Consider the following 50239-nt stretch of genomic DNA (forward strand, 5'->3'; position numbering starts at 1 on the left):
TTGTGCAATAAATACAAATAGACCATCATAAAGAAAGATGATGAAGAAGGCTACAGAAGAGAGAATGATAGAGACTTTTAATAACCGTGTTTGTGCAATATGTCTTATTCCTTCAGTCAAATCCGTCCAGTAGCTTCCCTTCTTTGTGTCTGCATCTAGTAATTGATCGGTTGTTTCATTCAGTTTCGGCATAGTTAATAAGAAGAGAATGGCAATGAAAAAGCCGATAGCTTCAAATATGAAAGGGCTTTTCACTCCGAATAATGCAATAATCCCTCCGCCAAGTGCTGGGCCGATAATTTTCATTGTATTAACAGATAATTGACTTAGAGTAACCGCTTCAGGAAGCTCGTCATCTGGCACAGTCATTCGAATGCTGCTTTGCCTAGCAGGATCGTAAAGTGCAGCAACGGTTCCTTTTAAGAATACAAATGCCAAGAGAATATAAAGATTAGGTGAGAAAAAGAGACCGCCTACAAATAGAATTCTCAATAGCAAGCAGATAATCATAATCGGCTTTTTTGGCAACCGATCAACAAAGACACTGGCAAAAGGACCAACGATCACCCATGGGAGACCAATAACTATAATTACTGAAGCAATCGCTGATGCATCAAGTCCCCAGTTGTAGGCAACGATTACCTGGATGGCAACGAAATCAAGCCAGTTTCCTAGATCTGAAAATACTTGTGCACCGAATAGTGAACGAAATGCACGAATTTTAAGTGGTTTAAACATTCCGGCTTTCATACATCACTTCTCCTCATTTTCTTTTAGCGCCATTCGCCTTCTTTTTAAAATCTTGTCAGCATTTCCATTAAGATCCTGTCCCTCAGGCAAATCATTCGTCTTCAGTATGTGAGTAGCTTCCTCTATCCATTTGATTTCTGCCTCTAAGCGCATTTCTGCAAAACGAATAGCTAAAGCACTGAATTTACTTACAAAGGAATACCCATTACTTGGCCACTCTTTAACAAATCTTAGGATATCCTCCGTTTCTTCTCTTCTTTTTTGTAAATGTCCAATTAAGATGGAGGAATCCATATCATCATGCCAAGTGGATAATTTCACGAACAGCTCATCTTTTACTACTGGATATGCAGGAGACATCCGCTGCCAATTTTCTAATTCCTCCCAGCCTTTGGGAGTCAGTTCGTATAATTTCTTTCTTCTTCCTTCCGCCTCTTGTTCAAGGGTATAGATAAATCCTTCTTCTTCTAGCTTTTTTAATTTTGGATAAATACTGCCGTAGCTCATGCCCCAATAAAGGCTAGCTGCTTTGTGTTCGAATTCTGCTTTAATATCATACCCTGTACTCGGCCAATAACTTAAAACTGCTAGCAGTGTGTGTTCAACAGACAAGATAATTGTTCCTCCTTATATATCGGATTGATATAACAATTTGATATATCGTAATGATACATTAAACAAAAGGGGAAATCAACCAAAAATGGAGTGTTGTATAAGAAAACCATTGTATTTAAAAGTAGCAATTTTAGAAACAGTCGATGTGTTTTTTGTCGTTTTATATTATAATAAGGAAAATGTACAAGAATTTTGTAATAATAGTGAATTATTTGTCTGTGACAAATAATGTTATCAGCTAAGATTTACATAGATACATTCCAATAATTTTGGGAATGAAGTCAATAAGGATGATTTTGATGGAGAATATGAAAGAATTATTATCGAGAGAGTTTAATAATGAAAAGATTAGTAATAAAATTGAAAGAATTATTTATGAAATTATTTTAAATCATATTAAAGATTTGATTTTTATTATGAAGGTAGATAAAGGGCCTTCATTTCGTTATTTGTTTGTTAATGAACCAGGGATTAGACATGCTGACTTATCAGGAGGTTTTATTGGCAAGAGACTTAATGAGGTGCTATCCGAAGAAGTTGCCTCTTCACTGCAATTAGAATATGAAAAAATACTTGATAGAAAAGAAACAATGATATTTTCTGATGAAGTTAAATTGCCTGATGGAAGTACAATGATTGGTGAATCTTTCCTGACTCCCATTCTTGATGAAAATGATGAAGTTCTTTATGTAGTTTCGGTTACACGCGATATAACAACTGCTTTATTGGAGAAAAAGCGTCTAATAAAGAGTGAACAGAAATATCGTTCTATCGTTGACCACAATTTAGATGGAATTATTTCAGTTGATTTAAAAGGGGCAATACTTGAAGTAAATCCTGCAGGCAATCAGCTAACAGGCTATACGGCAAAGCAGTTAACTAAACGGTCTATTTTCAATTTAATAAGAGATCAGGATATTCCTGACTTTCGAAACTTATTTGATATAACGAAGAATGGGTATCCATCAGAGTCTTTAGACATTCATTTTGTTCATAGAAAAGGCCATTACTTATCCATTCATTTAAAGACAGTTCCGATTGTTATTAATACGGAAATAGAGGGAATTTACGTTATTATCAAGGATATTTCAGAGCAAGCAGAAAATGCAGAAACAATTAGGTATATGGCATTTCATGATCAGCTAACTGGTCTTTTAAATAGAAGGGCCTTGCTAGGAGATTTAGATAAATATATTTCAGATGCCAAAAAAAGCGGAAAGGAATTTGCGCTTCTATCCATTGATCTGGACCGCTTTAAATATTTAAATGATAGTTTAGGCCATCTTGTTGGGGATGAAATCCTAAAAAAGGTAGCAGAAAGATTGTGTGAGTTTAGGCATAAGAATTATTCTGTTTATAGGCAAGGCGGGGATGAATTTATCATCCTACTCCCACTTGCAGATAGAGGAAAAGCGAGAAGATTTGCACAAAATATTTTAGCAAGATTTGCGAGCTCCTTTTACCTGCACTCGAAGGAATATTACATTACTCCAAGTATTGGGGTGAGTATGTATCCTAACGATGGGAAAAATGCTGAAGCGTTAATAAAAAATGCAGATGAAGCCTTATTTCGTGTAAAAGAAAAAGGAAAAGCTCATTTTCAATTTTATCGTTCAGAAATGAATTCGATCATTAATAATGTTGTTGAGTTGGAGACATTTTTACGTAAAGCAATAGACAGAAATGAGCTAACATTATACTATCAGCCGCAAATTGACTTGAAAACATTGAAAATAACAAGCTACGAAGCTCTTTTACGGTGGAATAATCGTGAACTCGGATTTATTTCTCCGGCAGAATTTATTCCTTTAGCTGAAGATACTGGGTTAATTATTCCTATTGGCACTTGGGTAATTGAAACGGTTTGTAAACAAATTAAGGATTGGTCAGATCAAGGTAATAAAGAATTTAAAATAGCAATCAATATATCTCCAAAACAATTTCAACAGCATAGTTTAGTAGCAATTATTCAGAAAGCAATAGAAAAGCATCGGATCCATCCGAAATGTTTAGAAATTGAAATTACGGAAGGGGCTATGCAAGATACAAAGGATACTGCGCCAATACTAACTGGCTTAAAGGACTTAGGGGTATCGATCTCTGTTGATGACTTTGGAACAGGCTATTCTTCTTTAAGTTATTTGAAGCAATTTCCAATTGATGTGCTGAAAATTGATAAATCCTTTGTTAAAGATGTACATGTAAATGAAAAGGATGCAGCCATTACTACAACAATCATCCATTTGGGAAGAAGTTTAGGGATGGAGGTTATTGCCGAAGGTGTCGAGAATGAAGAGCAGGCGCAGTTTCTATTCCATGCGAACTGCCATAAAGCACAAGGGTTCTTATATTCAAAGCCGCTTCCTGCAGAAGAAATTGAAAAAAACTTTATGAATATAAATAAATAATAACGAAAAAAGGAAAAGGAGCTTGGAGCTTCTTTTCCTTTTTTTCGCAAACTTTATAACTTATCACACGATTGAGTAGAAATTGATTTTTGCTCCAGGCTGATCATTTTCTGTGGATGGTCCATGAGCCGCCATGTGGCATACGACTGCGGGTCTAACATGTCCCTTACAAATCTGAAAGGAGGCCCGGACTTTCCGTTTCAATCATTCAGCAGTGTTAGTAAACAGAAAACTAATTCAAAACCAAAACCTTCAAAATTTCTGAAAATAGCCTTGCCTTTGTTATTTCTGAAAGAGTGAAAAAACGGTTAGTTCAGGTTTGCATAAAAAGCGAAATGGCAATCGTGTTGTCCCAAGTCCTCTATTTACATAGAGTGTCAAAGGTGTGCTGCCAATCTGATAAAATCCTTCGGTATACTTCTCAGCATAAGGAGGAATGACAAGTGCTCCTACAAAAGGGATTTTTACTTGCCCCCCATGGCTATGCCCGCTAAGTTGAAGCTGAATGTTAAAGGTTTCAGCCTCATCAGCAAAATCTGGTGCATGTGATAATAGAATTTTATACGATTGATCAGGAACTCCATCTATCGCTGTTTGAATGTCAGGTTTACCAAGCATTGCATCATCAATTCCAATGACATAAATGCTGCTCCCATCAATTAATTTAACCTTCTGGTGACTGTTTAGAAGTAATTTAAAGCCTGATTCTTCAATAATAGACTTATAGATATCTGTCCCATAGCCACCATGATCATGGTTGCCGTATATTGCAAATTTTCCAAAAGGAGCTTCTAACTCCTTTAATAGTGGAATAATGATGTTTGATTCGTGATATTGATTAGGAATATCCATTAAATCACCTGTGAAAAAGATAATATCAGGTTTTAATGCATTTATTTTTTTTACTAGTTTTTTTAATTGATGTGCATCATAATGAAAGCCTAAATGCGTATCGCTAAATTGAACAATTTTGAAATCATTGAAGCTAGACGGAATGTCAGGATTGATGATTTTATGCTGATTGACATCTAGTAATTTAGGTTCAATTTCCCTCGAATAATAATAGCCCCCAGCACTAAATCCAAATAAGGAAAACAGTGAGCCAATTGTTCTTTTCAAAAAGGACCTTCTTGAGATTTTCTTCGGCATCTTATTACCAACCTATCTAAAAATTCATCTCTTTTATACTATCAAACTACGTTATGAAAAAGAAGGGAGAAATTTAACAATCATAAGCAGATGAAAGAAGAATAAAGAAAAAATAGTTCGAAAATTCATTATATAATGGTAAAATAAGAATGAATACTCATTCATTTTAAGGGGGCGTGCATTTTGAAAGGGAAGGTCGTTATTGTTACAGGTGGTTCAAGCGGGATGGGGAAGTATATGGCTAAGAAATTTGCTGAGGCTGGGGCATATGTTGTTATTACAGGCAGGAATCTTGAGCGCCTGGAAGAAACAAAAAAGGAAATTGAAAAAGAATCTGGACAAGTTTTGGTAGTCCAAATGGACGTAAGAGAAATTGAACATGTTAAGCATATGGTAGCAGAAACGTTAAATGCTTTTGGCAGAATCGACCATTTAATCAACAATGCTGCCGGAAATTTTATCTGTCCTGCGGAGAAGCTAAGTGCTAATGGCTGGAATTCGGTTATCAATATTGTTCTTAATGGGACATTTTACTGCTCAAGTGAAGTCGGGAAATACTGGATTGATAATGGAATGAAGGGCAGCATAATTAATATGGTTGCTACCTATGCTTGGGATGCTGGACCAGGGGTCATTCATTCTGCAGCAGCGAAAGCAGGTGTTCTGTCAATGACGAGAACATTAGCTGTTGAGTGGGGCAGAAAGTATGGAATAAGGGTGAATGCGATCGCTCCAGGCCCGATTGAACGAACAGGCGGAGCAGATAAATTATGGGAATCAGAAGAGGCAGCGAAGAGAACTCTTTCAAGTGTTCCGCTGGGGAGGCTTGGAAAACCAGAGGAAATTGCGGAATTAGCTTTCTTCTTATTATCGGACCATGCAGCATATATAAATGGGGAATGCATAACAATGGATGGAGGCCAATGGCTAAATCAATACCCATTTTAAAGGGGATAAAAAAGCCGATTTCTGATTTTTGACTTTTCTATCTATTCCGAAATAATAAAAGTATGAAAAATAAACAGAAAAATTCATAAAATAGTAGTATACTTAAGCCGTGATAGAAATCGTTCTATCATGGCTTTTTCATTAACTATTTGGAGGATGTTGAAGTGAGTACATATAGAATTGAAAAGGACTTCCTTGGTGAAAAATATGTACCAATCGAAGCTTACTATGGGATACAGACATTAAGAGCAGTTGAAAACTTCCCAATTACTGGCTATAAATTAGACAAAGATTTAATTATTGCAATGGCAATTGTGAAAAAGGCTGCTGCTCTAGCAAATGCTGATGTTGGCAGATTATATAAAGGTAAAGCAGAAGTGATTTGCCAAGCGGCAGATGAGATTATTACTGGCAAATGGCATGATCATTTTCTCGTTGATCCGATTCAAGGCGGAGCAGGAACATCTATCAATATGAATACGAATGAAGTTATTGCAAATAGAGGATTAGAGCTGCTAGGCAAAGAGAAAGGCGAGTATTTCCATTTAAATCCGAATATTGATGTGAATATGGCTCAATCAACAAATGATGCTTTCCCAACGGCTATCCATATTGCTGTCTATCGCGCGCTTGAAGCATTGCTTGCAACAATGAAGGAAATGAAAGCAACATTTAGTGTGAAGGCAGATGAATTTGATTCAGTTATTAAAATGGGCAGAACCCATTTGCAGGATGCGGTACCCATTCGACTAGGTCAAGAATTCAGAGCATATACGAACGTCATTGATCGAGATATCAAAAGAATCGAAAGATCAAAAGACAATTTATTAGAAGTAAATATGGGGGCTACAGCTGTAGGGACTGGATTAAATGCAGACCCAAATTATATTGAAAAAGTTGTTAAATATTTAGCAGAAATATCTGGAATTCCTGTTGTTCCAGCAGATAACCTAGTAGACGCGACTCAAAATACAGATGCTTATGTAGAGGTTTCTGCTTCATTGAAAATATGTATGGTAAATATGTCGAAAATTGCCAATGACCTTCGTTTAATGGCTTCTGGGCCAAGGGCAGGTTTGTATGAAATCAATTTACCAGCCCGCCAGCCGGGTTCCTCCATCATGCCGGGAAAAGTAAATCCTGTTATGCCAGAAGTAATTAACCAAATTGCATTCCAAGTAATTGGAAATGACCATACGATCTCGTTAGCATCTGAAGCAGGTCAATTTGAATTAAACGTAATGGAACCTGTCTTATTATTTAATTTATTGCAATCGATTTCAATTATGAACAACGGCTTCCGTGTGTTTTCTAATTTCTGTATTTCAGGTATTACTGCAAATACAGACCGTTTAAAGGAATACGTTGAGAAAAGTGTAGGCTTACTTACAGCAGTAAACCCTCATATTGGCTATAATGTTGCTTCAGAAATTGCCAGAGAGTCTATTGTTAATGGAAAATCCATCCGTGAACTATGTTTATTGTATGATGTACTAACTGAAGAGGAATTGGATTTAATATTAGATCCTTATGAAATGACAAAACCAGGAATTGCAGGTTCTTCTTTACTTGAAAAATAAAAATGCTTAATAAAAATACCGATACCAATTATCGGTATTTTTATTTTACATGAATGGAAAATTTCTATGGACAGTTACATCCTAAGAAATATGTTATAATTATACATTATTCTCATTATTTATCTTTAATTTATGGAGGTTTATGAGCATGGATGCACTGGAAATCCTTACAGACTTAGATAATGTTTTCCCATATTTTCAACCGATATTCAGTGCGGATGAACATCGTGTCATAGGCTATGAGGTATTCGGGAGATATCAAGGAGAAAACGGAGTGGTTAGCCTGGGACCATTCTTCTTGGATGAAGGCATACCGGAAGAGTACCGCCTTGAGGTTGATCATGTGGTTTTGAAAAAAGCATTGGAAAAATTTATTTCCATTTCTTCAGAGGAAGATGTTTTATTATTTGTAAACAAAGATGCGGATTTACTTATGTATGATAATGCTGAATCATTTTTATCGCTAATTTTAGAGTATCAAGAAAAAGGAATTACACTTGATCGAATTGTTTTAGAGTCTACTGAACGTGCCTATAAGGGGAATATGGAGCATTTAGATCATTTAATGAATTATTTACGTACATATGGAATTAAAATTGCAATTGATAATATGGGGAACGAAAGAAGCCATTTAGACCGAATTGGTCAGCTTGCTCCTAATATCATTAAAGTTGATTTGAATGAGCTTCGTTCAACTGCCTCTGCTCATGTTCTTCATGATATTTTATATACATTGTCATTAATGGCTAGAAAAATTGGGGCTACTCTGCTTTTTAAAAATATTGAAATGGATTATCAGCTGCAATTTGCATGGAGGAATGGAGGAAGGTACTACCAAGGCTATTATCTGCACAATCCTAGTGAGGGATTTGTAGATCGAGATATCATGAAAGAAAAGCTTAGGGGTAAATGCCAACAATATATTACTTATGAAAAGAAGAAGTTAGAGGCATTACATGAGGTTTCCGAGAAATTCAATGAAAAACTCACACAATTTCTTCAAGTGAAAAATCGTAAATTATTAGAGTATGAGGAATTAATCAAGGTTCTTTCACAATATCTCAATGATGTATCTTTTAGACTTTACATTTGTGATGAGAATGGATTTCAAAAATCTGCAAATATTTTCAAAAAGGACAATAATTGGATTGTCCAGCAACAATATTTACATAAAAATTGGAGTTGGCGACCTTACTTCTTGGAAAATATTATGAAGATGAGAAATGATAAAAAAGGCATTCTTTCTGACTTATACAGTGATATTGAAACAGGAGAAACAATTCGAACATTTTCATATCCGCTTCAATCCAGTGATTATTTATTTGTTGATTTATCTTATGAATTTCTTTATGAGCGGGAAGGGTTATTGTAATAAATTTTAGATTAGGCAAGGTCCCTCTTGAAGGGGCCTTATTTTTTTTATAAAAGGGGAGTTTTTGTCGCATCGAAGGGGTATAGAACAGATAGAAGGATAATCTGTCATAATCTGAAGGATAAAAGCGAACGATTCTACTCTATTATTCGAGAGTTTGTTGGTAGAATGAAGGAATAAGCATCGGAAAAGAAAGGGAGAGTGAAATGAAAAAAATATACCTAACATCTATAACGTGTTGTATCCTTTTATTTAGTTTTATTTTTCCTTCTTTGTCACATGCAGACGCTCGTTTTTCGGAAGACAAATCAGTTTTGCAATTTTTACATGATGCGTTCCAGGCACAAGTCTCATTAAGTGAGCAGTTTCAAAGCATGGAAGAAATACATAATACTCTTTTTCCTTATTTTACAGAAGATTTCACAAGGGAGTTTTTAGACGAAAATCTCGTTGCCGAAAACGGAAAATATATCACGTACGGTACAGATTTCCCACTATATTATATTCCGTTTTTCAGCTATACAGCTGAGACAAAGGTTATTAGGGCACAAGAGCATATATATATATATGAGTTTTTTCCTGAAACGGATGAAGGCCCAGTGGGTTATGAAAGTCATTATGAAGGGATTAAACTTAATAAAGCCGACGGTGGGTGGAAGGTAGCGGAACCCTTAAATCATGACGTTCTAACTGAAATCATAAAACAGACAAACGGAGATACTGCTCCAGTTAAAATGGATTTAGTCCAAAAAAGTATGATGAAGGCTACATTACAGCTTGGGTTAGCGTTAAATCCAATCGCGTCATTCTATAAATATGGAAATTCATTTATTATAGGGCATTTCAATAAATAGCAAAAAGGAAGAGCAGGCTTTCATTGAGTCTGCTCTTTTCCATCTTGAATATTTAGTTCGCTTTTCAGCTTTTCAATGTCGAAACCGGTAATTACTTTTTCACCTATAATAATTGTAGGAGTGGAGTAGGATTGATAGGTTTCAATTAATTCCATCCTAGCTTTTTGATCTGTTTTAATATTTTTTACTTCAAATGAGAATCCATATTCTGTTAAAAACCTTTTTGTAATTTCACAAGGAGGGCAATCGGGTTGAGTATAGACAATAATATTTTTCAAAGCGGCTCAGTCCTTTCATGTTAAATATAATAGTGAAAATACGAAGGGATTTCAATGAATATCTCTCAATTTTATAAGTATGGTATGAAAAAAATATGATCATTTAATTAGTTTTTACTTGTATAAATGACTATCATTAATTTATGCTGTTATTATTGGTATGAAATAAGAGAAATGTCGAATATTCTGAATCGAATCTTTTAGGATAGAAACATGCCAAAAGAGAAACATAAACGTATGATGTTTTTGTTTTTGTTGAAAGGAGAGGGAGCATGTCACAGCTTCAAGGTATATTAACACGATTAAAAAATCTTCAGGAACAATCAGCTAGCGGTGAACCGATGCAGCGTTTTTTTGAGGTGAATGGAGAAAGGAAATGCCAAGTAACATATCAGCCGAAAAGTGAAATGTTTGAGTTGGAAGTTTATCAAGATAAAGAAAAACCAAAAAGATATCAATTTGACAATATCGATATGATTACAATTGAAATATTTGATTTAATTCAATAATAAACATTTTAAAGGAACCCGTTCAGGTTCCTTTTTTATTCAATTCGTACGAGGGTACTGTAATAAATATTATAAGAGCAAGGAAAAGGAAATTATGATACACTATATAAGCAGATAGAAAACATTTAAACTGAGGAGTTTTCGGCGATGATAAGTCTTCACAGTGGGGAATATTTAGAAAGTAATATCCGACAATTTATGATACCTTCAGAACGAGTTGCACATGTGCAAGTCGGCAACAATCTAGAACATGCACTTTTGGTATTAACGAAGAGCGGCTACACGGCCATTCCTGTACTAGATCCGTATTATAAACTGCATGGCTTAATAAGCACCCCAATTATTATGGATTCTATTCTTGGCCTTGAAAGAATTGAGTTTGAAAAATTAGAAGAAAAACGTGTAGAAGAAGTGATGAATAAAAAAATTCCTAGATTGCACGTTGATTCATCAGTACAGGATTCAATAGCTTTATTAATTGATCATCCTTTTCTATGTGTTGAAAATGAGAACGGTTACTTTGAAGGGATATTTACACGAAGAACTGTGCTTAATGAGCTAAATAAGCTTGCCCGCAGATTAAATAAGAAATAATATAATTGGCTCCCATAAATGGGAGCTTGAATTTTTACAAAATAGAACCTTTAGCATTTTTTAAGTTTGAGAACCGTCTAGCGCGGTATGCCTAGCGCTTTTCAATACATAAGGAGTAATGTACGAATGTCATCCCTATCAGAATTTCACTTTCTTGCTGTATTAGCTCAGGAAATGAATATGAGAAAGGCGGCTGAACGGTTATTTGTCTCACAGCCTGCATTATCGCAGAGATTGCAAACAATCGAAAAGGAGTGGGGGGAAAGGCTCTTTGTCCGTTCGCAGAAAGGCTTGTCGCTGACTCCTGCTGGTGAACTAGTCCTGAAGTTTATTAATGAAGTAATCGTTAAAGAAGAAAAGGTACGTGAATCGATTCATGCATTAAATGCGGAAGTATATGGCACCTTAAAGATTGCAGTAGCATCGATTGTGGGTCAAAACTGGCTTCCTCAAGTCCTGAAGAAATTTGTTACGCGCTATCCACAAGCGAAAATATCGCTAGTAACAGGCTGGAGCAGTGAAATATTGAAGTCTCTTTATGAGGATCAAGTACATATTGGTATTATACGTGGAACTCCTGATTGGAAAGGGGTCAAAACTCATCTGTTCCAAGATTGTCTTTATCTAGTCGATACGGAAATTACAAGTCCTGAACAAGTTCTTGAAACAGATCGTCCATTTATACAATTTAAAAGTGATTCTAACTATTATCAGGAAATTCAAGATTGGTGGCTTAAACATTTTAAAACAGCACCGAAACGCACGATAGTTGTGGATCAAATTGAAACATGCAAGCAAATGACCTTTAATGGGATTGGTTATGCAATTTTGCCGGCAATCACATTAAATGGAGCAGAAAAAGATATTTTTAAAATTCCACTTTTAGATGAAAATAACTTGCCGTTAAAAAGAGATACATGGCTGCTCGGATATGAATCTGCCTTTCAGCTTAAACAGGTTCAAGCGTTTGTTGAATTGATTAAGGAACATATAAGCGAAGAAAACAAATTATGATGAGCATCTTATTTTATGATTGTGTCGAAATTTGGTACACTCAAAAATATGCTAATCTATTTGGTGAACGGATAGGGCGGCTGATTATTTTAAATGTAAATTGGGTAAAACAAGTAGTGGGAAACATTCTCTAATTGATTGTAAAGGCTATTTAATTAAATTTATTATTATTTAATATTGACATTAAATGTCAAATATCCTATAATTTATATGGTTGATTATTATATAAATGAGAAAATATTGTATATTTTCTCATTTAAAAAGCTAATGGAGGGATTACATATGCCAGAACGTATGGTAGGTAAACAAGCACCACGTTTTGAAATGGATGCAGTAATGCCAAACAAAGAATTTGGTAAAGTAAGTCTTGAAGCGAACATGAAAAATGACAAATGGACTGTGCTTTTCTTCTATCCAATGGATTTTACTTTTGTATGTCCAACAGAAATTACTGCATTATCTGATCGATATGATGAGTTTGAAGATCTAGATGCAGAGGTAATCGGTGTATCAACTGATACAATCCACACTCATTTAGCTTGGATTAATACAGATCGCAAAGATAATGGTCTTGGTGATTTGAAATATCCTCTTGCAGCTGATACAAATCATGTAGTAGCACGTGATTACGGTGTTCTTATTGAAGAAGAAGGAATTGCTCTTCGTGGATTATATATTATTAGTCCAGAAGGTGAATTAATGTATTCTGTTGTGAATCATAATAATATTGGGCGTGACGTAGATGAAACATTACGTGTTCTTCAAGCCCTTCAAACAGGCGGTCTTTGTCCAGCTAACTGGAAACCAGGTCAAAAAACTTTATAATAAAGTGATTGAAACGATAGAAAGACCTAACGCTCGTTAGGTCTTTCTTTCAGTGAATAGATAGTTGAAAAAGTGATATGGGAGGATTTCCAATGAAATTACGTGCACCAATGCCTGAACTTACAGGCGCAACAGAATGGCTGAATGGTGAAGTCGTGAAGGAACAGTTAATTGGTGAAAAGCCAACACTTATCCATTTTTGGTCAGTGAGCTGCCATCTATGTAAAGAGGCCATGCCAAACGTCAATAAATTTAGAGATGATTACAAAGATAAATTAAATGTTATTGCAGTCCATATGCCCCGATCTGAGGATGATCTTGATATTGAGGCAATTAAAAAGGTAGCGGCAGAGCATGAAATTTCACAGCCGATTTTCGTGGACAGCGAGCATAAGCTAACAGATGCTTTTGAAAATCAATATGTACCAGCTTATTATGTCTTTGATAAAGATGGAAATCTTCGTCACTTCCAAGCAGGTGGCGGCGGAATGAAAATGCTTGAAAAACGTGTGAATCGCGTATTAGATGAAATGAATAAAGAAGAGTAATTATTGGTTATTAAGGTAAAAAGGAATCAAGCAATTTTTGCTTGATTCTTTTTTTTCTTAAGAATTTTCTCAAAAAAATGAAAATTATAACAAATGGGGTAGAAATACATTTCGAAACCCGTTATATTTAATATTACGTTCTTTTATTTTTTTTAGAAGGGGGAAAAATTTTGGAGACGTTTAAAAAACTGAAAATGTATTATTGGCCATATAAGCATTATTTTATTTGGTCAATTGGGTTTCTAATTATTGTTACAGCAATAACAGTTGTTTATCCTATGATCCTTCAGATAACAATTGATGAGGTGGTAGTGAATGGCCAATATAATTGGATCCCACCTCTTGCATTAGGATTTATCGGAATAATGGTCATTAAGGGAATAGCCTCCTTTATTTATCAATATACAGGTGATTTATTTGGAATCACATCTGTATATAAGCTTAGGAATGCGTTATATGAAAAGCTGCAGTTTCTGCCTTTTCGATATTATGATAATGCAAAGACTGGCGATTTAATGTCTCGTCTAACTGCTGATGTTGAAGGCTTTCGCTTCTTTCTTTCGGTTGGCTTTTCTGAGCTTATACGCTTTGTTCTGTTAATTGGTATTAGCTTCGCCGTTATGTTTTATTACTCGATGTCTTTGACCATTGTTACGTTAATAACACTGCCTTTTCTTGCCGTCGTCACGTTTAAATTTGATAAGGCAGTTCATCCGGCTTTTAGAAATATTCGTAAATCCTTTGGGAGACTGAATACGAAAGTCCAAGAAAATATTAGTGGAATTAATACGGTTAAGTCGCTATCTAGAGAAGATTTTGAAATTAATAAATTTAATGACACAAATGGAGATTACAAAGATAAATATTTACAAACCTCATATATATGGGCGAAGTACTTTCCTTTAATGGAGTTTTTAGGGAATATTAGTGTTGTTTTTTTACTATCTTATGGTGGCTATCTAGTTATTAGCGGGGAATTAATGCCAGGAGAACTTGTCGCATTTTATAGTTTGCTTTGGTATATCATGTGGCCGATTATGAACTTAGGATTTGTTGTTAATTTGTTTTCTCAAGCAAAAGCATCTGGCGAAAGATTATTAGAAATCCTAGATGCTGAAAATGAGATTGTGAATGGACCTGCTCCAATTAGTAAAGAACGATTGAATGGGGACGTTGAATTCCGTAATGTTACCCTTCGCTACACAGAAAATGCTAAAGAGGCACTTTCCAAAATTTCATTTACAGCCTGCCAAGGGAAGATGATTGGTCTAATTGGATCTACGGGTTCTGGAAAAACGAGCATAACTCAGCTTATGACGAGATTCTATGAGCCTGAGACAGGAGAGATTCTTATTGATGGTATTCATATTAATGAATATGATCTTTCTTCTTTAAGAAGCAGTATTGGCTTTGTACTGCAGGAATCTTTTTTGTTCTCTTCATCTATTAAAGCAAATATTTCCTATGGAAAACCAGATGCAGCAATGGAGGAAATAATTGATGCTGCAAAAAGGGCGCAGGCACATGACTTTATTATGGAATTGCCTGATGGCTACGAAACGATGCTCGGAGAAAGAGGAATGGGCCTTTCAGGCGGTCAGAAACAGCGTATTGCTATTGCCAGAGCTATTTGCGCGGATCCAAGTATCTTAATTTTAGATGATGCGACAAGCGCAGTTGATATGGAGACGGAATACCAGATTCAGAAAGCATTAAAAGAAGTTATGAAGGGAAGAACAACTTTTATTATTGCCCATCGTATTTCTTCTTTAAAGCATGCAGACGAAATTCTTGTTTTAGAAAATGGACGAATCGTTGAAAGGGGCATTCACGATCGATTATTAAGCCAGAATGGTCCTTATCAAAGAATCTATGATATTCAATATCAAGACCTGGAGAAGATAAGCAAGAGTCATATTAGCTAGGGGGTGGAATGATGGAAAAGCATAAAGATGAGAAAATGTTATCAAGATTCAAGTACTCAGCTGATGAGGTAATTGAAAAGCCATTCAATTGGAAGCAAATGTTAAGGCTTTTTAGTTATATGAAGCCATATAGAAAAGGGTTGCTTCCACTATCGATTCTGATGGTCCTGCTCAATACGAGTGTTAAATTAATCATTCCAATATTAATAGGTGTATATACACTAGACATAGCATTAGAAAATAAAGACGGGCAGCTGTTAGCCATATTGGTCTCCGTTATAGCTGCACTTTATATTCTATCCTACGTTGCGAATTACTTTCGGATTAAATGGATGAATATACTTGGTCAAAGCGTGATATATGACTTGCGGAAGCATTTATTTACTCATGTTCAAACATTGTCTCATCGATTTTTCGACCAGCGTTCTGCTGGCTCGATACTTGTAAGAATCATGAATGATATTAACTCTTTGCAGGAGCTATTCACAAATGGAGTTATAAATTTATTAATGGACATGATCCTTTTAGTTGGAATTTTTATCATATTATTTACTTTAAGTCCTTCATTAACTTTAGCTATTATGGTTATCCTGCCGATCATGTTCTTTATTTCAACTTCCCTCCGGCGAAAAATTAGAAGGTCCTGGCAAGTGGTTCGTTTAAAACAGTCCAAATTAAATTCACATTTGAATGAGAGCATTCAAGGCATTCGAATTACACAAGCCTTTACGCAGGAAAGAGAAAATATGATCTATTTTGATGGCGTAAATACTGAAAACTATGAGAGCTGGAGAATAGCTTCACAAAAAAATGCGATGTTTAGACCGTTAGTCGAATTAACAAATGCGTTAGGTTCGGCAGTACTAATATGGTTTGGCGCATATTTAATCCAAGGAAATGAAATATCGATCGGCGTATTTGTTTCTTTTGCTTTTTACTTAGGAATGTTTTGGGAACCTATTTCACGATTAGGTATGGTTTATAACCAGTTATTAATGGGAATGGCATCATCTGAAAGAATTTTTGAGTTTTTAGATGAAAAGCCAAATGTTGCAGAAAACAAGAATGCAGTTCAATTAAATGATATTCGCGGGAATATTGAATTTGAGAATGTGAAATTTGCATATGATGATAGACGCCCAGCATTAAAAGGAATTAATTTAGAGATGCGAGCGGGTCAAACGGTTGCGCTAGTTGGTCATACGGGGTCTGGGAAAACAACAATAGCCAATTTAATTAGCCGCTTTTATGATCCGACTGAAGGGATAGTAAGGATAGATGGCCATGATTTGAAAGAAGTTACATTATCGAGCCTACGCAAGCAAATTAGCATTGTTCTTCAGGATACGTTTATCTTCTCTGGAACAATTAAAGAAAATATTCGATTTGGCCGGCCGGATGCAACAGATGAAGAAGTGATGAATGCAGCAAAAGCAGTCGGAGCCGATTCATTTATTGGGAATTTACCCAAAGGATACGAAACAGAGGTAGAGGAGAGGGGGAGCATCCTATCAGTAGGTGAAAGACAGCTTTTATCCTTTGCTAGGGCATTGCTTGCTGATCCTCGAATCCTTATTCTTGATGAAGCGACTGCTAGCATAGATACTGAAACTGAAATGAAAATCCAGGAGGCATTACGAACTCTTTTAAATGGGAGAACGGCCATCATCATTGCTCATCGTTTATCGACAATTCGTGAGGCAGATCATATATTTGTTCTTGACCATGGAACGATTATGGAGCAAGGAAATCATCATCAGTTAATGGATCAAGAGGGCGAGTATTATTCACTTGTTAAGGCTCAATATAGTATGCTGAATGCAGTTTAATTTATCCTATAGCTTGACCAAAAATCCTGTTTCAATACAGGATTTTTCCTTATCCTAAAAATTTATTATCAGGTAATTTGGTCATTTTAATCAGAATTTTTCAGTACGTGCAGCTGCCGAAAATATTGTTTATTTCAAAACATACTCTTTTTTTGTAAAAAGGCTGTATTAAATTCTAAATTTGCAAAGGGTCAGTTCTACATTTTTTATGGGCTTTTCTAATTTAAGGATTGTGCTACAATAAGTTATTATGATTAATGTTATTTAGTTGGAGGAATAGGTGTGAGAAAAGAATTTGCGGTAATTGGTCTTGGTCGATTTGGAGGTAGTATTTGCCGTGCATTAGCTGAGGAAGGCTTAGAAGTAATGGCAATTGATAGGAATGAGGACAGGGTCAATGAATTCTCAATGATAGCCACTCATGCTGTTGTCGGTGATACGACTGATGAGTCAGTTGTCAAAAGCTTAGGGATACGGAATTTTGATCATGTGATAGTAGCGATTGGTGACAATATTCAAGCAAGTATCTTAACTACATTAATATTAAAGGAATTAGGCGTCAACAAAATAACGGTAAAAGCGCAAAATGATTATCATGAAAAAGTATTAAGAAAAATTGGTGCCGACCATGTTGTCCATCCTGAACGTGACATGGGGAAAAGAATCGCCCATAGTATTGTTTCGAATAATGTTCTTGATTATTTAGAATTGTCTGATGAACATAGCATCGTAGAGATTGTTGCAAATGAAAAGTTAGCTGGTTACTCATTGATCGACTTAGACATTCGTGCAAAATATGGAATTAATATTGTAGCCATCAAAAGAAAAAATGAAATAATTGTATCACCCAAAGCGCACGAAAGAATTCAAGTGAATGATATTCTAATCGTTATTGGTGCCGATGTAGATATTAACAGATTTGAAAAAAAAGTAATGGTATAAGAAAAAACGCTGTAATACACTTCTGTGATTACAGCGTTTTCTTATTAAACTTCCATTATGATCGGTAAAATCATTGGACGGCGTTTTGTTTTTTCATAAAGGAATGGAGCAAGTGTGTCAGTAATCTCATTCTTAATTTCTGACCATTGAGTCGTTTTACGCTCCATTACTTTGTTTAGATGCTTACTAATAAGTGATTGGGCATCATTAATTAAATCTCCAGATTCTCTCATATAAACAAAGCCGCGTGAAATTAAGTCTGGACCAGCTGCAATTTTAAAGTCTTTCATATTAATGCTTACCACGACCACGACTAAACCTTCTTCAGAAAGTATGCGGCGGTCTCTCAATACAATATTCCCAATATCGCCAATTCCGCTTCCATCAATATATACAGAGCCAGAAGGGATTTTTCCGGCAATTTGAGCAGTATCTTCACTTAATGCAAGAACTTCGCCATTATCCATGATAAAACAGTTTTCTTCTTGTACTCCACAATCAACAGCTAATTTTGCATGCATTTTTTGCATACGGTATTCACCGTGTATTGGCATAAAGAATTTTGGTTTAATCAAACGAAGCATAAGCTTTTGCTCTTCTTGACCGCCGTGACCTGAAGTATGAATATTAGTTAGTTTTCCATAAATGACTTCAGCACCAGCGCGTGAAAGACTATCAATCGTTCTGCTCACGCTAATTGTATTGCCTGGGATAGGAGAGGATGAAAAGACAACCGTATCCCCAGGAATAATTTGAATTTGACGATGAGTACCGTTTGCAATGCGAGAAAGGGCAGCCATTGGTTCACCTTGGCTTCCTGTACATAGAATCGTTACACGGTTGGCTGGCAAACGATTGATTTGCTGTGCATCAATAAATGTATCCTTTGGTGCATTGATATAACCGAGCTCTTGCCCAATATTAATGGCAGCTTCCATACTTCTTCCGAAAACAGCAATTTTTCTTCCGTTTTGAACAGCAGCTTCAGTTACTTGCTGCAGTCTGTGTATATTAGAAGCAAAGGTAGCAAAGATCACTCTTCCTTCAACTTTGCGGAAGATGTCGTGAATGCTTTCACCTACCGTGCGCTCTGACATAGTGAATTCAGGTATTTCACTATTAGTACTATCCGATAATAGGCAAAGAACGCCATCTTTCCCTATCTCCGCCATTTTAGTTAAATTTGCTGGCTCCCCGACAGGAGTGAAGTCAAACTTAAAGTCACCAGTGTGAACAATTTGTCCTGGAGGAGTTTTTACAACAATTCCGTAGGAATCAGGAATACTATGAGTTGTCCGGAAGAAGGTAACAGAAGTTTTTCTAAACTTAATAACATCGTCTTCTTTAATCTCATGCATTTTCGTTTGTCTTAGTAATCCATGCTCCTCTAATTTGTTCTTTAATAAACCAAGTGCAAGCTTTCCGCCATAAACAGGAATATTTACTTCTCTTAGTAAGTAGGGAATTCCGCCAATGTGATCCTCATGTCCATGAGTAATAAACAGACCCTTGATTTTTTCTTCGTTTTTAACTAAATAAGTATAGTCAGGTATCACATAATCAATTCCGAGAAGTTCATCCTCAGGGAATTTAATTCCCGCATCAATCAGAATAATTTCATCCTGGAATTGAACGGCATACGTATTCTTACCGATTTCCCCAAGTCCTCCGAGGGCAAAAACGGCTGTTTGGTCATTTTTTACAAATTTCATAATTTATCCTATCTCCAATACTTTAAAGTCTTCATTTTGCTTTTCATACTCTAAGAATGCTCCTTCAAGAGCAGTAACGAACTCAATATTATATGGTTCGTTTTTTAACTTAAGCCGAACATCTCTTTCAGATTCACCTTCAACATAAATCGTCATTGTTTTTTCTCGAACGGGTACTTGTTTAATGGACTCTTGAAAATAAACTTTGAAAATCATCTACTATCTCTCCTTAATCCGATATAACTTTTTCTATTATATAAAAAATTAACATGTTTTTCATGTTTTTTCTTATTTAAGGTAAATTAACCACAATACTAACTTTGTAAGTATGAATGAAAATTCTAATACTGTCTAGCGTCTTTCTATAAACAAGGAGCCCTTCACAAATTTGAAGGGCTCAAAAATGATTTAGGCAATCGATTTTTTTCGAAGCATCTCTTTCCACTGTTTTAAAAGCTTTTTTCTGAGCTTCTTTAACATTGTGGATCATCTCCTTACATACTATTTTATACGATCCTTGTCCAATGTAAAGTGAATCAAGGATATTACCTGAGAAATGCGCTGAAAATCCCTTTTTTTTATTATTATATGCTGATAAGAATGTATATCTCGTGGGTAATTATGGATTATTTTAGTGAAGGAAAGGATAATTTCTATTTTGTTCAAAGGAAAAAGTATCATGAGTGAAAATGGGATAAATATATGAAGCTTTCATCGATTGACATTTTTTTCTCAAGGGGTTAGTGTATTACGGGAAATGAAAGTATATAGAAATGAAGGGCAAAATGGGAATGACAATCCTATGCCTTGAAAGGAATGAATGAATTTTGAAAAAAATTGCATTTTTTGATATAGATGGCACTTTACTGGATCAAAATAAACAGCTGCCGAATTTAACAAAAAAAGCCTTATCAAAATTAAAGGAAAATGGAGTGTTTGTTGCTATTGCAACCGGGCGAGCCCCGTTTATGTTTGAAAATCTAAGAGAAGAGCTGGATATCGATTCTTATGTGAGTTTTAACGGTCAATATGTAGTTTTTGAGAACAAAGTAATCTATAAAAACCCTTTAAATATACAAGAATTGGAAAATCTATATAAATATTCATTAGAAAGGAACCATCCAATGGTTTTTATGGATGAAGGGGTAATGAAAGCATCTGTTGCGAATGATGAGTATATCGATTTGTGTATCAAAAGTTTGAAGTTCCCTTATCCAAGTGTAGATGAAAATTATTATAAGCATAAAGAAGTATATCAGTCATTAATTTTTTGTGAGGAACAATATGATGAGCAGTATGAGATGAATTTTCCGAACTCGCGATTTGTGCGCTGGCATCGATTCTCTACGGATGTTTTACCTGCTGGAGGATCAAAAGCGGAAGGAATTAAGCTTATGGCTGAACATCTTGGTTTTCAAATGGAAAATGTTTATGCTTTTGGTGATGGATTGAATGATATTGAAATGCTGCAAACGGTTGGTACTGGTGTTGCAATGGGAAATGCCTCGGAACAAGTGAAAATGGCTGCAGATGTAACGACAACCTCAGTTGATGAAGATGGAATATGGAATGCACTAAAAAAACTAGAATTAATCTAAGAACAATAAAAAAGCGTGAACCGAAAAGGTTCATGCTTTTTCAATGATTAAGGGTCTGAAACGGGGATATTATCTTTCAATGGGCAATCCATTTTCAATTGGCTTCAGTGGATTTTGCTGATCTATATGATCATAAAACATTACCCCATTAAGGTGGTCAATTTCGTGCTGAAATACTATAGCCAAAAGTCCCTTTGCTCTTAATTTAACCTCATTTCCATCTAAGGCGGTTCCTTTAACTGTAATGCGTGCATATCGAGGGACAAAGCCAGGGATGGCTTCATCAACAGAAAGACAACCTTCACCAGCAGTAAGATATGACTTTTCTACTGAATGACTAACAATTTTAGGATTAAAGAGTGCATAGCTATATAATACGCCTTTTTCATCGTGTACATGAATGGCAATCATTCGTTTTGAAACATTTATTTGTGGCGCTGCTAAGCCGATTCCAGAACGTAACCCGTATGTTTTTGCTATTTCAGGGTCTTGGCTATTTTTTATAAATTCGATCATACTCTCAAGTATACGTTTGTCTTCATCTGAAGGGGGAGCAGGAACTTCCTTTGCTATTTCTCTAAGCGTAGGATGGCCATCGCGTATTATATCATCCATCGTTATCATAAAACTCACTCCTGTGAAAAATATATAATAAAAATTTCAATGTATCTTTTTATAATAGTCTACCAAAGTGAAAGAAAAATGTTAATAAAAAGAGAAGGCATCTTCAATACCTTCTCAAAAAATAAAATGTCCAGAGTCTAAAGCGCCTTTGGACGCCTATCTCCTTCTGTGATAAATCAATCATCACTTGCATTAAAGCTCTTCAGATTTACTTTAGGAACTGCTGAGGTGGGGTCGGTCTGTCCGTATAGGTTCTAATCAAGAAAATTTCGCTTATCTTAGCACCAGCAAGAACAGCCAACAATAATGAGTAAAATGAATAGGACGACAATTAACGCAAATCCTCTGCCAAATCCAGTGCCACAACCTGCATACCCAGGATTGCAGCAGCCATAACCATATCCGCCATATCCGTACATGAGGATAACCTCCCTAAGTGTTATAGGTTAATCGTCTATATGCCTTTATTCTTTTTAGACGATTAATATAGCCTATGTATCATGATTTTTTTATGTGTAGGCCACTGCCTATGTCATAAATGAAAAGATGAAGAATAAAATATTAAAATAGGACAAGTCTACCAAATCACTTAGATGGTGCTAGAATAAAGAGATTATTGCTAATAATAGATACAACCTATATAGTAAGGGTTGTAATTAGTTAAGGAGGTTAAAATGTGTCAATTTCCCGCAAAAGCTGCCTTTTTTTCGTAATTATTATGGGCATCTTTTTATTATCAGGCTGCTTTAATAAATCAACACCGGTTGATAAAATTTATGATGTCCTTGAAAAAGTTGTATCCACTGAAGATGTTTTTAAAGATCAGCAGGAGCCGCTTATCGAATTAGAAAAACAGGAAAAGGAAATTTACGATAAAATCATCTCATTAGGAATGAAAGAAGTTAATGAGATAAATCGACTCTCGGACCAGGCGATAGCCATTGTGGATAAACGTAAGGACCATATGAATAAGGAGCAAGAGAGCATTGCCGATTCACAAAAGGAGTTTAATAAGACACTGCCGCTTATTAATGAAATAGAGGAAACGGCTTTGAAAGCAAAAGCACAAAAATTATATGATTCAATGACTGAACGATATAAAATTCATGATGAATTATACAAACACTATCTAGAAGGGGTAAAACTAGATAGAGAACTGTATCTTATGTTTAAAAAGGAAGACCTCCAACTAGAACAGCTGGATGCTCAAATTACAAAAATTAATGAAATTTATGCAGAAATCATAGAAGAAAATAAAGAATTCAATGATAAAACGAAAGAGTATAATGATGCGAAACTATCCTTCTATAAAGAGTCAGGCTTAAAGATTAAAACAAAAGAATAAAATTATCCCGGTCAGCTTCAAAATGATGCTGACTTTTTTGTTTTTCAATCCTTATAAACATTTTTTGAAAATAATGATGATTACTATTTTTCTATTAAAGTGTTATAACACATAAGGTGATTTCTTCAGTTTTTTATAGAACAGGAATTTTCATTCGATAATACAGTCTCTAAAAATTATGCTCATTTTAAAAATGTGTTAATGTTGAAAAACAATTATATTAAGGTATCGCAGTGTGTTTTTTTTGTGTGAATAATAAGAATCATTAAGAAAATGTGTATCAATTTAGTTGCAAAATATATTAATACAGAATATGATGATAATGGATATATAAATATAGGCGTTTATTATGGAAGAATGAAATCTAGTTAATGCGGTATTAAGAAAAGAATACTGATGGAAGGTTTTTTCTTTAAGCGTTTTCTAATTTAACTTCATTTTGGGCAACCTAGAATCTGTGAATGAAAACTCCAAATTATAACGTCTTTTGAAAGAAAGGAAAGGGTGATTCAAATGGCTTCTAATACAAAGAATTTACAATTCGACGCAAAAAAACAGCTCGAAAAAGTTGAAGAGCAATTCCAGACACTACAAATCCTTAATGAAGAAGGCAAAGTAGTAAATGAATCAGCAATGCCGGACTTAAGTAATGAGCAGCTTCAAGAATTAATGCGCCGTATGGTTTATACTCGCATCCTTGATCAGCGCTCAATTTCATTAAATAGACAGGGTAGACTTGGTTTCTATGCACCAACTGCTGGACAAGAGGCTTCACAATTAGCTTCACAATTTGCTCTAGAGAAAGAGGATTTTATTTTACCAGGATATCGTGATGTGCCTCAAATGATTTGGCATGGATTGCCCTTGTCACAAGCATTCCTTTGGTCACGAGGTCATTTCGAAGGTGGGAATATTCCTGAGGGAGTAAACGTGATTGCTCCTCAAATCATAATTGGTGCTCAATACATTCAGACTGCTGGTGTGGCACTTGGGATGAAGAAACGCAATAAACAATCTGTTGCGGTTACTTATACTGGTGATGGCGGAACGTCTCAAGGCGACTTCTATGAAGGCATAAACTTTGCTGGCGCATTCAATGCACCTGCTATCTTTATTGTTCAAAATAACCGCTTTGCAATTTCAACTCCTGTCAGCAAGCAATCAGCGGCTAAAACACTTGCACAAAAAGCGGTTGCAGCAGGTATTCCTGGGATTCAAGTTGATGGCATGGATCCACTTGCTGTATATGTTGCAGTTCGTGAAGCGCGTGAGCGTGCAATAAATGGGGAAGGTCCGACTTTAATTGAAACCCTTACTTACCGTTATGGTCCACATACAATGGCCGGAGACGATCCCACACGTTATCGTACATCTGACCTAGATAATGAATGGGAGAGAAAGGATCCGCTTGTTCGATTCCGAAAATTCCTAGAAGAAAAAGGACTTTGGAATGAAGAAATGGAAAATGAAATAATTGAAAAGGCAAAAGAAGATATTAAAGCAGCAATTAAACAGGCGGATGACACACCAAAACAAAAAGTGACTGATTTAATTTCTATTATGCACGAAGAAATGCCTTTTAACTTACAAGAACAATACGAAATTTATAAAGCAAAGGAGTCGAAGTAAGCCATGGCGCAAATGACTATGATTCAAGCAATTACTGATGCACTACGCACTGAATTGCGAAATGATCCGAATGTATTAGTATTCGGTGAAGACGTAGGCGTAAACGGCGGAGTATTCCGTGCAACCGAAGGTCTTCAAAATGAATTTGGTGAAGAGCGTGTATTTGATACTCCTTTAGCTGAATCAGGAATCGGCGGCTTAGCAGTTGGGCTTGGATTACAAGGCTATCGTCCAGTTCCGGAAATTCAATTCTTTGGATTCGTCTACGAAGTGATGGATTCAATTTCAGGTCAGCTTGCACGTATGCGCTATCGCTCAGGCGGCCGTTACCATTCACCAGTTACCATTCGTTCACCATTTGGGGGAGGCGTACATACCCCTGAAATGCATGCAGATAGCTTAGAAGGATTAATGGCCCAACAGCCTGGTCTAAAAGTAGTTATTCCTTCCACACCGTATGATGCGAAGGGGCTATTGATTTCTGCGATTCGTGATAATGATCCAGTTATTTACTTGGAGCACATGAAGTTATATCGTTCTTTCCGTCAAGAGGTACCTGAAGAGGAATATACCATTCCATTAGGCAAAGCGGATATTAAGCGTGAAGGTAAGGATTTATCAATTATTACGTACGGTGCAATGGTGCATGAATCCCTAAAGGCAGCCGAAGAGCTTGAAAAAGAAGGATACTCTGCTGAAGTTATTGATTTACGTACGGTTTCTCCGATTGATATAGAGACAATTATTTCTTCTGTTGAAAAAACAGGACGTGCTATTGTTGTACAGGAAGCACAAAAACAAGCTGGGATTGCTGCAAACGTAGTAGCGGAAATCAATGATCGTGCCATTCTTAGTCTTGAAGCGCCTGTATTGCGAGTGGCGGCTCCAGATACAGTGTTTGCTTTCCCGCAAGCTGAAACGGTTTGGCTGCCAAATTACAAGGATATTATTGAAACAGGTAAAAAGGTTCTGAATTTCTAATAGATTTAATAGTCGGAAAGAGGAATGGGGGATAAATCGGCAAATTCGCCGATTTACTCTATTCTGACATTTGATCGCTAACATCTAGCAAAGTAGGAGGTTGATTCCAAGTGTCATTTGAATTTAAATTACCTGACATTGGTGAAGGTATACACGAAGGTGAAATCGTTAAATGGTTTGTAAAATCTGGCGATAAAGTTCAAGAAGATGACGTCCTGTGTGAAGTGCAAAACGATAAAGCTGTCGTTGAAATTCCTTCTCCAGTTGCAGGGACCGTTGAAGAAATAAAGGTAGGAGAAGGAACTGTTGCAACAGTAGGGCAAGTGCTTATTACTTTTGATGCACCTGGATACGAAAATTTGAAATTTAAAGGTGACGAAGAAGCGCATGAAAGTAAAGAAACAGCTCCAGAATTAAATAATCAGGATGCACCGAAGCAAGAAACACCGAAGCAGGAAACTGCTAATGTGACAACAGCTCCTGTTGAAGCTGATTCTACTCGCCGGATTATCGCCATGCCATCTGTACGAAAATATGCCCGCGATAATGGTGTTGATATTCATCAGGTTGCAGGCAGTGGGAAAAATGGCCGTGTGGTAAAAGCGGATATTGATTCTTTCTTAAATGGCGGTACTGTCGTTCAATCTAAAGAAACATCTGAACAGGAAGCTGCTGCACCACAGGAGTCAAAAGCACCGCAAGCTTCAAAAGCAATCCCTCAAGGGCAGTATCCTGAAACGCGTGAGAAAATGAGCGGCATTCGCAAAGCAATTGCAAAAGCGATGGTAAATTCCAAGCATACAGCTCCTCACGTTACATTAATGGATGAAGTAGATGTAACAAAGCTTGTAGCTCATCGTAAGAAGTTTAAAGAGGTAGCTGCGAGCAAGGGCATTAAACTAACATTCCTTCCTTATGTTGTGAAGGCATTAACTAGCGCATTACGAGAATTCCCAACATTGAATACTTCGATCGATGATGAAGCTAGTGAAATTATTCAGAAACACTATTATAATATTGGTATTGCGGCAGATACAGATAAAGGATTACTAGTACCTGTAATTAAAGATGCTGATCGCAAATCTACATTTTCTATTTCAAATGAAATAAATGAACTTGCTACTAAAGCTCGTGAAGGCAAGCTTGCTCCAGATGAGATGAAAGGTGCTTCATGCACGATCACAAATATTGGATCGGCTGGCGGCCAATGGTTTACACCGGTCATAAATCAACCTGAAGTAGCTATCTTAGGAATTGGGCGCATCGCTGAGAAACCAGTTGTAAAAGATGGTGAAATTGTGGCTGCACCAGTTCTTGCTTTATCTTTAAGCTTTGATCATCGTATAATTGATGGTGCAACAGCTCAAAATGCTTTGAATCATATTAAACGTTTATTAAACGATCCAGAACTATTGTTAATGGAGGCTTAAAAAATGGTAGTAGGAGATTTTCCAATCGAAACAGATACGATTGTCATCGGTTCAGGCCCTGGTGGGTATGTTGCTGCAATACGTGCAGCTCAGCTTGGCCAAAAGGTGACGATTGTCGAAAAGGCAACCCTAGGCGGAGTATGTTTAAACGTTGGCTGTATCCCATCAAAAGCATTAATTTCTGCAGGACACCGGTATGAAAATGCGAAGCATTCAGAATCAATGGGTATCATTGCTGAGAATGTCAAAGTGGATTTCTCAAAGGTACAAGAGTTTAAAGCAGGAGTAGTAAAAAAGCTTACTGGCGGAGTCGAAGGCCTATTAAAAGGCAACAAGGTTGACATTGTTAGTGGAGAAGCTTACTTTGTAGACGCGAATACACTTCGTGTGATGGATGAAAATTCAGCACAAACCTATACATTTAAGCACGCAATTATTGCAACTGGCTCAAGACCTATCGAGCTTCCGGTATTTAAATATGGAAAGCGTGTGCTTGACTCAACAGGTGCACTGGCGCTTCAAGAAATACCGAAAAAAATCGTTGTTATTGGCGGCGGTGTAATCGGGATAGAATTGGGCGGTGCTTATGCTAGCTTTGGATCAGAGGTAACTATTTTAGAAGGTGCGGATGATATCCTTGTTGGCTTTGAGAAGCAAATGACTTCACTCGTAAAACGTAAACTGAAGAAAAAAGGCGCCGAAATCGTTACGAAAGCACTTGCTAAAGGTGTAGAAGAAAATGAAAATGGCGTTACAGTTAAGTATGAAGTAAAAGGCGAAGAAATATCAGTTGAAGCTGATTATGTATTTGTCATGGTTGGCCGCCGTCCTAATACAGATGAATTAGGATTAGAGCAAGCAGGCATTAAAATGACCGACCGCGGAATCATTGAGATTGATAAGCAATGCCGCACAAATGTAAGTAATGTATTTGCTATAGGCGATATTGTTCAAGGTCCTCAATTAGCACATAAAGCTTCCTATGAGGGGAAAATCGCTGCAGAGGTTATATCTGGCCATCATTCAGAAATTGACTATTTAGGTATTCCGGCAGTAGTATTCTCTGATCCAGAACTTGCTTCTGTTGGTTATACGGAAAGTCAAGCAAAAGAGGAAGGCATTGAGGCAACGACTGCGAAATTCCCATTTGCAGCAAACGGCCGTGCACTTGCTTTAGATGCAACAGATGGCTTCGTTAAGCTTGTTACTAGAAAAGAAGATGGATTAATAATTGGTGCTCAAATTGCAGGTGCCAATGCCTCAGATATGATTGCAGAGTTAGGTTTAGCAATTGAATCGGGCATGACTGCAGAGGACTTAGCTATGACCATTCATGCTCACCCAACATTAGGTGAAATATCTATGGAAGCTGCAGAGGTTGCACTAGGCACTCCAATCCATATCGTAAAATAAAAAAAGCTCCAGACAAATTTTGTCTGGAGCTTTTATTTATTCTTCAAGGCTGTATAAAGCGGCTCTAAAATTTGATCTTTAGTGGTCTCACCTTTAATCGCAACCACAATTTTTCCTTTATAAACGAGTAAGATAGCAGGGCAGCGATCAATGTCAAATTGATCATAGTATTTTTTTGCATTTGCTGCTGTAATAATCTTCATATTTTTTATATCAATTGGAAATTCTTTTTTCAGCTCAATAATCGCATCATAATAAGAAACTTCCTGTTCATATGCTTGGTCATCCGTGAAAAATATGAGCTGTTTTGTGTTTTGATCGATTTTTAAGTCTTCCTTCAAGTCAACATGGGTACATGAGGAGGTTATAAAAAGAAGAGAGGCGATGAATAATAATGGCAACCCTTTCATAATCTATTCCCCACCTTGCTTATTAAATAAATAAAATGAATATTTTCTCACTTTTTTTGAACAAATTATGATTATTTTATCATATGAAAAATAACAAATAGCCCTTGTCACCTAAATGTTACAGAAATGAAAAATAAGATTTTCCTTTTCTACATATATTACAAATACAAGCTATTTTAGAGGAAAAGATATTGACATATCTGGTGGTGAGAGTATGAAAACTTATACTGCGTTGCTTTTACAGCTTATTATCTGGAGTGGGTACACTTTTATAGAATGGTTATCTAGATATGATCAGCTTTTATATAAAGTATTAATGTTTTTTGTGTTTTTTTATATTGCCATTATTATAGGAAATACAATTATGAAATCTGTTAAAAAAACTTTATTTATTACTTCTTTAAGTTTAACTTTATACGCGTCCTTTCATTTCACTATGGCATTTTTAAATGGTAAGTTCTTTTAAACATAAAAAAGAGCCTCAAAGCGGCTCTTTAATAGCTTTTCCTTTAAAAAATCTAGCGATGATACTGTAAATTGCAAAGATTAATAAATAAAAGCAGACGAAGGAAAAAATGAACGGGATGATTTTAAACTCTGTTTTCATCTCAAAAGGTGATTCAAACTTTATCTCAAGCGGGTAATGATTCTTACCGCTAGGAAGGGAAACTGTTTGTTCTGCATATGGAAAGGGTCCCCCAAAGGATAATTGCTGATTTAAGATTTGTGGCTGTGTTTCAAAATAGGAGTAAAAAACGAAGGGAGATAGGAGTGTAATCCCTAGGCTGAATATCCCTGTGATAATTAATCTTGTTTTTAGCATGCATTCACCTCATTGCTGTTTTACTCGTATTAGAGCAAAATAGAAGAACAGCAATAAGCTGCTCTTCTATTTTTTATTCCTATTTTTTAGGATAAAAATACATGACACGGCCATTAAATAAATGTAATTCACCTTGCAGTTTTTTAGCTAAAAATCTGCAAAACTCATTTGCTTTGCCTTTGTCGCCAAATGTAGAGGATTCTGGGAGTGTAATTTGTATGTAAGTTTGCTCTTGTTCTATGCCATCCTCATTTATGGAAGTTTCTTTATCGACACCAAGTAAAATAATGTTGTAGCGATCATTTTCCGATTTTAGGTAAAACCATTTACCTTTTCCTTCCGGCATTTCTTTCATTTCATATGGAAATGCAGCCTCATTATAACTCCAGGCAACCTGACTTCCCGTTTTCGAAGTTATTTCTTTGAAATATTGAAATAATTCTTTTATGTCTTCAGTTGAAACGGTTTCTTTAGCTGATGAAGGCACGAGTTTTATATATGCATGACTTGCCACCATCCATCCCCCCATATCTTGTTTACTCTCCCTTTCATTCTAGCATTGATTAAAAACTTCTGACAACTTAATATGATGAATAATAAAAAATACTTGTAATTATACAAAAAAGAAATTATAATAATATTCTAAATATTAAAAAAGGGAGGAGTAATATGAATCTATTTGATAAGCTATATGATGAGAATGAAAATGCCAAAGTTCGTTTTGTCGGCTTTACAACCGAACAAGCCAGATATGATTTTGGGATTGTATTTACTAATCTTTTCTTTGGAAAGCCTCTAGTTGTTTGCATGCAAACTGGCCGCTCCACTCTCCTCGACCCTAAAGACCTCGATGACAAGGCGTATTTACAAAAAGTCTTTAAAATGGATACTCTCCATCAAGCGGAGGATTTAAGCGAATTCTTTAAAATTGCTCTCCCAAGCCCTTCCTTTGAGACTCAATATGAATAAGCTTGCTTGCTAAATCACTTTCTATTATATTTATGTCATACTATTTAACTGGCGTTTTCGAAGTTTAATATGGTGGTTCCCATTTTTTTCTTTTAATGAGTTATACAATTAGGGCTTGAAAAAACAATAATGTTATATTATTATTAACTTAAGGTTAATAAAGCGCTTACAATCCTTTGTGCGATAACTCATTGAAAAGGGGAATGGAAGATGGGCACACTTGTATGCCAAACTTGTAATTCAACAATTGATCACTTCGAGGATGAAAAAGTAACAGTTCTATATTCAAAGTGTAATTGCTGTAATGATGATAAAAAAAAGAACAAATAAACTTTTAATAAATGAATCAAACTTCATACTCAATATGAGAGCCTTCCAGCAAAATGCGGAAGGCTCTTTTTTACCTTATTTATCTAATGGCCCGATGTTCCTTTATTACTCGCAAATATTTAAAATCATAATCCTCTGGTCCTTGAACAGGAAGTCCAGCTTCCATATTTTTTTTAATATACAAAAGATTATCTTTCGTAATAATTTCTCCAGGTATGAAAATCGGAATCCCTGGAGGATAAACCATTATAAATTCTGCAATAATTCTCCCCTCAGATTCATCAAAAGGAACCAGCTCAGTTTCAGCGTAAAACGCATCTCTTGGTGAGAGGGCCAATACAGGAATATCAGGAAGCAATACCTGAGCTTCAATCTTTTTCGGTTTACTATGTCGCTCTGTTGATAATTCTTTCAAAGCTTGAATAAGTATGTCAGCTTCTTTCTCAGTATCACCAGGCGTGATAATGCAAAGAATATTGTATAAGTCAGACATTTCGACTTCAATATTGTATTCTTCACGAAGCCAAACTTCAACATCAAAGCCGCTTAAGCCAAGCTCCTTCACCGATATGATTAATTTTGTTGGGTCATAGTCAAAGGCAGCTTTGGACTCCAAAATTTCTTCTCCTACACAAGTTAGATGCTCGATTTCGTTCACTTGCTGACGGATTGATTGAGCAAGGGATATCGTCCGATCGATTAGCTCTTTCCCATTTATAGCTAATTGCTTTCTAGCTACATCTAAAGAAGCAAGTAATAAATAGGATGTAGAAGTTGTAGTTAGCATACTGAGAATGGACTGAACTCTTTTAGCAGAAACAAGATTTCCTTTCATATTTAAAATGGAGCTCTGAGTCATTGACCCCCCAAGCTTATGAACACTTGTGGCTGCTAAATCAGCGCCTGCCTGCATGGCTGATAAAGGCAAATCATCATGAAAATGAATATGAACTCCATGTGCTTCATCAACAAGCACAGGTACTTCGTACGAATGGGCAATCTCGACTATTTCTTTCAAATCAGCGGAAATACCGAAATAGGTTGGATTGATCACGAGGACGCCTTTCGCATCTGGATGTTGTTCAAGTGCTTTAGCGACAGAATCTGTTGTAATTCCATGTGAAATACCTAGGTCCTTATCAATTTCCGGATGAATAAAAATTGGAGTTGCACCTGAAAAAACAATCGCTGACATAACAGATTTATGAACATTGCGTGGAACAATGATTTTTTCACCTGGACCGCAAACGGCCATGACCATGGTCATAATTGCCCCGCTAGTTCCCTGAACAGAAAAGAAAGTCCGATCTGCTCCGAAAGCTTCAGCTGCCAGATCCTGTGCCGATTTAATAATGCCTTTTGGCTGATGTAAATCATCAAGTGGACCTATATTAATGAGGTCAATGGCTAACGCGTTATCGCCGATGTATGCTCTGAATTCCGGATCCATTCCATTTCCTTTTTTATGACCAGGAATGTGAAATTGAACTGGATTTTTTTTTGCATGTGCTAATAGACCGCTGAATAACGGTGTTTCTAATTGAGACAATTTAATGTAACACCTCTTTAATTGAAAAGTAATAAAACAAATGAATTATAGCATTATTCATTTTCTTTGCATAGAAAGAAATATTGTCACAAAAACTTCTTCTTTAATTATTATAGTTTTAGGATGAAAACAGGAAAATATAACATTAAAATAGAATTAATAATATAGGTTAGCGGATAAGGAGGTAATATAATGGATTGGAACACACGTGTAACGGATTTATTAAGAATAAAATATCCCATTATCCAGGGCGGATTAGCTCATCTAGCCTATTCTGATTTAGCTGCCGCTGTATCCAATGCCGGGGGATTAGGGCAAGTCACTGCGATGTCCCTGGAAAGCCCTGAAGCATTAAGAGAAGAGATTCAAAAAGTAAAACAAAAGACGGACAAGCCATTCGGTGTGAATTTTGCAATTGGGCAGCATGGGAGACCTTTTTCACATTATCTTGATATAGCTATTGAAGAAGAAGTACCTGTTATTTCAATGACAGGAGGAAACCCTACACCTTTCTTTGAACAATTAAAGGGAGTAAATGTGAAGAAACTGGTTCTTGTCGCAGCGAAAAGGCAGGCTGTGAAAGCTGAAGAGCTTGGAGCAGACGCAGTAATGGTTGTTGGACAAGAGGGAGGCGGACATTTAGGCAGAGATGATATCGGTTCGATCGTCTTGATTCCACAAGTGGTGGATGCGGTCTCTATACCTGTTATTGCTTCTGGCGGAATTGGTGATGGGAGAGGAATGCTAGCTGCCTTAAGTTTGGGAGCTGAGGGGATAGAGATGGGAACAAGATTTGTTGCCACAAAAGAATGTGTTCACGCGTCAGAATTATATAAAACAAAGCTTGTTGAGGGAAGTGAAAGCGATACGGCAGTGATTAAGCGTTCAATTGGTGCTCCTGCAAGAGTGATCGCTAATAAATGGACAGATAGAATCCTCGAAATTGAAAAGGCAAATGGAGGATATGAGCAATTAAAAGAATATATAAGCGGAAATGCTAACAAAAAGTATATTTATGATGGAATAGAAAATGAAGGCTATGCTTGGGCTGGACAAGTGATGGGATTAATTAAAGATGTACCAACTGTTCAGGAGCTTTTTGACCGAATGATCTCCGAGGGTGAAAAAATTCGTGAAAAGTGGGCTAAATAGCCATTTAGGCTAAAATCAGCATGAAATTACATAAGGAGGTTTTATAATGGAATATCAATATCCTATTGATGCAGATTGGTCAACAGATGAAGTAATTGATGTTATCCAATACTTTCAAAAGGTAGAAGAAGCATATAACAAAGGAGTGGACCGGGATCTTTTTCTTGATGCTTATCGACGGTTTAAGGAAATAGTTCCAGGGAAAGCCCAGGAACGAAGAATTTGTGATGAATTTGAAGAGGTAAGCGGATTTTCGTCCTACAGAACTGTCAATGCTGTCAAAGCCGCTGAATCAGGAACAAAAATAAAAATAAAATTATCATAATAATAAAACCTCCAGTCTGGAGGTTTTATTAGAAAAAAATTTGGTGGTTTACACCATTTTATAAAGTGGTATTAATTCCTTAAATACAGATTCAGCAGTGGCAAGAAAATCCTCTGGAGCCATTTTAATAGCTTCTTCCTTTGGAATGTTTATCCCGCAAAGGATTTCTGCCTTTTTAATTTTTTGAAGACGAACAAACATTTCATGCAACTCTTTCTTCGTTAAATCACTATGACGAATAACAGTTGGTTTTGTGTGATCAATCGACCAAACAAAGTGGTTAGGCGTCCGTTCATAAATATTGGTTAGGTTCGCTTCTAATGTTTTTCCGAAATTCGCTTTATGTGGTGCTTCATAGATGAGGGCAAACCAAATAAATACGTGAGTTTCCCATAAACCAATTTGAAAATGAGGGAGCATTTTATAGCCTCGTGGATTATTAGCAAAAGCAACCCAAGTATCATTTGGCGGATTTTTTGTTCTTCTTGCATGTTTGGCAACATGTGTATACATTTCTTCCCCTGTCTCAACTGTGAGCATAGGTGAAAAATATTGACCTAATTCCTCAAGTTTTGGCCTAATATGCTTTTTTAGTGCATCCATTCGTTCTTCTAAACCTTCGATTGTAAAAGTGAGAAAATCTGTATTTGTAAAGCCAGTAAATGCCATGAAAAAACCTCCTTCAAGCTCTGTCAAATATTGTAGCATACTTACAAAAAAACAGTAATCATCATGCTTATCTACAAATTTTTATGTAAAAATAGGTAATCGCACAAATTTGTTGCAAGTAAACAAGATTCCTCATAATATAATAATAAAAATAATCAGAAGAAATAAAATCTTAGATTATTTGGAAGGGGTGTATTGTTAATGAAACAACTTATGAACTCGGTTAAGAACAGTCCAGGAGAAAAAGAAAGAACTGCTGTTTTACGTTTGGAAATGGATTATGAACTAGCTACATTATTCGAGGCGATGAATACTCAAAATGAAGAAATGAAAACTAAAAGTAAACAAAGGCTGGAAAGAATCAGACAGGAATTGTTAAGGTTGAAAGCTCTGTAATAAATGGTCTAATCATGTTAAAGGAGAAAGATTGAGAAACATGTATATTGAAATACGACTTAACCAATAAAAACGAACTCCTAGATGAATATAGGGGTTCGTTTATTATTTTGCCCAAAAATAAGAAAGACTAAATTTAGAGTTAGAGAATTGTCTAGCGCAAGCGTCCTACCACCTATCAAACTTCAGGCCACCTCCCTACGATAAGTCAACATCGGTTCGCTCGCTCACCGTGTTTCCTTTATCTCAGTCGGGGGTCCTTCTAGTTTGTACGGTGATGACCAAGGCGCTTGCGCTTTTCTAAAGCAGGAGAGGATAATGCTTGAAGCAATTTTCTATTTCATTTAAGCTATTGTTATTTCATAAATGATTTCACATGGGAAAATGTCTGACACAGTGGAACAATATTGCGAAAATAGTTCGGAGGGAATCGTATGACTAAGTGGAAAGAGATAGACCGTAACGCTAAGTCTTGGATAATGGAAGCTGGACAAAGGATTAAGCAATCATTTAGTAAAACACTAACGATTGAAACAAAATCAAATGCGAATGATTTAGTAACGGATATTGACAAAAATACAGAACAATTTTTTATAAAAAAAATAAAGGAACACTACCCTGATCATAAAATCCTTGGCGAGGAAGGGTTTGGGGACGACATCAGTGATTTAAAAGGGATTGTCTGGATAATCGATCCGATTGATGGGACGATGAATTTCATCCACCAACAAAGAAATTTTGCCATTTCTATAGGGATTTATGAAGATGGGATTGGTCAAGTTGGTCTAATTTATGATGTTGTCCATGACGAGTTATATCACACCATAAAGGGAAATGGGGTCTTCCTTAACGAACTTCCACTTCCATCTTTACAAGAAGTCCAAGTGAATGAAGCGATTATTGGAATAAATGCAACTTGGGTGACTGAAAATAAACGAATTAATCCGCTCCTTTTAGCACCTCTTGTAAAACACGCACGAGGTACGCGTTCCTACGGCTCTGCAGCAATAGAAATGGCATATATTGCATCAGGAAGAATGGATGCATATATTTCATTAAGGCTAGCACCGTGGGATATTGCAGCGGGAATAATATTAGTTGAGGAACTTGGCGGTATTGCAACAACTTTAAAAGGAGCGCCGCTTAATCTGCTGGAAAAGAATTCATTATTTATTTCTAAACCGGGCCTCCATAAAGATGTTATGAAAAATTATCTAAATGATGGAAATTGGTGAAAATAACTTTTATAATCAAAAAAGATGACCAGTCCTTGTATAGACGGTCATCTTTTTTTACTGAATATTTATACTCAAATTTGTGTACAAATAAAGATTTGTTCCTTTTCTTTCAGCTTCGGCGCCTTCCCCAACGTTGAGGATGTCGTAGTCGACTTCGAAGTCATCTCCCTGAACGGTACTAAACACATTTCGTGAGATTTGACTATGCTTTTTAGAGGTGATCAAGGCGCTTACGAAATTATTTTATAAAGTCCCATTTTCTCTCATTTTCTTTTTTGTTTTGAAACCAAGTCCCATTGTCACAATCAAACCTATGATTGATGCAAAGATTCCGATAATGCTTGCCTCTGCCACTGCAATCCCAATTCCCATTATGCATACTGTTGCGAGAATCGCTAAAGCTAATAATGGCCATTTTATTTCCTTCAAATTTTGGACCTCCTCATATGAAGCCATATGTAATAAAAAATATTTTACAGTGGATAACTTAGAAATTAAAGTGTTATATTTATCATTAGTTTATATTTTACACAAAAAACTTTTAGGTTTCCACTTTAATTATGGTATAATGTTTCAGTTGTACGTTAGAAAGCAGAAATGCTCGAAATTGTTAAATACAGGTAGGAGGAACTTCCTTGAAATTAAGAGAAGATATTCGTAATATTGCCATCATTGCTCACGTCGATCATGGTAAAACGACTTTAGTAGATCAGCTTTTAAAGCAGTCAGGAACTTTTCGTTCGAATGAACATGTGGAAGAACGAGCGATGGATTCTAATGATATTGAAAGAGAACGCGGGATTACAATTTTGGCAAAAAATACTGCGATTCAATATAAAGATACAAGAATTAATATTCTAGATACACCAGGACATGCTGACTTTGGCGGAGAAGTAGAACGAATCATGAAAATGGTTGATGGGGTATTATTAGTTGTTGATGCATATGAAGGATGTATGCCGCAAACACGTTTTGTTTTAAAGAAAGCATTAGAACAAAACTTAACGCCAATTGTTGTTGTAAATAAGATTGACCGTGATTTTGCTCGTCCAGAAGAAGTAATTGATGAAGTGCTTGATTTATTTATTGAGCTTGAAGCAAATGAAGATCAGCTTGATTTCCCAGTTGTTTATGCATCTGCGATTAATGGTACTGCAAGCACAGACCCTAGTAAACAGGATGAAAACATGCAGTCACTATATGATATGATTATTGAAAATATTCCTGCTCCAGTTGATAACAAAGAGGAACCCCTTCAATTCCAAGTGGCTTTGCTTGATTACAATGATTATGTAGGAAGAATTGGGATTGGCCGTGTTTTCCGCGGAACAATGAAAGTAGGACAGCAAGTTGCTTTAATGAAATTAGATGGCACAGTTAAAAATTTTCGAGTGACGAAAATTTTTGGTTTCTTTGGTTTAAAGCGTCAAGAAATTCAAGAAGCGTATGCTGGTGACTTAATTGCTGTTTCTGGAATGGAAGATATTAATGTTGGGGAAACGGTTTGTCCTGTTGAACATCAAGATGCTTTACCAATCTTAAGAATTGATGAACCAACGCTACAAATGACATTCCTAGTTAATAATAGTCCATTTGCCGGTAGAGAAGGAAAATATTTAACAGCTAGAAAAATCGAAGAGAGACTCCGTGCACAATTGCAAACGGATGTAAGTCTCCGTGTAGATAACACAGACTCTCCAGATGCATGGGTTGTTTCCGGACGTGGAGAACTGCATTTATCCATTCTAATTGAAAATATGCGCCGTGAGGGCTATGAACTGCAAGTATCAAAGCCTGAGGTTATTGTTAGGGTTATCGATGGCGTGCGCTGTGAGCCTGTTGAGCGTGTCCAAATTGAGGTGCCTGAGGAACACACAGGTTCAATCATGGAATCAATTGGCGCTCGTAAAGGTGAAATGCTAGATATGATTAATAATGGAAACGGTCAGGTTCGCTTAGTATTTAATGTACCTGCACGTGGATTAATTGGATATACGACTGAATTCTTAACGTTAACACGAGGGTTTGGAATCATTAACCATACATTTGACAGCTATCAGCCAATGGCTCAAGGACAGGTTGGGGGACGACGTCAAGGTGTGCTTGTATCTATGGAGAGCGGAAAAGCCTCAACTTATGGTATTATGCAAGTAGAGGATCGTGGAATTATCTTCGTTGAAGCTGGAACTGAAATTTATGAAGGGATGATTGTAGGCGAACATACTCGTGAAAATGACATCACTGTAAATATCACGAAGGTAAAACACGCAACAAACGTCCGTTCAGCGAATAAGGATCAAACAGCTACAATGAAAAAGCCGCGTATCATGACGCTTGAAGAGGCTTTGGAATACTTAAATGAAGATGAGTATTGTGAAGTAACACCAGAATCCATCCGTCTGCGCAAAAAGATCCTTGAGAAAAACGAACGTGAAAGAATGGCGAAGAAGAAAAAATATGCTGAATTGAGCTAAGGGATGTAGGGGGAGGAGAAAAAGTGGTAGATGTAAATGAGAGTCTGTCTTTTTTCGCTGCTTTATTCAAAGTCCAAGAAAATCCAACAATCGGAATGTGGCTACTCTATTTAACAATTGTTGGATTATGCATTATTGTTTTTAAATTGGGATTTGCTAAGAAATTGCCGATTGCAAAATCAATAGTTATTTATCTTTTTCTCATTTTAGGCTGTACAATATTAACTTTTTTTGCAGTCTTTTTGCCAATTACAGAAGGTCTGGTAGTTGCTGCCTTGATTTTAATTATCTACAAAGTCCGCCTTCATCAGACGAAAAAGCTTGAAGGAAAAGAATATTAGGATGGAGTGGAGCGTATGAACTCACTACAGGATTCATTATACAATTGGCTGACAATTAAGGTTGTATGTGATGAACGACCTGAAGATACGGCAGCGGCAGATACAGAAAAAATGTTCTGGGGCATGCTTACTGAAGATCATCAACTTTCGAATATTGAAATTGAAACAGATGCGGTAATGTACTATGTCCACTATGATCATGCTGGAGAAAGAAAAAAAGCACGCTTTCCAAGAGAACTCATTGAAATCATGCTAAACCAGATTAATGCAAGTCCTGAAAAATATGAGAATTATCCCGAATAAAAAAACCGTCTGTTCATTTAGAACAGGCGGTTTTTTTATTCAATCCTCACTGTAAGGTAATGGCTGGTCTAGCACAGAACCTGCCCTTTACGATCAGAACGTACTTGAGTCGGCGCTGCAACAGGAAAAGGAGAACTGTGACAGCAACACAATCGTACAACCAAAAGTAATGATTATAGGAGGACCTCGCGTTGCTGTCCTTCTTAAGGTCGCAAGTATGATTTCGGAAAGGTAAGTTAGAAAACAGCATTTCCGAATGCCCTAACTCATGCTGTGTCTAAGGGAATCGTTGCCCTACTGGACTTCTATTTACCATTCATCATCAGTAGTCTTGCTTTGATAAAGCTTAAAATTTCCTGTCTCGATTCTTTTTTGAGTTTTGTAGGCTATTCTTTCATTGCACTCCATGCACATATACGTATGTATAGGACGATTTCTTAGTTTCTTTGCCTGAAGAGACTCATTTTCTATCGTTTCAATTTTATCGCATAAAACACATTTTACCTTCATTCTGCACCTCTGGAAATCCTTATTTTCTTCTCTTAATTTATTATATAATATGTAGACCATCATATCGAATTTCTTTTGCAGCCTTGAAAGTTAAGGAGGGGCATACTATGATGGGGAAGAAGGAGTGATGAAATGGCAAATCAAGTTGAACCCAAACTAATTAAACCGTTATTTGATGAATTACAGCAGGAACTTTTTTGTACAGTGGCAACTATTGATCATGAGTCAGGCGGTCCCAATGTCAGTGCAATATCATGGATGCTTGCCAAGGATGAAGAGACTATCTATTTCGCAATTGATAATCGTTCTAGAATCATACAAAATATCATCAATAATAACAAGGTAGTCATAAACGTAATAGCAAATGAGTCTACATATTCAATTAGCGGTGATGCATCAATTAAAGAAGAAAAGTTAGAAGGTGTTCCTTTAAAGCTCGCTTTAATCCACTTAACCATCAAGGAAGTACGGGATGTTATGTTTTATGGTTCAAAGATAACAACTGCCCCGAAATATGATAAAACATATGATAAAGTCGCAGCAGCACGGCTTGACAAGCAGGTGATGGATGCAATGAAAAAAGCTTAGTTTTCACTAAGCTTTTTTCATTCATTATTTTTATGGAAATTAGAATGTTTCTGTTGCTTTTCTTCTAGATTATTTTCTTCATTGTTATTTAGCGTCTTCTTAGGGTCTTCAGTGGCATTTTTAGGATTTTTTGAATCAATAATGTCAGCAGGTATTTCAGGCATTAGTCTCCCAGAAATATCTGCAAGCTCATTCATGATTCCCTGAATAGGCTTGCCAGCCTGAATATCACCTGACACCTCTCTGAGACGTGCATTAATGTCAGGGTCTGCTATGATAATAGCTCTTGCCCCATGCGGGTCATTTTTAAGACTTTCTGCTACGGAATATTTTATCGTCCCTACTTCTGAGCGTTCTAAATTTTTATTTACATCAATTCCTACAATTGCATAGTTCCCAATCACAACAGCTGTTGCATCATTTACATTGGGAATGCTTGAAGCAAGATTTACTAGGTGTTTTGAAATATCCTGCCCAGTTGTTCGATCCACCTCTTGAATTGTGCTGTTTTTGACATTTACTATATTCTGTTTTTGGCCATCTTGAAGTGATTGATTATTTACTCCACATCCGCTTAATAACACAGCAGTGAAAATAACTAGCCATTTTTTCATGTTATCCGCCTCCAAAGGTAACGCTACACAACTAGCATTTGCATTTCTCATATATTCATGTATTATTGTGCAAAATTTCTTCTATCTTTATTCGAAAAATCATATATTTAATCAAAGTTCTATTCGTTCCACTGTTAAGATGATCTAATAGGGGCAGGAGGCATCGAATTGAGGAAAATATATGTGTTAGATACAAATGTCTTGTTACAAGACCCGAATGCTATCTTCTCTTTTGAAGAAAATGAAGTGGTAATTCCCGCCGTTGTATTAGAAGAGGTTGATTCTAAGAAGAGATATATGGATGAAATTGGCAGGAATGCAAGGCATGTATCCAGACTCATTGATGGTTTAAGAGGAACTGGCAAGCTCCACGAAAAAATTCCATTAGAAAATGGAGGGAGTTTGAGGATTGAATTAAACCATCGATCTTTTCAGCAATTACAAGAAATCTTTGTTGAAAAAACAAATGATAATCGAATATTAGCTGTAGCGAAAAACCTTTCTCTCGAAGAAGGAGAAAAGGAGGATGGACGAACCGTCATTCTGGTCAGTAAAGATGCGCTTGTCAGGGTGAAAGCTGATGCAATTGGATTACATTCTGAAGACTTTTTAAGTGACAGAGTAATTGAAAACGATCATTTGTATACTGGATTTATGGAAGTTTTTATTTCGAAGGAGAAACTGGATCTGTTTTATGATAAAGGAGAGCTGCCACTTTCTCTAGTCAATTCACCGACATATCCCAACCAGTTTCTTTTGATGAAAGACTTACTTGGATCCTCCTCTTCTGCTCTTGGAATCGTTGATAAAAAGGATAACAAGATTAAAAAGCTGATTTTTGATCATGAACATATATGGGGAGTTAAACCAAGAAATGTTCAACAAACCATTGCGATGGAGCTATTATTAAGGAGAGACTTGCCGTTAATCACATTAACAGGAAAAGCAGGCACAGGAAAAACACTTATTGCACTTGCATCAGGACTAATGCAAACGGAAGATCTAGGATATTATAAGAAACTGCTAGTCGCTAGACCAATTGTACCTGTCGGAAAAGATCTTGGCTTTCTTCCGGGTGAAAAAGAAGAAAAGCTTAGACCTTGGATGCAGCCGATATATGATAATTTAGAGTATTTATTTAATGCGAAGAAGCCAGGTGAACTAGATGCCATCTTAGCGGGAATGGGATCCATAGAGGTGGAAGCATTAACTTATATAAGGGGGAGAAGTATTCCTGACCAATATATTATCATTGATGAGGCGCAAAATTTAACAAAACATGAAGTGAAAACTATTCTTACCCGTGTTGGGGAGGGCAGTAAAATTGTCTTAATGGGAGATCCAGAACAAATAGATCACCCTTATTTAGACGCTTACAACAATGGACTAACTTATGTAGTAGAGAAATTTAAAGATCAAAAGATTTCTGGGCATATTAAGCTCATCAAAGGAGAACGATCCGGACTTGCACAATTAGCTGCCGACCTTTTGTAGAAATGAGATTTAGTGCTATCATTTTAATCAGTTCAAGATAAAAAAGGGCGATGATTTTTTCATCGCCTTTTCCTGTTTATTCCACTCTAAATGCCTTCACTTTTTTTATTGGATTCTCTTTATTGGAACCGTCCCCATAATAAATATAGGCAGGTCCATCTTCTTTTAATGGTTTCCCATTTTCAGAAAAACCTAAAACTAATTCTTCTGCTTGTTCAATAGGGATGCTGATTTCTTCCTCTTCACAAACAATGACGACCGTACTGGCTTGACTGTCAGGTTCTGCATTTTTTAGAAAAGGTTTAAATGGAATTCCAAATGTTCCAGTAAGTACCTTTTCCTTCTCAAACTTTTTCTCTGTTTTCAGCGTAGGGGGAAAAACGGCTCCTTCCATAATTTCCCTATCCCAGTGTTTTGAAATTTCCTTTGTGTATTCTTCTAATTCATCCTTTTTTTCTTCTTCTGTATTAAAATATGTAGTTAAATCAACACGTCGATCATCAAAAATCCATACGCCTGGATCTAATGTGATCGGATATTTCACTTTCCCGCTAAATAAGATTATTTTTTCCATAACTAATTCCTCCTAATAGGGACAAGAACAAACATTGATTACACACGTAAGTATACAGATTTTTTGAGAATTTGTCATACTCATAACTTAATGAGAGAATGAAATCGATAGAAAAATAAAAAATAAAATACGATGAGTAATAATGTTTGGAGGAAGGCAGAATGACATGTAAATCAAATGCTGATTTGCAGATAATAGTTGATGAGGTTCGTTCCTTTTCAGAAAAAGGAGCAGTTGCAGACTATATCCCAGCGCTGGCAAAAGTAAATAAAACTGACTTGTCAGTTGCTATTTATGAAAAGAATAATTTATGTATTTATGCAGGCGATTATATGAGGAATTTTACGCTGCAAAGTATTTCAAAAGTGCTAGTTCTTGCACTTGCTCTTCAAGACAGAGGAGTAGATTATGTCTTTGATCGAGTGGGGATGGAGCCGACAGGAGATCCATTTAATTCGATTTCAAAGCTAGAAACTTCGATTCCATCTAAACCGCTTAATCCGATGATAAATGCGGGTGCCCTTGCCGTTACAAATATGATCAAAGGGGAGAGTGAGAATGAGAGATGGGAACGCATCCTTCAATTTGTTAGCTGCCTTGCGAACAAACCGAATGTTACTTATGATGTGGAAGTCGCAAATTCAGAACTGGAAACCGCGTGGCTAAATCGGGCACTATGTTATTTTATGAAGCAGCATAAGGTGGTTGAAGGTGATATTGAGGAGTTAATGATAACCTATACAAAACAATGCGCAATTGAAATGAATTGTTTTGAACTGGCAAGAATTGGTGCGGTTTTTGCTTTAAATGGGCTGGATCCGGAAACAGGAGAAAGACTGATACCGATTCATATCGCACGTATTTGTAAAACATTTATGGTTACATGCGGAATGTACAATGCCTCTGGCGAATTTGCAATTAAGGTGGGAATCCCTGCTAAAAGCGGCGTTTCAGGTGGTATTCTTGGAGTGGTCCCTGAGAAATATGGCATAGGTATTTTTGGCCCGTCATTAGATGAAAAAGGCAATAGTATGGCTGGGATTAAACTGCTTGAAATTCTTGCTGAAAGATACAACTTTAGTATATTCTAGCTTTTGTTAACAAAAATGAACATTCTATTCCCTATGTACACCGTATTATCCTTGCTTTTTTCTCTTTTACCGTATAAAATTTATAGATAGGATAATCGCTCGGGAAACGGGGGGATTGAAAGTTGACTTCTGAAACCATATTAGATCATAAGAAAAAAGCAGATGCTCTATTAAAGGCAGATGCAGATAAAATATTAAAATTAATTAAAGTGCAGATGGACAATCTCACCATGCCTCAATGTCCACTTTATGAAGAAGTGCTTGATACGCAAATGTTTGGATTATCTCGTGAAATCGAATTTGCTGTTAGGCTTGGCTTAATTGAGGAGTCTGAAGGAAAAGCTATTCTAGCTGAATTAGAAAAAGAGTTATCTATTCTGCATGAAGCATCCGTAAGAAAATAAAGATAAAGAAAACTCAAACATTCTACTAGAATTGTTTGAGTTTTTTTATCATTGTAAATATGGGAGAGAAATTAGAACTAAATAATGTTATTCTTTTTATAAATAGTATAACGTTATTGTGGATTTTTGATAATTAGTATGATACATTTAATTTATCTTCTCTTCCATGCAGGATAATTTAATGCTTTAATCGAATAAATATATCAACGCAAGTAGTAAGGGAAGAGGGCTCCATGTTAAAAAAAATATTAAAATCATATGATTACACATTGGTTATTGCAGTACTTATGTTATCAGTTTTTGGGCTGATCATGATCTACAGTGCAAGTATGGTTACCGCGGTACAAATTAATAAGGTTGACAGCGATTATTTTTTCAATAAACAAAAGACTCACTTGATCATTTCTGCAGTTGCATTCACTTTTATGGCGATTTTTCCTTATAAAGCCATGCTGAGCAATAAAATTCTTATTCCGATGGTATTTCTTTCTTTAGGAGGACTATTTGCACTATTTGTATTTGGACAAGCTACGAACAATGCACAAAGCTGGTTTGAATTAGGGAAGCGCAGTTTGCAGCCATCCGAATTTATTAAATTAACGGTTATCATTTATTTATCCGCTGTATATGCAAAGAAGCAATCATATATAAATGAGTTTAATCGAGGGGTTGTCCCGCCGCTTGCTTATTTATTTCTTGCCTGTGTTCTAGTAGCTATGGAACCAGACTTTGGTACTGCTGCCATTATATTTGCTATTGCAGCAACTATAATATTTGCATCAGGAATGAATTATAAAAATATATTTAAACTTGGTTTAATCGGATTTATCATGGTAGTTCCATTAGTATTGATTATGAAGGATAAGATTTTTACGAAAGTTCGAATGGGCCGAATTGAAGCCTTTCAAGATCCATTTTCCACTGATTTTGGCTATCAACTTGTTAATTCTTATTTAGCACTAGGTGCTGGAGGATTGAAGGGGTTAGGTTTGGGAAATAGCGTCCAAAAACTAGGCTATTTACCTGAAGCACATACAGACTTCATTATGGCAGTGATTGCTGAAGAACTAGGTTTATTTGGTGTAAGTTTTGTCCTTTTAATTCTAGGCTATATTGTGTTAAAAGGAATATTTATTGGCTTAAAGTGTAAGGATCCTTTCGGTAGTTTGCTGGCAATTGGTATATCTAGTATGATAGGGATTCAATCTTTTATAAATTTAGCAGGTATTTCTGGAGTGATTCCTCTTACCGGTGTGCCTTTGCCATTCGTAAGCTATGGAGGGTCATCGCTTCTGCAATTGTCCCTAGCGATGGGGATTTTAGTTAACGTGTCAATGTTTATTAACTACGAAGAAAAATACAAAAATAATAAAGATAATAGCCAATCTGTCAACGAACAAAAACCATCAGGGGCAATTTACAATTACCGAAAATAGAATTTAAATTATGTATATTTATTAGAAAACAAGATAAATAGCTTTCATGCTATTTTGAGGACGGTTCGTTATAAGGCCGTTCTACACGTTTAATTACCAGAAAAATCAAAAAATAATTAGGGGTGTTTTCCTTGAACCGATCAATCAACAAAGTGTTAGTGGCAAACAGAGGCGAGATTGCAATCCGCGTATTCCGTGCATGTACAGAACTGCATATTCGAACCGTTGCTATTTATTCTAAAGAGGATACGGGTTCTTTTCACAGATATAAGGCGGATGAAGCTTACCTAGTCGGTGAAGGGAAAAAACCGATCGATGCCTATTTAGACATTGAAGGCATCATAAATATAGCTAAGAGCAGTGATGTGGATGCTATCCATCCTGGATATGGATTTTTATCAGAAAATATTCACTTTGCTAGGCGATGTGAAGAAGAGGGAATCATTTTTATTGGACCTGAATCCAGACATTTAGATATGTTCGGTGACAAAGTGAAAGCTAGGACACAAGCACAGCTTGCTGAAATTCCTGTCATCCCAGGCAGTGACGGACCTGTTAGCAGCGTTCAGGATGTCATTAACTTTGGGGATAGTCATGGATTTCCAATTATCATTAAAGCCTCACTTGGCGGTGGTGGAAGAGGAATGCGGATCGTTAAAAATATTGATGAAGTAACTGAAGCATATGAGCGCGCAAAATCTGAAGCGAAGGCTGCGTTTGGCAATGATGAAGTGTATGTTGAGAAGTTTATTGAAAAACCAAAGCATATTGAAGTGCAAATTATCGGTGATAAACATGGAAATATTGTTCATTTATATGAAAGGGACTGTTCAGTTCAACGTCGTCATCAAAAAGTAGTTGAAGTTGCACCATGTGTTTCATTATCTCCAAATTTAAGAGATGAAATTTGTGAGGCTGCAGTTAGGCTAATGAAAAACGTAGATTATATAAATGCTGGTACTGTGGAGTTTTTAGTATCAGGGGAAGAATTTTATTTTATCGAGGTAAATCCTCGTGTGCAGGTAGAGCATACCATTACAGAGATGGTAACAGGAATTGATATCGTTCATACACAAATTCTAGTTGCTGCTGGTTATCCTCTGCACGGTGATAAAATCGGAATTCCTACACAGGAGAATATCCATGTTAACGGCTATGCCATACAATCACGTGTAACAACAGAAGATCCGTTAAACAATTTCATGCCTGATACTGGGAAGATTATGGCCTACCGATCAGGCGGAGGATTTGGTGTTCGTCTTGATGCCGGAAATGGATTTCAAGGGGCGGTTATTACACCTTTTTATGATTCCTTGCTTGTAAAGCTATCTACTCAAGCAATGACTTTTGAGCAAGCTGCATCAAAAATGGTCCGAAACCTGCAGGAATTTCGAATTCGTGGGATAAAAACGAATATTCCATTTCTAGAAAACGTAGTGAAACATGAGAAATTCCTTACAGGTGAGTATGATACTTCCTTTATTGATAAGACACCAGAATTATTTTTGTTCCCTAAACGAAAAGACCGTGGAACGAAAATGTTAACATACATTGGGAATGTGACGGTAAATGGATTTCCTGGAATCGAAAAGAAGAAGAGACCGGTATTTGAAATACCGAGAGTGCCAAATTTAAACCCTACAAATCAATATCAAGAGGGGACAAAGCAAATTTTAGATAAGTTTGGCCCCGAAGGAGTAGTAAAATGGGTGAAGGAGCAAAAGCAGGTATTATTAACAGATACTACCTTCCGTGATGCCCATCAATCACTATTAGCAACTCGAGTTAGGACGAATGATATTAAACATATAGCTGAACCGACAGCTAAGCTTTTGCCGGAAATGTTTTCATTTGAAATGTGGGGTGGAGCAACTTTTGATGTTGCTTATCGATTCCTGAAAGAGGACCCATGGGAAAGACTGCTAACTTTAAGAGAGAAAATGCCAAATGTCCTTTTTCAAATGCTATTAAGGGGTTCAAATGCAGTAGGTTACAAGAATTATCCAGATAATGTAATCCGTGAATTTGTTGAAAAATCAGCTCAAGCTGGGATTGACGTATTCCGTATCTTTGACAGCTTAAATTGGCTGAAAGGAATGGAAGTTGCGATTGATGCTGTTCGACAATCGGGAAAAATTGCAGAAGCCGCAATTTGTTATACTGGTGATATCTCAGACCCGACTAAAACAAAATATAATATTGCATACTACAAAAATTTAGCTAAAGAACTTGAAAATCAAGGTGCACATATTTTAGGACTTAAGGATATGGCAGGTCTACTAAAGCCGCAGGCTGCCTATCAATTAATTTCTGAACTGAAGGATACTGTGAATATTCCAATCCATCTTCACACCCACGACACTAGCGGCAATGGAATCTTTACTTATGCTAAAGCAATTGAAGCAGGGGTAGATATCGTTGATGTAGCAATTAGTTCAATGGCGGGATTAACATCCCAGCCAAGTGCAAATTCACTTTATTATGCTCTTGAGGGGACAGAACGAAAACCGAATATTAATATTCAAGCACTCGAACAATTATCTTATTATTGGGAAGATGTTCGTAAATATTACAAGGAATTTGAAAGCGGAATGATCGCCCCACACTCGGAAGTATACCAGCATGAGATGCCTGGCGGCCAATACAGCAATCTGCAACAGCAGGCGAAGGGTGTTGGACTTGGGGAGAAATGGGATGATGTGAAAGAAATGTATTCCCGTGTGAATCAAATGTTTGGAGATATTGTAAAAGTAACTCCTTCTTCTAAGGTTGTTGGTGACATGGCGCTGTATATGGTACAAAATCAACTAACTGAGGAAGATGTAATTAATAAAGGGTTAACTTTAGATTTTCCTGATTCGGTTGTGGAACTATTCGAAGGATACCTTGGACAGCCATACGGTGGTTTCCCTAAAGAATTGCAAAACGTTATCTTGAAAAATAAACAACCAATAACGGTTCGTCCAGGGGAATTGCTTGAGAATGTCGATTTTGAAGCAATAAAAGAAAAGCTTTTCAATGATCTAGGCAGACAAGTTACGATATTCGATACGCTTGCTTATGCTCTGTATCCAAAGGTGTATATGGATTATATAAAAACGGTAGAACAATTTGGTGATGTATCAGTTCTTGATACACCTACGTTCCTCTTCGGTATGAGATTAGGAGAGGAAATAGAGATTGAAATTGAAACAGGTAAAACACTTATTGTTAAACTCGTTTCAATTGGTCAGCCTCAGGCAGATGGAAATAGAATTGTCTATTTTGAATTAAACGGACAGCCTCGTGAGGTTGTAATTAAAGATGAGAGTATTAAGTCCACAGTTGCTTCTAAAATGAAAGCTGATCCGCATAATGAAAGTCATATTGGAGCTTCCATGCCAGGAACAGTCATAAAGGTTTTGGCTGAAAAAGGGGAACGGGTAGAAAAAGGTGATCATCTGATGATCACTGAAGCGATGAAAATGGAAACAACCGTACAAGCACCATTCTCGGGAACAGTTAGCGATATCTTTGTAAAAAGTGGAGAAGCGATTCAAACAGGGGATTTATTACTTGAATTAACAAAATAAAAAGCGTTGCAGCAGTGGCTGCAACGCTTCAGACTGTAGACAAACTTGATGAAAATCGAGTTTGCCTACAGTCTTTTTTGTTTTAAAATAGAAATAGAACAATAC

Annotated in this window: 51 protein-coding genes (1 of these 51 running past the window's edge); 34 read left to right on the plus strand and 17 right to left on the minus strand. The window is 36.4% G+C overall.

Annotation, left to right across the window (positions count from 1 at the left end):
* On the minus strand, positions 1-750 hold the 5' portion of the coding sequence (locus ASU02_RS18005) for an MFS transporter (protein WP_057766180.1). It extends 528 nt beyond the left edge of the window; the window shows 750 of its 1278 coding nt (coding positions 1-750); its start codon is at positions 748-750; its stop codon lies beyond the left edge, outside the window.
* Between the two features lie 3 nt (positions 751-753).
* Positions 754-1362: a helix-turn-helix transcriptional regulator gene (locus ASU02_RS18010; protein WP_057766183.1), complete on the minus strand. Its 609-nt coding sequence runs from the start codon at positions 1360-1362 to the stop codon at positions 754-756.
* Positions 1363-1664: 302 nt separating this feature from the next.
* Here ASU02_RS18010 and ASU02_RS18015 point away from each other — a divergent pair, with 302 nt between their 5' ends.
* Positions 1665-3773: a sensor domain-containing protein gene (locus ASU02_RS18015; RefSeq protein WP_198317460.1), complete on the plus strand. Its 2109-nt coding sequence runs from the start codon at positions 1665-1667 to the stop codon at positions 3771-3773.
* Positions 3774-4055: 282 nt separating this feature from the next.
* Here the strand turns inward: ASU02_RS18015 and ASU02_RS18020 are convergent, their stop codons facing one another.
* Positions 4056-4922: a metallophosphoesterase gene (locus tag ASU02_RS18020; protein WP_057766184.1), complete on the minus strand. Its 867-nt coding sequence runs from the start codon at positions 4920-4922 to the stop codon at positions 4056-4058.
* A gap of 183 nt (positions 4923-5105) precedes the next feature.
* Here ASU02_RS18020 and fadH point away from each other — a divergent pair, with 183 nt between their 5' ends.
* The 4 genes from fadH (at position 5106) to ASU02_RS18040 (ending at position 9676) form a co-directional block, all read left to right on the plus strand.
* Complete coding sequence (fadH, locus tag ASU02_RS18025) at positions 5106-5870, plus strand: 2,4-dienoyl-CoA reductase (protein ID WP_057766186.1); 765 nt, start codon at positions 5106-5108, stop codon at positions 5868-5870.
* 164 nt (positions 5871-6034) lie between these two features.
* Entirely contained in the window at positions 6035-7450 is a 1416-nt protein-coding gene (aspA, locus tag ASU02_RS18030; RefSeq protein ID WP_232426289.1) for an aspartate ammonia-lyase, read from the plus strand.
* A gap of 148 nt (positions 7451-7598) precedes the next feature.
* The gene (locus ASU02_RS18035; protein WP_057766190.1) at positions 7599-8822 is read left to right on the plus strand and encodes an EAL domain-containing protein; all 1224 of its coding nucleotides are present in this window, start codon (positions 7599-7601) and stop codon (positions 8820-8822) included.
* Positions 8823-9028: 206 nt separating this feature from the next.
* On the plus strand, positions 9029-9676 hold the full coding sequence (locus ASU02_RS18040; protein WP_057766192.1) for a DUF3993 domain-containing protein: 648 nt from the start codon (positions 9029-9031) through the stop codon (positions 9674-9676).
* Between the two features lie 20 nt (positions 9677-9696).
* Here the strand turns inward: ASU02_RS18040 and ASU02_RS18045 are convergent, their stop codons facing one another.
* Positions 9697-9954, minus strand: a complete 258-nt coding sequence (locus ASU02_RS18045) for a glutaredoxin family protein (RefSeq protein ID WP_057766195.1) — start codon at positions 9952-9954, stop codon at positions 9697-9699.
* Positions 9955-10226: 272 nt separating this feature from the next.
* Between ASU02_RS18045 and ASU02_RS18050 the strand changes: the two genes are divergently transcribed.
* The 8 genes from ASU02_RS18050 to ASU02_RS18085 all read left to right on the plus strand — a co-directional run bounded on the left by ASU02_RS18050 (position 10227) and on the right by ASU02_RS18085 (position 18140).
* Positions 10227-10463 (plus strand): YkuJ family protein, encoded by a 237-nt coding sequence (locus ASU02_RS18050; protein ID WP_053475424.1) that lies wholly within the window; start codon positions 10227-10229, stop codon positions 10461-10463.
* A 147-nt stretch (positions 10464-10610) separates the two neighbouring features.
* Positions 10611-11057 (plus strand): cyclic-di-AMP-binding protein CbpB, encoded by a 447-nt coding sequence (cbpB, locus tag ASU02_RS18055; RefSeq protein ID WP_057766196.1) that lies wholly within the window; start codon positions 10611-10613, stop codon positions 11055-11057.
* Between the two features lie 126 nt (positions 11058-11183).
* Entirely contained in the window at positions 11184-12071 is an 888-nt protein-coding gene (locus tag ASU02_RS18060; protein WP_057766197.1) for a LysR family transcriptional regulator, read from the plus strand.
* 282 nt (positions 12072-12353) lie between these two features.
* The gene (locus ASU02_RS18065; RefSeq protein ID WP_057766198.1) at positions 12354-12896 is read left to right on the plus strand and encodes a peroxiredoxin; all 543 of its coding nucleotides are present in this window, start codon (positions 12354-12356) and stop codon (positions 12894-12896) included.
* Between the two features lie 92 nt (positions 12897-12988).
* Entirely contained in the window at positions 12989-13444 is a 456-nt protein-coding gene (locus ASU02_RS18070; protein WP_057766199.1) for a TlpA family protein disulfide reductase, read from the plus strand.
* Between the two features lie 170 nt (positions 13445-13614).
* Complete coding sequence (locus ASU02_RS18075) at positions 13615-15369, plus strand: ABC transporter ATP-binding protein (RefSeq protein ID WP_057766200.1); 1755 nt, start codon at positions 13615-13617, stop codon at positions 15367-15369.
* A gap of 11 nt (positions 15370-15380) precedes the next feature.
* A complete protein-coding gene (locus tag ASU02_RS18080) occupies positions 15381-17198 on the plus strand; it encodes an ABC transporter ATP-binding protein (protein ID WP_057766201.1) in 1818 nt (605 codons plus the stop codon).
* A gap of 282 nt (positions 17199-17480) precedes the next feature.
* Positions 17481-18140 (plus strand): potassium channel family protein, encoded by a 660-nt coding sequence (locus ASU02_RS18085; protein WP_053475431.1) that lies wholly within the window; start codon positions 17481-17483, stop codon positions 18138-18140.
* Positions 18141-18184: 44 nt separating this feature from the next.
* Here ASU02_RS18085 and rnjA read toward each other — a convergent pair whose 3' ends face one another.
* Both rnjA and ASU02_RS18095 read right to left on the minus strand, forming a co-directional pair.
* Positions 18185-19852, minus strand: coding sequence for a ribonuclease J1 (gene rnjA / locus ASU02_RS18090; RefSeq protein ID WP_057766202.1), 1668 nt, complete (start codon positions 19850-19852; stop codon positions 18185-18187).
* Positions 19853-19855: 3 nt separating this feature from the next.
* On the minus strand, positions 19856-20068 hold the full coding sequence (locus tag ASU02_RS18095) for a DNA-dependent RNA polymerase subunit epsilon (protein WP_057766204.1): 213 nt from the start codon (positions 20066-20068) through the stop codon (positions 19856-19858).
* A 611-nt stretch (positions 20069-20679) separates the two neighbouring features.
* Here ASU02_RS18095 and ASU02_RS18100 point away from each other — a divergent pair.
* On the plus strand, positions 20680-21450 hold the full coding sequence (locus tag ASU02_RS18100; protein ID WP_057766206.1) for a Cof-type HAD-IIB family hydrolase: 771 nt from the start codon (positions 20680-20682) through the stop codon (positions 21448-21450).
* A 69-nt stretch (positions 21451-21519) separates the two neighbouring features.
* Here the strand turns inward: ASU02_RS18100 and def are convergent, their stop codons facing one another.
* Both def and ASU02_RS26025 read right to left on the minus strand, forming a co-directional pair.
* Positions 21520-22074, minus strand: a complete 555-nt coding sequence (gene def, locus ASU02_RS18105; RefSeq protein WP_057766208.1) for a peptide deformylase — start codon at positions 22072-22074, stop codon at positions 21520-21522.
* Between the two features lie 278 nt (positions 22075-22352).
* Positions 22353-22493: a YjcZ family sporulation protein gene (locus ASU02_RS26025; RefSeq protein WP_082631856.1), complete on the minus strand. Its 141-nt coding sequence runs from the start codon at positions 22491-22493 to the stop codon at positions 22353-22355.
* A gap of 257 nt (positions 22494-22750) precedes the next feature.
* On the opposite strand from ASU02_RS26025, the gene ASU02_RS18110 reads away from it, so the two are divergent.
* The 5 genes from ASU02_RS18110 to lpdA all read left to right on the plus strand — a co-directional run bounded on the left by ASU02_RS18110 (position 22751) and on the right by lpdA (position 28872).
* A complete protein-coding gene (locus ASU02_RS18110; protein ID WP_232426290.1) occupies positions 22751-23419 on the plus strand; it encodes a YkyA family protein in 669 nt (222 codons plus the stop codon).
* 513 nt (positions 23420-23932) lie between these two features.
* A complete protein-coding gene (gene pdhA / locus ASU02_RS18115) occupies positions 23933-25048 on the plus strand; it encodes a pyruvate dehydrogenase (acetyl-transferring) E1 component subunit alpha (RefSeq protein ID WP_057766210.1) in 1116 nt (371 codons plus the stop codon).
* A 3-nt stretch (positions 25049-25051) separates the two neighbouring features.
* On the plus strand, positions 25052-26029 hold the full coding sequence (locus ASU02_RS18120) for an alpha-ketoacid dehydrogenase subunit beta (RefSeq protein WP_057766212.1): 978 nt from the start codon (positions 25052-25054) through the stop codon (positions 26027-26029).
* 110 nt (positions 26030-26139) lie between these two features.
* A complete protein-coding gene (locus ASU02_RS18125) occupies positions 26140-27459 on the plus strand; it encodes a dihydrolipoamide acetyltransferase family protein (protein ID WP_057766214.1) in 1320 nt (439 codons plus the stop codon).
* A gap of 3 nt (positions 27460-27462) precedes the next feature.
* Positions 27463-28872: a dihydrolipoyl dehydrogenase gene (gene lpdA / locus ASU02_RS18130; RefSeq protein WP_057766216.1), complete on the plus strand. Its 1410-nt coding sequence runs from the start codon at positions 27463-27465 to the stop codon at positions 28870-28872.
* A gap of 32 nt (positions 28873-28904) precedes the next feature.
* On the opposite strand, the gene ASU02_RS18135 is transcribed toward lpdA, so the two are convergent.
* The 3 genes from ASU02_RS18135 to ASU02_RS18150 form a co-directional block, all read right to left on the minus strand.
* Positions 28905-29282, minus strand: a complete 378-nt coding sequence (locus tag ASU02_RS18135; protein ID WP_057766218.1) for a small peptidoglycan-associated lipoprotein — start codon at positions 29280-29282, stop codon at positions 28905-28907.
* Positions 29283-29763: 481 nt separating this feature from the next.
* Positions 29764-30105 (minus strand): hypothetical protein, encoded by a 342-nt coding sequence (locus tag ASU02_RS18145; RefSeq protein ID WP_057766222.1) that lies wholly within the window; start codon positions 30103-30105, stop codon positions 29764-29766.
* Positions 30106-30184: 79 nt separating this feature from the next.
* Positions 30185-30619, minus strand: a complete 435-nt coding sequence (locus ASU02_RS18150) for a DUF1885 family protein (RefSeq protein WP_198317461.1) — start codon at positions 30617-30619, stop codon at positions 30185-30187.
* 155 nt (positions 30620-30774) lie between these two features.
* Between ASU02_RS18150 and ASU02_RS18155 the strand changes: the two genes are divergently transcribed.
* A complete protein-coding gene (locus tag ASU02_RS18155) occupies positions 30775-31074 on the plus strand; it encodes a DUF3055 domain-containing protein (RefSeq protein ID WP_057766226.1) in 300 nt (99 codons plus the stop codon).
* A gap of 210 nt (positions 31075-31284) precedes the next feature.
* Positions 31285-31404, plus strand: coding sequence for a GapA-binding peptide SR1P (locus tag ASU02_RS26030; RefSeq protein WP_082631857.1), 120 nt, complete (start codon positions 31285-31287; stop codon positions 31402-31404).
* 79 nt (positions 31405-31483) lie between these two features.
* Here ASU02_RS26030 and ASU02_RS18160 read toward each other — a convergent pair whose 3' ends face one another.
* Positions 31484-32953, minus strand: coding sequence for an aminotransferase class I/II-fold pyridoxal phosphate-dependent enzyme (locus ASU02_RS18160; RefSeq protein ID WP_057766227.1), 1470 nt, complete (start codon positions 32951-32953; stop codon positions 31484-31486).
* Between the two features lie 192 nt (positions 32954-33145).
* Between ASU02_RS18160 and ASU02_RS18165 the strand changes: the two genes are divergently transcribed.
* The gene (locus ASU02_RS18165; protein ID WP_057766230.1) at positions 33146-34105 is read left to right on the plus strand and encodes an NAD(P)H-dependent flavin oxidoreductase; all 960 of its coding nucleotides are present in this window, start codon (positions 33146-33148) and stop codon (positions 34103-34105) included.
* A 46-nt stretch (positions 34106-34151) separates the two neighbouring features.
* Positions 34152-34430, plus strand: a complete 279-nt coding sequence (locus ASU02_RS18170) for a UPF0223 family protein (RefSeq protein WP_057766233.1) — start codon at positions 34152-34154, stop codon at positions 34428-34430.
* Positions 34431-34478: 48 nt separating this feature from the next.
* On the opposite strand, the gene ASU02_RS18175 is transcribed toward ASU02_RS18170, so the two are convergent.
* On the minus strand, positions 34479-35099 hold the full coding sequence (locus ASU02_RS18175) for a YktB family protein (RefSeq protein WP_057766237.1): 621 nt from the start codon (positions 35097-35099) through the stop codon (positions 34479-34481).
* 201 nt (positions 35100-35300) lie between these two features.
* Here ASU02_RS18175 and ASU02_RS18180 point away from each other — a divergent pair, with 201 nt between their 5' ends.
* Complete coding sequence (locus tag ASU02_RS18180) at positions 35301-35495, plus strand: hypothetical protein (protein WP_057766239.1); 195 nt, start codon at positions 35301-35303, stop codon at positions 35493-35495.
* A gap of 434 nt (positions 35496-35929) precedes the next feature.
* Positions 35930-36730, plus strand: a complete 801-nt coding sequence (locus ASU02_RS18185; RefSeq protein WP_057766241.1) for an inositol monophosphatase family protein — start codon at positions 35930-35932, stop codon at positions 36728-36730.
* Positions 36731-36976: 246 nt separating this feature from the next.
* On the opposite strand, the gene ASU02_RS18190 is transcribed toward ASU02_RS18185, so the two are convergent.
* Positions 36977-37162, minus strand: a complete 186-nt coding sequence (locus tag ASU02_RS18190; RefSeq protein WP_057766244.1) for a YlaF family protein — start codon at positions 37160-37162, stop codon at positions 36977-36979.
* A 206-nt stretch (positions 37163-37368) separates the two neighbouring features.
* Here ASU02_RS18190 and typA point away from each other — a divergent pair, with 206 nt between their 5' ends.
* Genes typA through ASU02_RS18205 form a run of 3 tightly spaced genes read left to right on the plus strand, consistent with a single transcriptional unit; the run spans position 37369 to position 39851 of the window.
* The gene (gene typA, locus ASU02_RS18195; protein WP_057766247.1) at positions 37369-39207 is read left to right on the plus strand and encodes a translational GTPase TypA; all 1839 of its coding nucleotides are present in this window, start codon (positions 37369-37371) and stop codon (positions 39205-39207) included.
* A gap of 23 nt (positions 39208-39230) precedes the next feature.
* Positions 39231-39548: a YlaH-like family protein gene (locus tag ASU02_RS18200; RefSeq protein WP_057766249.1), complete on the plus strand. Its 318-nt coding sequence runs from the start codon at positions 39231-39233 to the stop codon at positions 39546-39548.
* 15 nt (positions 39549-39563) lie between these two features.
* A complete protein-coding gene (locus ASU02_RS18205) occupies positions 39564-39851 on the plus strand; it encodes a hypothetical protein (RefSeq protein WP_057766252.1) in 288 nt (95 codons plus the stop codon).
* Positions 39852-40160: 309 nt separating this feature from the next.
* On the opposite strand, the gene ASU02_RS18210 is transcribed toward ASU02_RS18205, so the two are convergent.
* On the minus strand, positions 40161-40361 hold the full coding sequence (locus tag ASU02_RS18210; protein WP_053477498.1) for a YlaI family protein: 201 nt from the start codon (positions 40359-40361) through the stop codon (positions 40161-40163).
* A gap of 132 nt (positions 40362-40493) precedes the next feature.
* Between ASU02_RS18210 and ASU02_RS18215 the strand changes: the two genes are divergently transcribed.
* The gene (locus ASU02_RS18215; RefSeq protein WP_057766254.1) at positions 40494-40949 is read left to right on the plus strand and encodes a pyridoxamine 5'-phosphate oxidase family protein; all 456 of its coding nucleotides are present in this window, start codon (positions 40494-40496) and stop codon (positions 40947-40949) included.
* A 17-nt stretch (positions 40950-40966) separates the two neighbouring features.
* Here the strand turns inward: ASU02_RS18215 and ASU02_RS18220 are convergent, their stop codons facing one another.
* On the minus strand, positions 40967-41563 hold the full coding sequence (locus ASU02_RS18220) for a YhcN/YlaJ family sporulation lipoprotein (protein WP_057766257.1): 597 nt from the start codon (positions 41561-41563) through the stop codon (positions 40967-40969).
* A gap of 168 nt (positions 41564-41731) precedes the next feature.
* Here ASU02_RS18220 and ASU02_RS18225 point away from each other — a divergent pair, with 168 nt between their 5' ends.
* Positions 41732-43057 (plus strand): PhoH family protein, encoded by a 1326-nt coding sequence (locus ASU02_RS18225; protein ID WP_057766260.1) that lies wholly within the window; start codon positions 41732-41734, stop codon positions 43055-43057.
* 76 nt (positions 43058-43133) lie between these two features.
* Here ASU02_RS18225 and ASU02_RS18230 read toward each other — a convergent pair whose 3' ends face one another.
* The gene (locus ASU02_RS18230) at positions 43134-43631 is read right to left on the minus strand and encodes a hypothetical protein (protein WP_057766262.1); all 498 of its coding nucleotides are present in this window, start codon (positions 43629-43631) and stop codon (positions 43134-43136) included.
* Positions 43632-43792: 161 nt separating this feature from the next.
* Between ASU02_RS18230 and glsA the strand changes: the two genes are divergently transcribed.
* From glsA to pyc, 4 genes are all read left to right on the plus strand, one after another.
* The gene (gene glsA, locus ASU02_RS18235) at positions 43793-44722 is read left to right on the plus strand and encodes a glutaminase A (protein WP_057766263.1); all 930 of its coding nucleotides are present in this window, start codon (positions 43793-43795) and stop codon (positions 44720-44722) included.
* A gap of 122 nt (positions 44723-44844) precedes the next feature.
* Positions 44845-45126 (plus strand): YlaN family protein, encoded by a 282-nt coding sequence (locus tag ASU02_RS18240; RefSeq protein ID WP_053475460.1) that lies wholly within the window; start codon positions 44845-44847, stop codon positions 45124-45126.
* Positions 45127-45359: 233 nt separating this feature from the next.
* On the plus strand, positions 45360-46562 hold the full coding sequence (locus ASU02_RS18245) for an FtsW/RodA/SpoVE family cell cycle protein (protein ID WP_057766265.1): 1203 nt from the start codon (positions 45360-45362) through the stop codon (positions 46560-46562).
* Between the two features lie 131 nt (positions 46563-46693).
* Positions 46694-50134 (plus strand): pyruvate carboxylase, encoded by a 3441-nt coding sequence (pyc, locus tag ASU02_RS18250; RefSeq protein ID WP_057766267.1) that lies wholly within the window; start codon positions 46694-46696, stop codon positions 50132-50134.
* The last annotated feature ends 105 nt before the right edge of the window (positions 50135-50239 follow it).

The organism is Cytobacillus praedii (genome assembly GCF_001439605.1).
In the GTDB taxonomy this organism is placed as follows: domain Bacteria; phylum Bacillota; class Bacilli; order Bacillales; family Cytobacillaceae; genus Cytobacillus; species Cytobacillus praedii.

Excerpts from the sequence above, each read along its gene's own strand:
- ASU02_RS18015 (WP_198317460.1), top strand. The coding sequence starts at position 1,665 with ATGGAGAATATGAAAGAATTATTATCGAGAGAGTTTAATAATGAAAAG.
- ASU02_RS18020 (WP_057766184.1), bottom strand. The coding sequence starts at position 4,922 with ATGCCGAAGAAAATCTCAAGAAGGTCCTTTTTGAAAAGAACAATTGGC.
- ASU02_RS18035 (WP_057766190.1), top strand. The coding sequence starts at position 7,599 with ATGGATGCACTGGAAATCCTTACAGACTTAGATAATGTTTTCCCATAT.
- ASU02_RS18040 (WP_057766192.1), top strand. The coding sequence starts at position 9,029 with ATGAAAAAAATATACCTAACATCTATAACGTGTTGTATCCTTTTATTT.
- ASU02_RS18050 (WP_053475424.1), top strand. The coding sequence starts at position 10,227 with ATGTCACAGCTTCAAGGTATATTAACACGATTAAAAAATCTTCAGGAA.
- cbpB (WP_057766196.1), top strand. The coding sequence starts at position 10,611 with ATGATAAGTCTTCACAGTGGGGAATATTTAGAAAGTAATATCCGACAA.
- ASU02_RS18060 (WP_057766197.1), top strand. The coding sequence starts at position 11,184 with ATGTCATCCCTATCAGAATTTCACTTTCTTGCTGTATTAGCTCAGGAA.
- ASU02_RS18065 (WP_057766198.1), top strand. The coding sequence starts at position 12,354 with ATGCCAGAACGTATGGTAGGTAAACAAGCACCACGTTTTGAAATGGAT.
- ASU02_RS18070 (WP_057766199.1), top strand. The coding sequence starts at position 12,989 with ATGAAATTACGTGCACCAATGCCTGAACTTACAGGCGCAACAGAATGG.
- ASU02_RS18080 (WP_057766201.1), top strand. The coding sequence starts at position 15,381 with ATGGAAAAGCATAAAGATGAGAAAATGTTATCAAGATTCAAGTACTCA.
- rnjA (WP_057766202.1), bottom strand. The coding sequence starts at position 19,852 with ATGAAATTTGTAAAAAATGACCAAACAGCCGTTTTTGCCCTCGGAGGA.
- ASU02_RS18095 (WP_057766204.1), bottom strand. The coding sequence starts at position 20,068 with ATGATTTTCAAAGTTTATTTTCAAGAGTCCATTAAACAAGTACCCGTT.
- def (WP_057766208.1), bottom strand. The coding sequence starts at position 22,074 with ATGATAACGATGGATGATATAATACGCGATGGCCATCCTACGCTTAGA.
- ASU02_RS26025 (WP_082631856.1), bottom strand. The coding sequence starts at position 22,493 with ATGTACGGATATGGCGGATATGGTTATGGCTGCTGCAATCCTGGGTAT.
- pdhA (WP_057766210.1), top strand. The coding sequence starts at position 23,933 with ATGGCTTCTAATACAAAGAATTTACAATTCGACGCAAAAAAACAGCTC.
- ASU02_RS18120 (WP_057766212.1), top strand. The coding sequence starts at position 25,052 with ATGGCGCAAATGACTATGATTCAAGCAATTACTGATGCACTACGCACT.
- lpdA (WP_057766216.1), top strand. The coding sequence starts at position 27,463 with ATGGTAGTAGGAGATTTTCCAATCGAAACAGATACGATTGTCATCGGT.
- ASU02_RS18135 (WP_057766218.1), bottom strand. The coding sequence starts at position 29,282 with ATGAAAGGGTTGCCATTATTATTCATCGCCTCTCTTCTTTTTATAACC.
- ASU02_RS18145 (WP_057766222.1), bottom strand. The coding sequence starts at position 30,105 with ATGCTAAAAACAAGATTAATTATCACAGGGATATTCAGCCTAGGGATT.
- ASU02_RS18155 (WP_057766226.1), top strand. The coding sequence starts at position 30,775 with ATGAATCTATTTGATAAGCTATATGATGAGAATGAAAATGCCAAAGTT.
- ASU02_RS26030 (WP_082631857.1), top strand. The coding sequence starts at position 31,285 with ATGGGCACACTTGTATGCCAAACTTGTAATTCAACAATTGATCACTTC.
- ASU02_RS18165 (WP_057766230.1), top strand. The coding sequence starts at position 33,146 with ATGGATTGGAACACACGTGTAACGGATTTATTAAGAATAAAATATCCC.
- ASU02_RS18170 (WP_057766233.1), top strand. The coding sequence starts at position 34,152 with ATGGAATATCAATATCCTATTGATGCAGATTGGTCAACAGATGAAGTA.
- ASU02_RS18175 (WP_057766237.1), bottom strand. The coding sequence starts at position 35,099 with ATGGCATTTACTGGCTTTACAAATACAGATTTTCTCACTTTTACAATC.
- ASU02_RS18180 (WP_057766239.1), top strand. The coding sequence starts at position 35,301 with ATGAAACAACTTATGAACTCGGTTAAGAACAGTCCAGGAGAAAAAGAA.
- ASU02_RS18185 (WP_057766241.1), top strand. The coding sequence starts at position 35,930 with ATGACTAAGTGGAAAGAGATAGACCGTAACGCTAAGTCTTGGATAATG.
- ASU02_RS18205 (WP_057766252.1), top strand. The coding sequence starts at position 39,564 with ATGAACTCACTACAGGATTCATTATACAATTGGCTGACAATTAAGGTT.
- ASU02_RS18210 (WP_053477498.1), bottom strand. The coding sequence starts at position 40,361 with ATGAAGGTAAAATGTGTTTTATGCGATAAAATTGAAACGATAGAAAAT.
- ASU02_RS18215 (WP_057766254.1), top strand. The coding sequence starts at position 40,494 with ATGGCAAATCAAGTTGAACCCAAACTAATTAAACCGTTATTTGATGAA.
- ASU02_RS18220 (WP_057766257.1), bottom strand. The coding sequence starts at position 41,563 with ATGAAAAAATGGCTAGTTATTTTCACTGCTGTGTTATTAAGCGGATGT.
- ASU02_RS18230 (WP_057766262.1), bottom strand. The coding sequence starts at position 43,631 with ATGGAAAAAATAATCTTATTTAGCGGGAAAGTGAAATATCCGATCACA.
- glsA (WP_057766263.1), top strand. The coding sequence starts at position 43,793 with ATGACATGTAAATCAAATGCTGATTTGCAGATAATAGTTGATGAGGTT.
- ASU02_RS18245 (WP_057766265.1), top strand. The coding sequence starts at position 45,360 with ATGTTAAAAAAAATATTAAAATCATATGATTACACATTGGTTATTGCA.